Origin of the sequence: Streptomyces sp. NPDC058295 (genome assembly GCF_042880655.1) — a bacterium.
GTDB classification, from domain to species: Bacteria; Actinomycetota; Actinomycetes; order Streptomycetales; family Streptomycetaceae; genus Streptomyces; species Streptomyces coriariae.
In genome coordinates, this window is the sequence record NZ_JBHVYO010000004.1 from 113,573 (window position 1) to 170,274 (window position 56,702).

Genomic DNA, 56,702 nt, shown 5'->3' on the forward strand with positions numbered 1-56,702 from the left:
TGGCGGGCCACCAGTTCCTCGGAGCGCGTCTGGAGCACGGCCGCCAGCAGCGCCTCCCGGGTGGGGAAGTGCCGGTACAGGGTGCCGGGCCCGACACCTGCCTCCTTGGCCACCGCCTCGAGGGAGGTGCCGACCCCGTGCTGCAGGAAGTGACGCTGCGCGGTCTCCAGAAGGGCCGCGCGGTTGCGCTGGACGTCCGCGCGGGGCTTACGGCCCCGCTGTTCGACGGCGCTCATGCACCCTCCCGCCTGCCGTGATCCTGCGGCCGCATCAAAACGGATGCCGCCTCCGTATGTGTTCGAGAGTAAAGCGGAGGCTCCATCCGGTCAAATGGGCGGCCTGAGCGCGGAGCCCGGACAGCGCAGGGGGCCGACATGTTCGGCCATGGAGAGCGGGCGAAAGCCGTGCGGGCTGCACCATCCCAGGGTGCCCTGTCCGGCCCCTCCCGCGCCGGGCCCGGCCCGGTCCCTGGTAGGACGTCAGGGGGTGAGCTGTTGGTGTCCGATGACGGAGAGCAGTTCGAGTTTACTGTGGCTCTCCGTGCCGGGGCGGGTGGTCAGCACCACCAGGGTCTGGGCGCGGTTCTCGGTGTACAGAAGCTGGGCGTCGACCTCGATGCGGCCGAGCTGGGGATGGAGGACGGTCTTGCAGTCGTCGTAGCGTTGGGCGACCTCCTGAAGTTCCCACATGCGGACGAACTCGGGGCTGTGCTCCTGGAGTTCGGCGAGGATCCGGGCGGCTCGGGGGGTGTCGCTGCCGGCGGTCAGCGCGGCCCGCAGGCGTGCCGCCTGGGCACGGCCGTGGCGCTCGCGGCTTTCCTCGGGAACCATCAGGCGCTCGGCCGGGTCCATGAACCAGCGGTAGTAGCCGCTGCGGGCGAGGCCGGTGTGGCGGGTCTGGTCTCCGAGGAGCGCGATGGCCATCGGGTTCATCGCGAGGGTGTCGACCAGGTCGGTCTGCACCATGGCCGGGGAGTCGTCCAGGCGGTCCAGGACCCGCAGCAGTGTCGGGCTGACATGCTCGGAGCGCTCGAAGCGGGCCGGGGCGTTGTGGCCGATGAGGACGAAGAGATGGTCGCGCTCGTCGAGGGACAGCCGCAGTGCCCGGGCGAGAGCCGCGGTGATCTGGACGGAGGGCTGCGGAGCACGCTGCTGCTCCAGCCGGGCGTAGTAGTCGGTGGACATACCGGCGAGCTGCGCGACCTCCTCGCGGCGCAACCCCTGCGTACGCCTGCGCGCCCCCTCGACCAGCCCGACGTCACGGGGCCGCAGCGCCTCACGCCGATGTCGCAGGAATTCCGCCAGTTCCTTCTTGTCCATGCCGTCCATCCTCGCCGCATCCCGCCCGGCCATCCAGAGACCGCCGATCCATGGCTGAGCCCTCCTCTTCTGCCCGCGCGAAGCCGCGCGTACGGCCGACGCGAGGGCGCGCTCAGCGAGACGACCCGATGATCACCTGCCCCTGCGTGACCCGCTGGGCAATTCACCGACTGTCCGCGGTACGCCGCACGCCGTCGGCATGGAGGGCGGCCTACGGCGACGGTCTCCGTCGAGGACACCCAACGCTTTGGACGAGCCCGGGCCTCGTCGCCCGGCCTGGCCGATAGGACGAGGTTCGTCGTGTGACGGCGCTCGCGTGCTGTTGTTTCCCGTCGGAAATAACAGGTCGGTCAGCTGCCGCTGATCATGGCGAGGACGTCGTCGTAGGAGCCGTTGGCCTGCGCGTCGCGGATGAACCTGGCGCGCTCGACGACCAGCTCCTTCGCGTCGGGGTTCTCGCGCAGCAGGTCGAGGGCCTCGGTGAGGAAGTCGTCCAACGGCATGGATTGTTCGCTGTCCTGCTGGCCCATCAGGCTCGTGCGCACGCCCGGCGGGACCACCTCGATCACCTGGACGCCGGCGCCGGCACCGCCGAGCTGGATGCGCAGGCTCTCGGAGAAGGAGTGCAGCGCGGCCTTGGTCGCGCTGTAGGTCGGGGTGATCGGGAACGGTACGAACGCCAGCGCGGAGGTGACGTTCATGACGACCGCGTCGTCCTTGCCCACCAGCAGCGGCAGGAAGGCGTACGTCATCCGGATCGTGCCGAGCAGATTGGTCGCGACGTGATCCTCGGCGATCGGGAGTTCGGCCGTGTCGAGGAGGTTCTCCCGCAGCATGATGCCGGCGTTGTTGACCAGGACGTTCAGCTCGGGGTGGCTCGCCGCCACGGTCTCGCGGGCCCGGGCGATCGAGTCGGGGTCCGCGACGTCGAGGACCAGCGCGTCGATACCCGGGTGCTCGGCCGTGATCTCGTCGAGAAGTTCCTTGCGCCGGCCGGCGACGATCACCTTGTTGCCGGCCTCGTGCAGACGCAGGGCCAGACCGAGGCCGATGCCCGAGGTGCCGCCGGTGATCAGGATCGTGTTGCCGGTGATCTTCATGGGGGTCTTGCTCCTTCGGTACGGCGGGCCGGTGAGCGCCCGCAGCCTCGACCGTAGGGGCGCCCGCGCAGGGGCGGGAGAGGAAGGTTCATCCATGGATCGGCGGTCCCTGGCTGAGCCGTAGAAGACGCCACAGCCGGTCAGCGCCTCAGACCCGCCGCAGCGAGCCGACCGTGGGTCCGTGTGCGGTTGGCGCGTACTTCCGCGAATTGAACCCGGCGGAGCTGCGTTCGCCGGTCGTCACCTCGGTCTGCTGGAACTGGCGCGGGAGGAGCAGGGAGGCGCGTCACTCCCGCTCTCGAACCATGCCAGCGCCACTCGGCGGGCAACTGTCCTGGATCCAGAAGAGGTTCGCGCACCCCGCCGTCGTGGGAACGACGGCGGGGTGCGCACGGTTCACGGTCCTGCCGACGAGCGGCCGGCGAGCGAACGATCAGGCTGAGCCTCGCGTCCCCCGGGTAACGGGCCGCGTGCCCGCTCCCGGCGGGAGGGCCGTCGGCTGTCGGTCACTTGGCCAGGAAGGTGAGGAGGGCCTGGGTGACTTCCTGGGCGTGGGTCCACAGCAGGCCGTGGGGGGCGCCGTCGATGACGACGTAGTCCGCCTGCGGGAGTGTCTGGTGGAAGCGTTCTCCGGTGGCCTCGATGGGCAGGATGCGGTCGGCGGTGCCGTGCAGGATCAGCGCCGGGACGTCGATCTTGGGGAGGTCGGCACGGAAGTCGGTGGACCAGGTCGCCACGCAGGCCAGGGAGGCGTACGCGGAGGCTCCGGCGGCAACGTTCCAGCTGTTGCGGACGGCTTCTTCGCTGATGCGGGTGCCGAGGTTCTCGTCGAGGTTGTAGAAGTTCTCGTAGAACGCGGTGAAGTAGGCGTAGCGGTCGGCGGTGACGGCCCCTTCGATGTCCTTGAAGACGGTGCCGTCGACGCCGCCGGGGTTGTCGTCGGTCTTGAGGAGGAAAGGCTCGAGAGAGGCGAGGAAGGCTGCCTTCGCTATCCGGGCGGAGCCGTAGGTTCCCAGGTAGCGGGCAACCTCGCCGGTACCCATGGAGAAGCCGACCAGGACGACGTCGTTGAGGTCGAGGGTCTCCAGGACCGTGTTCAGATCGGCGGCGAAGGTGTCGTAGTCGTAGCCGGCGGTGGGCTGGCTGGAGCGACCGAAGCCGCGCCGGTCGTACGTGATCACGCGGTAGCCGGCCGACAGCAGGGCGGCGGACTGCTTCTCCCAGGAGTGGCCGTCGAGCGGGTAGCCGTGGATCAGTACGACCGGCTGCCCGGTGCCATGGTCCTCGTAGTACAGCTCGATGCTGGTCGAGTTCTCCTGGCCGACGGTGATGAACGCCATGCTGGTTACTGCCTTTCGGTGGGAAACGCGTCTGGTGGTGAAGTGCCCGGGTGGGCATGGCTGTGGGGACGTGCGATGACGCGACGGGGCGGAACCGTCGGTCAGCGGACCGTGCGGGCCGCCTGCTCCACGATGCGGGCGACGGCCTCGGGGCGGGACACGGATACCGCGTGCGACGCGTCGATGACCGTGGTGCGAGCCCCGGCACGGGCCGACATGTAGCGCTGGGCGGCCACGGGAATGTTGAGGTCCTCGGTGGTGACCAACGACCAGGAGGGGATCGTCTTCCAGGCTGCCTTCGTCGACTTCTCCTCCAGCGCGGCGGCGGCGATCGGACGCTGTCCTGCTGCCATGAGCCTGGCCTTGTCCGCCGCCACGTCCGCAGCGAACTGGTCACGGAACTTTTCCGGCTTGATGTACACGTCTGCGCCCTGACCACCGTCGGGCAGCGTGTAGTTGACGGATTCGATCGCCTGGCCGAGGGTGCTGCCGGGGAACTTGTTCGTCAGTCCGAGCGAACTCTCGCCCGTGTCGGGCAGGAACGCGGCGATGTAGACCAGCGCCTTCACCTTGCCCTCCAGGCCCGCGGCGGCCTGGCTGATGACGGTACCGCCGTAGGAGTGACCGACCAGGACCACGGGCCCGTCGATGTGGTCGACGACGCTGCGGAGGTAAGCGGCATCAGTAGCCGGACCGCGCAGCGGGTTGGCGGCGGACACCACGGGATAGCCCGCACGCTGCAGCCGGGTGACGACACCGTCCCAGCTCGCCGCGTCGGCGAACGCCCCGTGCTCCAGCACGATCGTCGGACGTGTCGGATGGTGGGACACCGCACCGGCTGCGCCGGGCAGGGTGGCGGCGGCCACGGACAACCCCACGGCCGCTGTGACACCGAGCAGGGCGGATCTGCGGCTCGGACGGGCCAGGCGGGTGATGCGCATGCGTGAATGTCCTTTTCCTTGGCTGTCGGCCCTCACCGGACCGTGCCGGTGAAGCGAGCCGGTGCGTTCGAGGAACGAAGCACCGGGTTCCTGTGGATGACCGAGTTGTAGTGCTTTCCGTCTGCGCCAGGTGATCAGCGCGGATCGGGCGGGTGCTGGGCGACACGCGACGGCGGCCCGGAGAGCGACTGCCGGGCTGCCGCCCGACCTGGCCCTGGAGCATCGCCCGACCCCTCGACTGGCGGGGCAGAACGTCTTTCGTCCTGTCCAACGATGAGGAGACAGGGCCGGTTCACCCCGGGGACGGGATGTTCGTTCGCGGGCATCGAACGTGGCTGCGTGGGGCACGGTGGTCAGCCGCTTCCCCGTGTGATCGAGCCTACGGTCGAGGGCATTCGCCTGGCGCCCAGGCAGTGGTGTGGCCGGCGGCGGACCTGGTCCGTGGGACAGACTCGCCCGGGTCCGCCCTTCTCGTGGCGGACCTCAGTCGGTGGAGTCCAGGACTTCGTAGACATGCCTCATGTAGCTGAGGGTCCGCTCCGAGCCGAGTATTCCGTCGCCCAGCCGGTTCATCGTGTACGAGAACGTGACGCGCCGGTCGAGGTCCATCATGACGATCGAACCGCCCCGGCCGACCCAGAAGCAGACCCTCCCGGTGGGCATGTCCGGCATCGTCCTCGCATCGGCGAGCGCGAAGCCGATGCCCCAGCGCACGGGAACGCCCAGGAACAGGTCGATTCCGTCGGCCTGTACGTCGAGGACCTTGTCCACCGTGTCCGCGGCGAGGAGCCGGTGGCCGTTCACCTGGCCGCGCCGTGAGATCACGGAGAGGGCACGGGCCATGCCTCGTGCGTTGCCGTGTCCGTTGACGGCTCCGAGTTCGGCACGGCGCCACTGCGGGGTGTCGACATGCTCGTCCCTGGCCGGGCTTCCGAGCAACGTCTTGGTGAAGATGCCCTCGGGATCTAGGCCGGCGGGCATTCCGGGGAGCTGCGACGGGGCCACCAGCTCGGCGATACGCGGCCAGTCGGCCTGCCGCGCACCGATCTGGACGTCGGCTTGTGACGGCTTGGCGATCTCGGTGTCGACGAACTCGGCCAGGGTACGGCCGCTGACCCGCCGGACAAGCTCTCCCACCAGCTGTCCCTGAGTCTGCACGTGGTAGCCCGAGGCACTGCCCGGCTCCCACCAGGGCGCCTGCGCGGCCAGCCGGGCGCTCGCGGTCGGCCAGTCGTACAGATCGTCGATGGTGAAGGGCTGCTGCCAGCCGGAAAGCCCCGAGGTGTGTGACAGGACATGCCGCACCTCGATGTCCTGCTTGCCCTGAGCAGCGAATTCGGGCCAGTAGTGCGCGACCGGGCGGTGCAGATCCAGTGCCCCCCGGTCGACGAGGACGAGGGCCGCCAGACTGCTGAGGGTCTTGGTGGTCGACCACAGGCTGACCAACGTGTCCTGGTGCCACGGAACGGTCCGCGCTTCATCGGCATGCCCACCCCACAGATCGACTTCCATGACTCCGTCGACATCTACGGCGATCGACGCCCCCAACTCCTCGCCGGACTCCAGGTGCGCTGCCAGCGCCGCTCGGACCGGTTCGAACCGGGCGGTGCTCGTTCCTTCGACGATGACCATGTCTTTTTCCCACTCCTGACGACGACCGTTCGACCACTCAACGGGATGAACATCACGCTGGTTCACCCTTCGTCGCAGGCGAGAGGTATCTGTGGGGCCCTCTGGCAGCAGGTCACCCGCAGTGGCCGTCCACAGGGGATCCGGCCTGCTCCGCGACACCGCCGACCCGAACGGACCGCGTACCGGATGCGTCTGCACGGGCCGTCCGGCGCGGGGTGCTCGCAGATCAGCAGCGCCGGAATCAGCCGCGGCTGCCGGTTCATTCCATGGCGAGCCGAGGTCGTGGTAGCAGATGAGCGGCCCCCCAGGTGGAGACGGCCCCGCCTGCAGGCGCCGCGGCCGGCGAAGGCGCCCGTGTCGTCGCGGCGCATCGCGCCGCCGTCGAGGTCACCGCCGGGTGACGTCCTGCTAAGGTCCTGTCCGGTATGCGGAAAGCGGACGACGGGGTCCTCGCCGCTCCGATCACCTGCTCCGGCCCCACCTCGGCGGACAGGTCACCGCGACCGAGGGGCGCGCGGGTGTCCTGGTGTGCCGGGGCCCGGTTTTCGTCACCGCGGAAGCGGGTCGCCCACAGGTCCGCGGATCATGGTCATGTGTGTGCCCCCGATGGCGGCGCCGTCGAGCGGGATTCTGAGTGGGTACGGTGACAACGGTGAGGCAGGGGCTCGACTTCGGACTGCTGGGTCCGCTGGTGGTACGGCGGGCGGGCACGGTACTCGATCCGGGTCGGCGCAGGCAGCGGCTGCTGCTGATCCGCCTGCTGCTCGCCGACGGCCGGGCGGTCGCTCCGCAGACGCTGTGCGAGGAACTGTGGCCGCAGCAGCCGGGACGGACCCCGGGCGGGGCAATGGGCTCCCTGCACGCCCACATCAGCAAGGTACGCGCGGTCCTGGAACCCCAACACCTGCGCCGACAGGGCATCTTCGAGGTGCTGGTCACCGAACCCCTGGGCTACGCCCTGCGTGTGCCGCCCGAGAGCCGTGACACCGTACGCTTCGAGCGGGCCCTTGCCCAGGCACACCGGTTCATGGAGCAGGGTCGGCCCGAACGCGTCGTGGAAGAGGCCGGAAAAGCCCTGGAGATGTGGCGCGGCACCCCGTTCGCCGACGCCGCGCACCACCTGTTCGCCACCAACGAGGCAGCACGCCTGGAAGAACTGCGGCAGACCACCCGCGAGATCCGCACCACTGCCCTGCTCCTGCACGGACGGATCACCGAAGCTCTGGACGCGGCACAGGAAATGACCACAGAGCATCCCCTGCGGGAAACCGGCTGGGCCTTGCTGCTGCGCGCCCTGTACCTCGCCGGTCGACACCCCGAAGCGCTTCAGCGCTACACCGACCTGCGCCGGCACCTCGCCGACGAACTCGGCCTCGAACCCGGCCCCTCCCTACGCGCCCTGCACCACGGCATCCTTCACCACGACCTGCCACCCCTTCACTCAGCCGGTGAACTGAACAGATTCGGCGCGGCGTCCGTCCCCGGCGGGGGTGCCGGGCACGGCAGCGGTCCGATCGGGTCGGCCGTGTCCGGGGTGCCGGACGGGGGCGAGGCAACCGCGCCCGTCGGCCCGGCCGCCGACGCGCCGTCCGACGCGGCCGATCGGTCCGACGCGAAGTGCGACACGGCCACGGATGATGAGGGAACCACGTCGCCGCCCCTGGCACGTCCGGCACAACTGCCGCGCAGTCTCCCGGTGTTCGCGGGGCGGGTGGCCGAGGGGGCGTGGCTGTCGGCCGTGAGCGGCGCCCCGGGCCGGCCCGGACCGACCGCGGCCCCTGTCGTCGTCATCAGCGGTGCTCCCGGTGTCGGCAAGACCACCTTCGCCGTCCACCACGCCCACCGCATCGCCCCCTCTTTCCCCGACGGACAGCTTTTCGTCAACCTGTGCGGATTCCACCCCCACGCACCCGCCGTCGAACCCGGCAACGCCCTGCAGGGCTTCCTCACCGCCCTCGGTGTTCCCGCCCAGCGCATCCCCGAAGACACCCAGGGCCGCAGCACACTCTTCCGCAGCCTCCTCGCCGACCGGCAGATCCTCCTCGTCCTGGACAACGCCCGAGACGAGCAACAAGTGCGCCCCCTGCTCCCCGCGGGAGCGGGCTGCCTCACCCTGATCACCAGCCGCAACCAACTCCCCGGCCTGATCACCACCGACGGCGCCAAACCCCTCACCCTCCCACTGCCCTCACAAACCGAGGCCCACCAAGCCCTCGAACGACGCCTGGGCACCGAACGACTGGTCGCCGAGCCCACCGCCACAGCCGACATCATCCGCCTGTGCGGACGGCTTCCCCTGGCCATGGCCGTGGTCGCCGCCCGCGCCGAACTCGATCCCTCCTTCCCCCTTCACGCCATCGCCGACGAGCTGCGACACACCCACGGCGGCCTCGACGCGTTCACCGGCTTCGACACCACCACCGACGTACGCGCCGTCTTCTCCTGGTCCTACCAGTCCCTGGACGAGACCGCCGCCCGGCTCTTCCGCTTCCTGGCCCTGCACCCCGGCCCCCACATCACCGCCCCGGCCGCCGCCGGCCTCGCCGGTCTTCCCCTCCCCCGGACCCGCCGTGCTCTCGCCTGCCTGGTCAGTGCCTGCCTGGTGGAACAGCCGCTACCCGGCCGCTACAGCCTGCACGACCTCCTGCGCGGCTACGCCACCGAGCTCACCCACACCCACGACAGCGCCCAGGAACGCCACCACGCCACTCTCCGGTCCCTGGACCACTACATGTTCACCGCCTACGAGGCCAACCAGCTCCTCAAACAGGACACCTCGTCCGACCTCGACCTCGGTGCACCCGCCCCAGGGGTCACACCGGAAAACCTCACCACCGTCCAGCAGGCGACCCGATGGCTCACCGCCGAACACCGGGTGCTGACCGGTTTGCTCCACACCGCCGTCAGCCGGCAGCTGGACCACCACACCACCGGGCTGGCCTGGTCGCTCAAGGAGTATCTCAACCGCCAGGAGTTCTGGCCCGAAGCCATCACCGCGCTGACCCCCGCCCTCGAAGTGGCCCGACGCCGCAACAACCGCCTTGAGGAGGGCCGTTGCCTACGTCACCTCGGCCACATCCACGGCTATCTCGGCCACCAGGAGCAGGCTCTTCAGCACCTGCGACGCGCCACCACGATCTTCGAGGAGCTCGACTCGACCGGTGAGCAGGCCCGAGCCCACTACGTCACGGCGTGTGCGCTGTTCCTGTTCGGCCGGATCCAGGAGGCCGTGGCATTCTCCGAGCGGGGGCTGGAGCTGTCCCGGGAGACCGGTGAGGAGTTGTGGCTGGCCGAGTGCCTCACCGAGCTCGCCTGGTTCCACTCCAACCTGGGGCATCTCGAGAAGAGCCTGCTGTACAGCGAGGAGGGCATCGCCCTGTTCCAGCAGCTGGACGCGCCGTGGCAGCTGGCCCAAGCCTGGGACATTCTGGGCTACAACCTCCGCATGCTCGGCCGTTACGAAGAGTCGGTGGCCACCTACCAGCGGGCGACGCGGGCGTTCGAAGAACTGGGGGACCACCGGAACGCCATCGGCACACTGATGCGACTCGGCGACACGCGGCTGGCCCTGGGCGACCGGAAAGGGGCACGAGCGGACTGGGCATGCGCCCTCGCCGGCGCCGACGAGCGAGCCATGCCCCACAGCGCTCAGCAGATCCGCGACCGGCTCACCGCTCTGGACATGGACGCGGACCCTACGCCCGCCGTTCCGGAGAGGGCGGAGGGGAGCCATCGGCTCCCGACGCCGAGGAGTGGTGACCCTGCGCGTCAGGGCTCCGAGCGGGACGGTTCGACGGATGGCCACTCGTCCGCCGTCCGCTGATCTTCAGCGGGCGTGCGAGGTTCTCCTGCGGTCCCGGACGGTTCAGACTGCTCAGCCGGACCGCCCGGGACCGAACCCGGCTTCACTCCTGAGTGCCGGCCGGTACGGTGCTCCCCCGCGTCGGGATCACACGAGCCGGAAGCTCGTCAGCTCGTCGTTGTGGATGGGTAGTACGCCGGTCGAGCCACCGACCCCGTAACACCCCATGTCGTAGCTGTAGTTCTCGTGCCGGTCCATACAGACGGTGCGGTTGGTCCGGTTCCGGAGCGAGGTCGTACGGTCGTTCATGTAACTGCCGGCATGGGGCGTGCAGTTCGGGCTCAACACCGGCCGGTATTGCTCCGGGCAGCAGGAACCGGCGAAGCCGTGAACCGATCACAAATATTCCTCTTCATCTCGACACAGGCGAGAACGCCGGGGGCATGGTGGATGGGAAGCACGCCTGCAAGGCGCGGCGCAGCGTCCGTCGCAGAACCGCGCGCCGTGTTCTCCGAGCGCGTGTCCCTCTCTTGCGAACGACCGGAACAGGGCGGCGGTTCACCTTGTGCCGCGGACGATGAACGGTCCGCCGCACAGAACGGGTCGTCATTTGGCCGCCGGCACCGAGGGCCGGAGCTAGCACCCGTGCACCAGGGCCGCCGAGCATCGCCCGCCGCCCGCCGACCTTCACCTGGCCCTTGTCGCTCTCGCCGGCCGGCACGACAAGGGAACGACAAGGTTTGGCTAAGGGCTTCCTACGAGTGTTGAGCCACTCGCCCGCACTTGCGGTAGAGCACGCCATAGAGCACTTGAACAGGAATGGGCACCACCCATGAACGGGATCATGGAAGCGGGGACCGCCCTCCTCGCTCCGGCTCGGGCGCACGCCCGGCCCGTCGCATCGGAGACCGACTGCGACGCCTTTGTCCGAGACATCTACGATCAGTACGGGCCTCTGCTCGTTCGGTACGCCGCGCGCCTGTTGGACGGCGACTGGCACAAGGCCGAGGACATCCTCCAGGAGACCGCGGCCCGCGCCTGGAAGCACGCCCGGTTCCTGGGCACCCGCGGCGAGCACATCCGGCCGTGGCTGTTCACCGTGGCGAGGAACCTCGTCATCGACCACCATCGGGCCCGGCAGATCAGGCCGTTGGAGCTCATGCCGGTCGAGGACCTGGACGCCTCCTGGGACAGCACGGAATCGACGATCACCTCCCATGTGGTGCTGAAGGCCCTGCAGGAACTGAACGAGCAGCAGAGAACCGTCATCCGACTCATGTACTACCTGGAATGCAGCGTCGCCCAGGCGGCCGAGCACCTCGGCATCCCGCCCGGTACGGTCAAGAGCCGCGCCTTCTACGCCGTGCGGGCACTGCGTGAGGGACTGCAGAAACAGGGGGTTTCCGGGGAGTAGTCACGGCCGGTGCAACCGTCCGTGCGCTCCACCGCTCCACCGCTCCACCGGGCCTGCATACGGCCCTCCGTGCGGGCTTTCTCCGCCTCCTGACGAGGCCCTCTCAAGTCGTCATCCCACGCCGTGCCCCCACAGAAGCGAAGCATGGTGAACTGCGAGTTGATCAGGGAGGAGCCGCCGTCCAGGCCCTGCGCGGTCATCGGCGCACTGGGCAGGACGCCGGAACCCACGTCGCCGGTGCCCGGAGTGCTCGACCGAGCAACGGCACTTCGCCGATGTGTCCCTGGCCCCCTCGACCATCGACCTGCGCGACTTCGAGGAGATGCGGCGGCCGACGCTCTGACCACGGTGCGAACGGTGTCAGAGCCGTGCGACGCGGCCCCTGATGCCCAGATCGACCCCACGCCGGGCGGGCGAAGCGGGCCCGCCCACCAAAGCGACGCCGTGGCGGTCGACTCGGAGAGAGGTCGTACGGCACGCATCATCTCGCGGCGGAGAGGCTGAACCTTACGAGGGCCGTGACCGTCCACAGCCCGGAAGCCATCAGCGCAGCCGATACACACGTCTGCATCGGTCTCCGGGAGCTGAGGTACCTGGCGTGGCCAGAGATACCGGCCTCGCCCGGTGATCGTCTCCCGCGATGGAGAACAACGCGGCTGACCCAGAGCCCCGAGATGAGCGTCATCCGAGCGTCAACGATCTCCGAACGAGACCCCGAAGACGTCTCCGTTGCGAGCGTCTCTCCCATGAATGCGCACGTCAGACAGCCTGCAAGGTCGGTCCTGTCGCTCGACCCCCTGTTCCGGGGGAAACAGGTCGAGCGACTCACCGGAACCGCGAAACCGCAGCTCAGGCCCCCTTGCCCACCGGCTCCAGAATCGCCACGCACTCCACGTGATGCGTCATCGGGAACAGATCGAACGCCCGCAGCATCCGCACCTTGTAGCCGCCGTCCCGGAAGTACGCCAGGTCGCGGGCCAACGCCGCCGGGTCGCAGGCCACGTACGCGATCTTCCGTGCCCCCAGCGAAGCCAGGTGTTCGACGGTCTTCTTGCCCGCGCCCGCGCGCGGCGGGTCGAGGACGATCAGGTCGACCTCGGTGATCCCGGTGCGCGGCAGCACCGCCTCGACCTTGCCCTGCTCGATCCGTACCCGCTCGAACCCGGCGAGGTTGTGCCGGGCGTCCTCCACGGCGCGCTTGCCGGACTCGATGCCCAGCACCGCACCCTTGTCGCCGAGGCGGTCGGCGAGGGCGCCCGCGAAGAGGCCGACGCCGCAGTACAGGTCGAGTGCCATGTCGCCCTTGCGCGGGAGCAGGCCCTGCATGACCGCCTTGACGAGGGTCTCGGCGGCCTGCGGATGGACCTGCCAGAAGCCGCCGCTGCCGACGCGGTACGTCCGGCCGTCGGCGCGCTCGCGCACGAAGGCCCGGCCGTGCACGCGGTGGATGCCGCCGTCGTGCTCCTCGACCCGCATGACGGAGACGGGCCGGTCCAGCTCGACGAGGGGCAGACGGGCGCCGGGGCGGGGTTCGAGGATCACCATGCGGTCCTGCGAGCCCGTCGCGGCGATCGCGTCGACGGACGCCATCCCGGACCAGTCGCGGTCCTCGATGCCCAGCTCGCTGACGCCCGGCGCCGCGATCATGCAGTGCTCGATCGGCTCGACCTCGTGCGAGCGGTGGCGCCGCAGCCCGGCATTGCCGTCGGCGTCGACGGCGTACTGGACGCGGGTGCGCCATGCGGGCACCTCGCCGGCCGGCAGCTTGTCGCCCTCGGCCGGCATCACGGTGCCGTCCCAGCCGGCCTCCTCGGGCGTGAGGCCCGCGAGCCGCAGCAGCTGCTCGGCGATCACCTCGCCCTTGAGCCGACGCTGGGCGCCCGGCTTGGCGTGCTGCCAGTCGCAGCCGCCGCAGCGGCCGGGTCCGGCGTACGGGCAGGGCGCCTCGACGCGGTCCTTGGACGCCTCCAGCACCTGTACGGCGTCCGCGCGCAGGTACCGGGCCCCTTCCTCGCCCTCGGTCACCCGGGCCACGACCCGCTCGCCGGGCAGCGTGTGCCGGACGAAGAGCACCTGACCGGCGTCCGTCCGGGCGATGCAGTGGCCGCCGTGGGCGACGGGGCCGATCTCGACCTCGTATTCCTGCCCCACGAGCGACACCGCCTGCGAATTCTTCGGTTCTGCCTGCATGGCGGGGTGACTCCACAACGTCGAACGAGGAACGGCCGGACAACAGCCCACCAGTCTACGTGGCTGTCGTCCGGCCGTTCACCATGCGCCGGGGCGGGGGTCAAGAGGCGAGGATCGCGGGGCCGCCCGGCGCGAGGGTCACTTCTTCGGGTCCGGCCCCGAGGAGCCCGGGGCGCTGCCGGAACCGGTGCCCGACGGCTCCTTCGGGCGTCCCTCCTGCGCGGGACCGCGTCGCACCGCACCCGGGGCGTTCCACTCCGAGCGCCTGCGGGCCCGCTTCTTCGCCGCCTCGGAGGACTGGAGCTGGTACGGGACGGACGTGACCATGACGCCCGGGGTGAACAGCAGCCGGCCCTTGAGCCGGAGCGCGCTCTGGTTGTGCAGCAGGTGCTCGTACCAGTGGCCGACCACGTACTCCGGGATGATCACCGACACCGCGTCGCGCGGCGATTCCTGGCGCAGGCTCTTGACGTACTCGATGACCGGCCGGGTGACCTCGCGGTAGGGCGAGTCCAGGACCTTCAGCGGTACGTCGATCCCGCGCCGTTCCCACTCGTCGCGCAGCGTCTTCGTCTCGGCCGGGTCGACGTTGACGGTGAGCGCCTCGAGGGTGTCGGAGCGCATCAGCTTGGCGTAGGCGAGGGCGCGCAGCGTCGGGCGGTGGATCTTGGAGATCAGCAGCACCGAGTGGACGCGCGAGGGCCGGACGGTGTCGTCGCTGGGGCCCTCGGGAGCGGCGATCTCCGCGGAGACGCCGTCGTAGTGGCGGCGGATCGCGCTCATCGTCCCGTAGAAGATCACCATGCCGAGCAGGGCGACCCAGGCGCCGTGCGTGAACTTGGTGACCAGGACGACGATCAGGACCAGTCCGGTGAAGAAGGCGCCGAAGGTGTTGATCGCGCGGGAGCGGACCATGTGGCGGCGCTTGGCCTGGTCGGTCTCGGTGGCCAGAAGGCGGTTCCAGTGCCGGACCATGCCGATCTGGCTGAGGGTGAACGACACGAACACGCCGACGATGTACAGCTGGATCAGCCGCGTGGAGTCGGCGCCGTAGATGATGACCAGCATCGTGGCCGCACCGGCGAGCAGCACGATGCCGTTGGAGAAGGCGAGGCGGTCGCCGCGGGTGTGCAGCTGGCGGGGCAGATAGCGGTCCTGGGCCAGGATCGAGCCGAGCACCGGGAAGCCGTTGTACGCGGTGTTCGCCGCGAGGAACAGCACCAGGGCGGTGGCCGCGGCGAGGACGATGAAGAGGAAGCTGCCCTTGCCGAAGACGGCCTCGGCGACCTGGGTGATCACCGGGTTCTGGACGTAGTCGGCGCCGACCGCGACCCCGTTGTGCAGCAGGTCGACGGCCGGGTTCTCGGCCATCCGGACGTCGGTGACCAGCGCCAGGACGATGATGCCGCAGAACATGGTGACGGCCAGCAGGCCCATCGCCGCGAGCGTGCTCGCCGCGTTCTTCGACTTGGGCTTGCGGAAGGCGGGGACGCCGTTGGAGATCGCCTCCACGCCGGTGAGCGCGGCACAGCCGGAGGAGAAGGCACGCAGCAGCAGGAAGACCAGGGCGAACCCGGCCAGGCCCTGGTGCTCGGCCTTGATCGTGTACTCGGCCGTCGGCGCCCGCATGGTGTCGTCGAGCACCAGCCCGCGGAAGGCACCCCAGGCGACCATGATGAAGACGCCCGCGACGAAGACGTAGGTCGGGATCGCGAAGAGCTTGCCGGACTCCTTGACGCCGCGCAGGTTCATCAGCGTCAGCAGCACGATCACGGCGACCGCGCAGGCCACCTTGTGCTCGACCACGAACGGGATCGCGGAGCCGAGGTTCTCGATGCCGGAGGCGATGGAGACCGCGACGGTCAGGACGTAGTCGACGAGCAGCGCGCTCGCGACGGTCAGGCCGGCCTTGGGGCCGAGGTTGGTGGTGGCCACCTCGTAGTCGCCGCCGCCGCTGGGGTAGGCGTGGACGTTCTGCCGGTAGGAGGCGACCACCGTGAACATCAGCACGACGACCGCGAGGGCGATCCAGGGGCTGAAGTGGTAGGCCGACACGCCCGCGATGGACAGGACCAGCAGCACCTCCCCGGGCGCGTAGGCCACGGAGGACAGCGGGTCGGAAGCGAAGACGGGCAGGGCGATGCGCTTCGGCAGGAGCGTTTCTCCGAGCCGATCACTGCGCAGTGCGCGCCCGATCAGAATCCGTTTGGGCACGTCGGTCAGTTTGGACACAACAGAGGATCGTAGGCCTTCGAACACGGGACCGCCCACCCTCCCCCGGCCTCAGTCGGGTGATGGCGTGCCGCGTCTGCCTCCCGGGTGAATTCGGCCATGCCCGTGCTGCGGATTCCGCGACCGTGCCGATCCCCATGTCTATATGACAATCCCCGCCCGCTGCCGCCCCCTTGGAGGGTCCATGCACACGACCGCGGAGATCATCGGCGCCGTCGGCACCCTCGTCGGCCTCGGAATCCTTACCTTCCTCAGTCTCTGGAGCATCAGCCGCCGCTGATCGCGTAAAGCGTGCACGGGGGTGCCCTGCGCGGACCGCACGTGTGTAGCTTGGGCGACGGTCTGAGACCCTGTTCAAAGCCAAGCCAGAATTTTTATTGACTTCTTGACTTCTTGACCTCGGAAGGACGGTCGTGCACATCGTCATCATGGGCTGCGGCAGGGTGGGTTCCGCCCTCGCGCAGACCCTGGAGCAACAGGGGCACACGGTCGCCGTGATCGACCAGGACCCCACCGCCTTCCGACGACTGGGCTCCGGTTTCGGTGGCCGGCGGGTCACCGGAGTCGGCTTCGACCAGGACACCCTGCGCGAGGCGGGCATCGAGGAGGCCGGCGCCTTCGCCGCCGTGTCCAGCGGCGACAACTCCAACATCATCGCCGCCCGGGTGGCCCGTGAGATGTTCGGCATCGAGAACGTCGCCGCGCGCATCTACGACCCCCGGCGCGCCGAGGTCTACCAGCGCCTCGGCATCCCCACCGTCGCCACCGTCCGCTGGACGGCCGACCAGATGCTGCGCCGGCTGCTCCCCTCGGGTGCCGAGCCGCTGTGGCGCGACCCCACCGGGGGCGTCGAGCTCGCCGAGGTGCACGCCGCCCCGTCCTGGGTCGGCCACAAGATCAGCAAGCTGCAGGAGGAGACGGGCGTCCGCGTCGCGTTCCTCACCCGCCTCGGCGAGGCGATCCTGCCCACCTCCCAGACGGTGCTCCAGGAGGGCGACCTGGTGCACGTGATGCTGCGGAGCGACGAGGTCGAGAAGGTCGAGGCCTCGTTCGCCGAGGGCCCCAAGGAGGACGGTCACTGATGAGGGTCGCCATTGCCGGAGCCGGCGCCGTCGGCCGCTCGATCGCGGGCGAGCTGCTGGAGAACGGCCACGAGGTCCTGCTCGTGGACAAGGCGCCGACCGCCATCTCGGTCGAGCGCGTCCCGCAGGCGGAGTGGCTGCTGGCCGACGCCTGCGAGATCACCTCCCTCGACGAGGCGGCCCTCCAGCGTTGCAACGTCGTGATCGCCGCGACCGGTGACGACAAGGTCAACCTGGTCGTGTCGTTGCTGGCCAAGACGGAGTACGGCGTCCCGCGCGTCGTCGCCCGGGTGAACAACCCGAAGAACGAGTGGCTGTTCAACGAGTCCTGGGGCGTGGACGTGGCCGTCTCCACCCCGCGTCTGATGTCGGCCCTGGTCGAGGAGGCGGTGAGCGTCGGCGACCTGGTCCGGCTGCTCCGCTTCAGCCACGGCGACGCCAACCTCGTCGAACTGACCCTCCCCGAGGAGTCGGCCCTGGCCGGCACCCAGGTCGGCGACGTGGAGTGGCCCGAGGACACCTCGCTGGTCACCATCATCCGCGGCACCCGGGTCCTGACCCCGACCCGCGAGGACTCACTCGAGGCGGGCGACGAACTGCTCTTCGTGGCCGCCCAGGCGAGGGAGGAACAGCTGGAGGACCTGCTGTCGGTCCGCAAGGACGACACCGGCAGCTGACCTTACGGTCCGGCACACACGTGATGGGGGCGACCGGAGATCTCCGGTCGCCCCCATCACGTGTGTGTCTTTCAGCCCGTCCGGCCGATTGAGGACAGGCCCCTACGGGTTCCCGTCAGCCCGTCCGGCGTTTGAGGACGAGGCCCGTTCAGGGCCGAAGGGGGGTCTGGGGGCGCAGCCCCCAGGGACGGTCACCCCGACACCGGGAACTACCCCTCCCGACGGTGCCGCCCGCCGACCTCCGACGACGCCTCCGCGGCAGCGGCATCGGCCGCGGCCTTCTCCTCCGCCTCCATCTCGGCGAACACATCGATCGGCGCGGGCGCCTTCGCGAGGAAGACCCACGTCAGCCAGACGGCGAGCAGGAACGGCGGGATCTTCAGTGCGATCAGCACCCAGCCCAGCTGCGCGGTGTCGGCCCACCAGTACAGCGGGAACAGGATCGCGCACTTGGCGAGCAGGATCAGGCCCCACGCCCAGCTGGCCTTGGCGTACGCCTTCTTGCGGCCCGGGTTACGGGTCCGCCAGGAGAGGTTCTCCTTGAAGACCGGGCCCAGGATCAGGCCGATCAGCGGCACCCCGCACAGTGTGGTGATGATGTAGGCGAGGGCCAGGCCGAGCGTGTAGAGCATGCCCGGCAGATAGAAGTCCTTGGCGTTGCCGGTCATCATCGCGAAGACGACGCCGAAGGCGACGCCGAAGACCCCGCTGAAGGCGTGCTTGACGGTGTCCTTCATCGCCAGGCGGACCACGACCAGGATCAGCGACACCGCGAGCGCGGCGATCGCGGACATGTGCAGATCCTTGTTGATCGTGAAGATCGTGACGAAGAGCAGGCCGGGCACGACCGTCTCGACCATGCCCCGCACCCCGCCGAACGCCTCGAACAGCGCGGCCTCGGTCACCGCCCGGGCGTCGGCCGCGGTCGTGTCGTCCGCGGTCGTGTCTTCGGTCGGCTTGTCGAGCGACGTCACCGGCTACTCCCTACCCAGGGGTCTCAGTTCGTACTTGGGGTTGAACAGCACCCGGCGGCCCCGGCTCATGGAGACCCGCCCCGATGCGATGAGCCTGCGTCCCGGCTCTATGCCCACTATGGAGCGCCTGCCCAGCCACACCACGTCCAGCGCGGCGCTGCCGTCGAACAGCTCGGCCTCCAGGGCCGGAACCCCGGCGCGTGGCCGCAGAGTGACCGTGCGCAAGGTACCAGTAACCGTGACGATCTGGCGGTCCTGGCAGTCGCCGATCCGCGTACACCCGACCGTCTCGGCTTCCTCTCGCAGCTCCTCGGACTCCAGGTCCTCCTGCGACGAGGACAGCCGGTCGAGCATGCGCCGGAACCGGCCCACCGGCTTTTCGGAACGAGGGACAGCACTCATGTCTGAAGGGTACCGGGGCACACCCACCGAGCCGTAGCCGCCGCCCCACCCGTCGCACTAGCGCTCGAACCGGTATCCCATCCCGGGTTCCGTGACGAAATGCCGGGGATGCGAGGGATCCGCCTCGAGCTTGCGTCTCAGCTGCGCCATGTACACCCGCAGATAGTTCGTCTCCGTTCCGTACGACGGTCCCCAGACCTCCTGGAGCAGCTGCTTCTGGCTGACCAGCCGGCCGGAGTTGCGCACCAGCACCTCCAGCAGATGCCACTCCGTGGGGGTCAGCCGTACGTCCTTCCCGGCCCGGTTGACCTTCTTCGCGGCCAGGTCGACGGTGAACCCGTCGGTCTCCACCAGGACCTCGTCCTCGCCGCCCCCGGCGGGTTCCGCCCGGCGGACGGCGGCTCGCAGCCGAGCCAGCAGTTCGTCCATGCCGAACGGCTTGGTGACGTAGTCGTCGGCGCCCGCGTCCAGCGCCTCGACCTTCTCGTCGGAGGAGTGCCGGGCGGACAGCACCAGGATCGGCACCCTGGTCCAGCCGCGCAGTCCCTTGATCACCTCGACGCCGTCCATGTCCGGCAGCCCCAGGTCGAGGACGATCACGTCGGGGTGGCGGGCGGCGGCGAGCCGCAGGGCGGTAGCGCCGTCGTGGGCCGCGTCGACCTCGTACCTGCGGGCCTTGAGGTTGATCACGAGGGCGCGGACGATCTGCGGCTCGTCGTCGATCACGAGCACTCTCGTGGGGGCCTGGGGCGTCCCCTCGGCCGGGCTCAGCATGAGGCGTGCCTTTCGGGTTGTGCGGGTTGCGCTGCTTGCGGCTCGAGGCGGTGCCCCGCCGCGCGGACGGTGAGGACCATGGTGAGGCCGCCGCCGGGGGTGTCCTCGGCGTTGAGGGTGCCGCCCATGGCCTCGGCGAAGCCACGCGCGACCGCGAGACCCAGCCCCACCCCGGCCCCGCGCGGAGCGTCACCGTAGCGCTGGAAGGGGGCGAATATCCGCTCCTTGGCCTCGTCGGGAATGCCCGGCCCGCGGTCCACGACCCGTACCTCGACCCGGTCGGACATCGCGCTCGCCGAGACCAGCACGGGTTCGCCGCCCGGACTGTACTTGACCGCGTTCTCCACCAGGTTGGCGACGGACCGCTCCAGCAGCCCGGCGTCCACCGCGACCATGGGCAGCGACTCCGGGATGTCCAGCTCCACGCTCGCCGCCGGATCGGGCACCCCGCCGAGCGCCATCGGCACCACCTCGTCCAGGTCGATCTCCCGGATGATCGGCGTGACCGTACCGGTCTGGAGTCGGGACATGTCCAGCAGGTTGCCCACCAGGTGGTCGAGGCGGTCCGCGCCCTCCTCGATGCCCTCCAGCAGCTCCGCCTGATCCTCCTCGGACCAGGCCACGTCGTCGGATCTGAGGCTCGACACGGCCGCCTTGATCCCGGCCAGCGGGGTCCGCAGGTCGTGGCTCACGGCGGCCAGCAGGGCGGTGCGGATGCGGTTGCCCTCGGCCAGCGCGCGGGCCTGGTCGGCCTCCTCCTGGAGGCGCCTCCGGTCCAGTACGACGACCGCCTGCGCGGCGAACGCGGCCAGCACCCGCCGGTCCTCCGCGGGCAGCAGCCGCCCGGTGAGCGCCAGCGCCAGGTGGTCGCCGACCGGCACCTCCACGTCCGCGTCCTCGGGCCGCTCGACCGGCCGTCCGAACCCGACGTGACCCGCGCGGGTCCACTGCGCCCTGTCGTCCGCCCGCTCCAGCAGGGCCGCCGACTCCATCCCGAAGGTCTCGCGGACCCGCTCCAGCAGCGCCTCCAGGCTGGTCTCGCCCCGCAGTACGTTGCCCGCCAGGTAGGACAGGATCTCCGACTCGGCCCGCAGCCGGGCCGCCTGGTGCGTACGCCGGGCCGCCAGGTCCACCACCGAGGCCACCGACACCCCCACCCCGACGAAGATCACGATGGCGACGATGTTCTTCGGGTCGGCGACCGTCCACCGGTGCAGGGGTGGTGTGTAGAAGTAGTTCAGCAGCAGCGAGCCCACCGCCGCCGAGGCCAGTGCCGGCAGCAGCCCGCCGAGCAGCGCCGCCGCCACCGTCACGGCCAGGAAGAGCAGCATGTCGTTGGCGAGGCCGAGGTGGACAGTGTTCAGCAGCAGCGCCAGCAGCACCGGGCCCACCACACCGACCAGCCAGCCCCAGATGATCCGGGCCCGCCCGAGCCTGGCGCCACGGGCCACCGGCAGTCCGCGCCCCTTGGCGACCTCGTCGTGGGTGACGATGTGCACGTCGAGGTCGGACCCCGACTCCCGGGCGACCGTCGCGCCGACCCCGGGCCCGAAGACGTACTGCCAGGCCTTGCGGCGCGAGGAGCCGAGCACGATCTGCGTGGCGTTGACCCCGCGGGCGAAGTCGAGCAGCGCGGCCGGGATGTCGTCGCCGACCACATGGTGGAAGGTGCCGCCCAGGTCCTCCACGAGGGTGCGCTGGACCGCCAGTTCCTTGGGTGAGGCGGAGGTCAGCCCGTCGCTGCGCGCGATGTACACGGCCAGCACCTCGCCGCCGGCGCCCTTCTCCGCCAGCCGCGCCGCCCGCCGGATCAGGGTGCGTCCCTCCGGACCGCCGGTCAGCCCGACCACGATCCGCTCGCGCGAACCCCAGATCGCCGACACCCGGTGCTCACTGCGGTACTGCTTCAGGTACTCGTCGACCCGGTCGGCCACCCACAGCAGGGCCAGCTCCCGCAGGGCGGTGAGGTTTCCGGGCCGGAAGTAGTTGGACAGGGCGGCGTCGACCTTGTCCGGCTTGTAGATGTTCCCGTGCGCCATCCGCCGCCGCAGCGCCTGCGGTGACATGTCCACCAGCTCGATCTGGTCGGCGCGCCGGACGAACTCGTCGGGCACCGTCTCCTGCTGCCGCACCCCCGTGATCGACTCCACGACGTCGCCGAGGGACTCCAGGTGCTGGATGTTCACGGTCGAGACCACGTCGACGCCGGCGGCGAGCAGCTCCTGCACGTCCTGCCAGCGCTTGGCGTTGCGCGAGCCCGGGACGTTGGTGTGCGCGAGTTCGTCCACCAGGGCGACCCGCGGGGCGCGGGCGAGGACCGCGTCCACGTCCATCTCGGTGAAGGCGCCGCCCCGGTACTCCAGCTCCCGGCGCGGGACCTGCTCGAGGCCGTGCAGCATCACCTCGGTGCGCTGCCGCCCGTGGTGCTCGACGAACGCGACCACGCAGTCCGTACCGCGCTCCACCCGGCGGTGCGCCTCGGACAGCATCGCGTACGTCTTGCCCACGCCCGGTGCCGCACCGAGGTAGATCCGCAGCTTGCCGCGTGCCATGGCCTCATTGTCTTCCTGTGACTCCTGCGTACGCAGCGTCGACCTTACGGCCAACAGTTCCGGCATAAGGGACGAGCTGAGGGGTGAGGGACGCCTTTGACGCAACCCTGACGCGGCGAGACGACCACCGGCGTCCCTCACCCCTTCATCGGACGAGCCCCCCGCATCGGTTCACGTACACCGGGTCACGCCGGATTGTCCCCGTGGGTGAGCGTCTCCCAGGCGACGAAGAGGTTGTTGCTGCCGGCCGGGCGGTTCTGCAGGGTGAGCGTCTGGGTGTTGGTCATCGCGATGCCCAGCCGGTTGTGCAGCGCGTTGTAACCGACCTCGGTGACCGGGCCGAGCGTCTGGTTCAGCGAGCCGCCGCACAGCCAGCTCGGGACGGCCGCGCCGAGCTCGTACCTGGCCTGGAAACCGAGGGCCTGCCGCAGCCGCTCACCGACGTCGGTGCCGTACAGGTCCTGCCCCTGGATCCGGCTGGTCTCGGCGACGTGCGAGATCGCGGAGATGCCGTACCCGGTGTGGGTGAGGTCACGGCAGGTCTCCTGGGTCAGGCCGGTGACGAAGGTGCCCTGCCCCTGCCAGTAGGCGACGATCTTGTCCCGGGTGTTCAGGTTCTGGCTCGGCACGGTCTTCGGCAGCTCGCCGTCGGAGGCCAGGTAGACGTAGGCCGCCGTGCGGGTGCGGAACTTCGCCATGGCCTTGTCGTACGAGGTCTTGTCCTCGAGGAAGACGGAGATGCCGATCGCGGCCTCCGTCATGGACAGCTCCCAGTTCCCGTTGGAGTTGGAGCCGTTGACGACCTCGGGCAGGTAGACGTCCCGCAGCATGGTCGCGAAGCGGCCGGAGTTGGCCCAGCCGCCGGTGTACGTGTACTTGATGATCTCGGCGGCCCTCGGCCAGGACGAGCCGGCCCAGCCGGTCTGGAGAGGCGCGTTGCTGTTCGTGTGGTCCTTGACGACGGCCGACCAGGCGTCCATCAGCTCGATGGCCTTCTTCGCGTACCGCTCGTCCCGCGTGACGTACCAGGCGAGGGCGTCGGTGTACGCCGCGAGGGCGTCCTCCCGCTCGTCCGTGCAGCCGTAGTTCGGGTTGGAGTAGGACCCGCACTCGACCACGGCGCGGGGCTTGGGGGTGCGGCTCAGGCTGGCGTACCTACTGGCCAGCAGCTGGTCGAAGGCGCCCTTCCAGGGCTGGGCCGCGGAGTCGACCTTGCCCCGGACGAAGTCCAGTTGCGCCCGGGAGACGGTGACCCCGGGGTGCGCGAAGGTGGTGGGGGCGGCTTGAGCCCGGGGGACGTTCGGGGACGCGAGAGCGCCCAGGACCAGGGCGGTGACGGTCACAAGGAAGGCGGTTCGACGCACAGCAGCTCCGTTCTTGTTCTCGTATGTGAACACAGAGCGCCCTTATGAACTCAGGCGTTGAGCGGAGACCGTAGGTCCAGACCAATGCACCGTCAAGGCTTCCCACACGAGAAGACCGCGAGACGCGCGCACGAGACGCGAACACGACGAAGGGCCGCACCCCGTGCGGGGTGCGGCCCTTTCGGCCGTTGCGGTCTGCCGTCGCGGACTAGCGGACCTCGGTGATCTCCGGTCCGCGCTGGAGCTGGCCCATGCCGCCGGAGAAGCGGGAGCCCTCGTCCTGCTGCTGGACGCCCTCGGGGACCATCTGCGCGTCGTTCGGCAGCTTGAGGACGATCGGGTCGCGGGGCGCCATCGGGCCCTCACCGCGGACCACGACGGTGTCCCGGAAGATCTGCTCGAGCAGACCGGCCGCCTGCGGCTGCACCGCGCCCTGGCCCGAGATCACCCCGCGCAGGAACCAGCGGGGACCGTCCACACCGACGAACCGCACGACGTGGAAGCCACCCGTGCCGTCCGGCAGCTGCACCGGCACCTGGGCCCGCAGCTCCCAGCCCAGCGGGCCTTCGACCTCGTCGACGATGCCACCCTGCTGAGTGATGCCGGAGCCGATCTCCTCGCGCACCTCGCCCCAGATGCCCTCGCGCTTGGGAGCGGCGAAGGCCTGGAGCTGGATGGCGCTGTCGCGCAGTACGACGGTCGCCGCGACGATCGCGTCACCGGCGACCTCGACCCGCAGCTCCATGCCGTCGACCCCGGGCACGAAGATCCCGCCGAGGTCCACACGGCCCTCGGCCGGGTCGCGCACCTCCGAGTCGTCCCAGGGCCCGTCGGGCCGCGGCTCGGGCTCGAGCCGCACCCGCTCGCGCACACCCTCTACGTCGTCCGCCTCAGCGTCGACATTGTCGACGACCTGCTCGGCCTCGCCGGCCGCGTCCTCGGCGGCACCCTTCTTCTTGCGACGTCCGAACACGTCACTGTCCTTCCCGGTCGGATACGACCGAAGCGTATCGATTCCCACCCGTCGCGCCGCCCTCGGCGGCCGAGGCGCTTGTACCGCTTTCACCGCCCACGGCGGCATGCCCGCCGGTGGACCCGAAGCCCCCTGCGGCCCGCGCCGATTCGGGAAGCTCCGCCACCTCCTGGAAGCGGACCCTCTCGACCTGCTGGACGACCAGTTGGGCAATCCGGTCGAAGCGCTCGAACCGCACGGACTCGCGCGGGTCGAGATTCACCACGATCACCTTGATCTCCCCACGGTACCCGGCATCAACCGTCCCCGGGGCATTCACGAGGGCTACTCCGCACCGGGCGGCCAGCCCCGAGCGCGGGTGCACGAAGGCCGCGTACCCCTCGGGCAGGGCGATGGACACCCCCGTGGGCAGCACGGCCCGCTCCCCCGGCGCGAGTTCATGGCTGCGCGTGGTGCGCAGATCGGCCCCGGCGTCACCCGGGTGCTCGTACGTCGGAAGCGGTACGTCGGGGTCGACGCGCCGGATCAGGACGTTCAGGGGGTCGCGGCTCACGGGTTCACCTCGAAGGCGCGGGTGCGCCTGATCTGGTCCGGGTCGCTCATGGCGGCCTGGATCTCCGTCTCACGGCCGTGGCTCACGAAGTGCTCGACGGCGACCTCGATGAAGAGCGCGTCGGCGCGGACGGCGAGCGGCCCGTCGGGGCCGCCGATCCGCCCGGTGGCGCTCGAGTAGATCTTGCGCCTGGCCACCGCGGTCACCTCGGCCTCCAGGTACAGCGTGGTACCGACGGGCACGGGGCGCACGAAGTCGGTCTCCAGCCGTCCGGTCACGGCGATCGTCCGCAGCAGCCAGTTCAGCGAGCCGAGCGTCTCGTCCAGGGCGGTGGCCAGGATCCCCCCGTGCGCGAGGCCGGGCGCACCCTGGTGCGCGGGCTGCACGGTGAACCCGGCGGTCACGGTCACGCCCTCGCCGGCCCGCGCCTCCAGCTGCAGCCCGTGCGTCTGCTCGCCACCACAACCGAAACAGTGTTCGTAGTGGGCACCGAGAAGCTCGCCGGGCGCGGGAGCGTCGGGGTGCCGAACGGGTTTCACGGCATCGGCCGGAGGCTCAAGAGCTGCGGAAGTACCACTCACAGCCGCAGACCTTACCCGCGCGTCCGCCGTATCAGGACACCGTGCCAAGCTTGGCCCCATGCAGCTCTCGACCACCCCGTACGAAGAACGCCTCACCGCCCCGCGCTCGTGGTGGTTCGTGTCGTTCCTCGTGGGTGTCTCCATGGCCCTGATCCTGCTGCCCTTCGGCACCCTGCCGTTGCTCGGCGGTCTGGTCGGCGGCACCGCGGCCGCCGCGGTGGTGGCCAGCTCCTACGGCTCCCTCCGCATCCGCGTCGTGGGCGACTCGCTGATCGCGGGCGAGGCGAAGATCCCGGTCGCGGCCCTGGGCGAGGCGGAGATCCTGGACGCGGACGGGGCGCGCGCCTGGCGCACGTACAAGGCCGACACCCGGGCCTTCCTGCTGCTGCGCTCCTACATCCCCACGGCCCTGCGGGTCGAGGTCACCGACCCGGACGACCCGACCCCCTACCTGTACCTGTCGACGCGGGAGCCGGAGCGCCTGGCGCAGGCGCTGAAGGCGGCGCGGGAGGCGACGGCGTAACCGCAGTCCTCAGCGCCCGATTTCTCTGGGGTTCCCGGGGCCCTCGGGATCGTCGGGACCCAGGGGGTTCAAGGGGTTCTTGGAGATCTCCCCCATGGCCAGCGGATCCGCCGGTCTCTCCAGCGGCGGCAGTTCCGGCAGCGCGTCCCACGGCACCTGCGTCTTCCGCAGGTCGGCCCGGATCTTCGCGGCCACCCTCCTGGTGTCCCGGCGGTTCATGACCGCGCCGACAGCGGCGCCCACCATGAAGGGCATCAGGTTCGGCAGGTCACGGACCATGCGCTTCATGATCTGCTGACGCAGCTCACGCTTCATCTGGCCGCCGAGCGCCGAGTTGATCGAGGACGGCTTCATGACGTTGACGCCTCGTTCGCCCGACCACGAGCGCAGATACGCGGTACTGCGGTCCTTGAGACCGCCCGCCGGCCGCACTCCGTAGACCTCGTGGAGTTCGGCGATCAGTTTCAGCTCGATGGCCGCGACGCCGGTGATCTCCGCGGCGAGTTCGGTCGGCATGGCGGGCGGCACGGGAAGCATCGCCGCCGCCCCGATGCCCGCGCCTACGGTGGACGTGGCGTTCGCCGCGCCCGACACGAGCTTGTCCGCGAGCTGCTCGGGCCCGAGGCCGGGGAACTGCCTGCGCAGCGTCTGGAGGTCCCGTACAGGGACCCGTGGAGCAAGGTAGATGATTCGGTCGGCGAGGTGCCCCAGTCCCGCCCTGGCGCGGTTCCCGCCCTTGCGGGCGCCTTCCAGGGCCAGGTCCTTCGCCTTGTCCCGGATGACCGCCGCCCGTCGCTTGGCGACGGGGGCGGCGTTCCGCGTCGGCACCGGGAGGTCAGTCCGGTCAGTCGCGGGTTCGAGCGAGGCCGATCCTGCCGGGACCGCTCCCGTACCGGATGAGCCTCGCTCGTCGTCACGCACGCCGTCAGGGCCTTGGGAGGGCCCCTTGTCCGTTCCCCGCAGGGGGAAGCGGCGCTTCCGAGGTGGGGTCGAGCCAGTCACGGCCGACCCCGCCTCAGTCGCAGTCGCGGCAGATCGGCTGGCCGTTCTTCTCCCGGGCCAGCTGGCTGCGGTGGTGCACCAGGAAGCAGCTCATGCAAGTGAACTCGTCCTGCTGCTTCGGCAGCACCCGGACGGCCAGTTCCTCGTTCGAGAGGTCTGCGCCGGGCAGCTCGAGCCCCTCCGCGGCCTCGAATTCGTCGACGTCGACTGCGGAAGCGGACTTGTCGTTCCGCCTCGCCTTCAGCTCTTCGAGACTGTCTGAGTCGACGTCGTCATCGGTCTTGCGTGGGGTGTCGTAATCGGTAGCCATTTCGCCTCTCCCCCTCTGGGTGTCTGCGGTGTCTCCAGCGCACGTAACGCGTGAGAGGCCGGACTTGTGCCCGCCTCGAGGCGGAGATTTTGCCTCACATCAAGGTCTGTTACTCAATCGACACCCAACCGAACTCCTCACGAGTGATCGGCTTGGATGGCGATCGGGACCGTACACGGTCCGAATGCCGCACTTCAAAGGCGTCTCACCGTGTACTTCCCGTGATCAGGACCCCTGAAAACCCGGATTTTCCGGGCTTTACGACGGCATTCATGATCACGGAGAGTAGATGGCCAGAAATTCGCCCTTGTGATCGATCACACACGGGGAAGCCAGGTAGGGACCCTGAAAATTCCGCGCAAAGCGAACATCCCCGCGTGTGTCGGCGACATGATCTCAGACGGGGAAGGTGACCCGCATCACGAGCCCACCCCCCTCGCGCGGCTGGGCCGCGATATGGCCGCCGTGTGCCCGGGCCACGGACCGCACGATGGACAGGCCCAAGCCGACCCCCTTGTCACTGCCGGTCCGCTCCGTACGCAGGCGACGGAAGGGCTCGAACAGATTGTCGATCTCGTATGCGGGCACGACCGGCCCGGTGTTCGACACGACGAGGACCGCCTGCCCGTGCTGGACCTCGGTGGTCACTTCGACCCAGCCGCCCTCGGACACGTTGTACCGTACGGCGTTCTGCACGAGATTCAGCGCGATCCGCTCCAACAGGACGCCGTTGCCCTGAACGACGGCGGGTTTCTGCTCCCCGCGGATCATCACGCCCTTGGCCGCCGCCTCCCCGTGCACCTGGTCGACGGCCTGCTCGGCGACCTCCGCGAGGTCGACCGGCTTGCGCTCGACGATCTGGTTGTCGCTGCGGGCGAGCAGCAGCAGGCCCTCGACGAGCTGCTCGCTGCGCTCGTTGGTGGCCAGCAGCGTCTTGCCGAGCTGTTGCAGTTCCACCGGCGCGTCCGGATCGGAGAGGTGCACTTCGAGCAGCGTGCGGTTGATCGCCAGCGGGGTCCTCAGCTCGTGCGAGGCGTTGCCCACAAAGCGCTGCTGGGCCGTGAAGGCCCGCTGGAGGCGCTCCAGCATGTCGTCGAAGGTGTCGGCGAGCTCCTTCAGCTCGTCGTCCGGCCCGTCCAGCTCGATACGGCGGGACAGGTCCGAGCCCGCCACCGCGCGAGCGGTGCGGGTGATCCGGCCGAGCGGGGACAACACCCGGCCGGCCATGGCGTAGCCGAAGGCGAAGGCGATCACCGCGAGGCCCAGGAGGGCCAGCAGGGACCGGCTGAGGAGGTTGTCCAGAGCCGCCTGGCGCTGGTGGTTCATGCACTGGCTGATCGCGTCGTTGAACTCGTCCAACGTCTGGCCGCTTGCGAGCCCGGGACAGTCGGTGCTGGAGACTTTCAGGCCCCCGACGCCGACGATCTTGAACAACGGCTGGTTGCCGGTGCGCAGGGCCTGCGCGGCCAGCAGATAGATGATCGACAGCAACAGGATGCCGGCGATCAGGAACATGCCGCCGTACAGCAGCGTGAGCCGTATGCGGATGGTCGGGCGCAGCCACGGGAAGGGGGACTGCGGACTCCTGGGGGCCCAGGTGGGCTTCGGGGGCGCCTGGGGAGGCGCTGGTGTCGATGCCACGGCGGATCAGATCCGGTAGCCGGAACCGGGGACGGTGACGATCACCGGAGGTTCGCCCAGCTTGCGGCGGAGCGTCATGACGGTCACGCGTACGACGTTGGTGAACGGGTCGGTGTTCTCGTCCCAGGCCTTCTCCAGAAGCTGCTCCGCGGAGACCACCGCACCCTCGCTGCGCATCAGCACCTCCAGGACGGCGAACTCCTTGGGCGCGAGCTGGACCTCCTTGCCGTCGCGGAAGACCTCGCGGCGGTTGGGGTCGAGCTTGATGCCGGCCCGCTCCAGGACGGGCGGCAGCGGCAGGCTGGTGCGCCGGCCGAGGGCACGCACGCGTGCGATCAGCTCGCTGAAGGCGAAGGGCTTGGGGAGATAGTCGTCGGCGCCGATCTCCAGACCCTCGACGCGGTCGCTGACGTCACCGGAGGCCGTGAGCATCAGCACGCGCGTGGGCATGCCGAGTTCGACGATCTTGCGGCAGACGTCGTCGCCGTGGACGAGGGGGAGGTCCCGGTCGAGGACGACCACGTCGTAGTCGTTCACGCCGATGCGCTCCAGGGCGGCCGCACCGTCGTACACGACGTCGACGGCCATGGCCTCCCGGCGCAGTCCGGTGGCCACCGCATCGGCGAGCAGTTGCTCGTCCTCGACGACGAGTACGCGCACGTCGCTTGTCCTTCCTGTGTCCACCCGCGTAGCGCTGAGTGAGCGCACGCGGGCAGGGTTTCGGTGAGTGTGGGCTTCCATCCTGCCCTTTTCGGCCATAAGTCGGCGGTAAGGCGGGTGCGCGGAAGATGAAGGCCGGGTGTGAAGCCCGGGAATGCGAGATTTTCTCGTGGGGTTGAGGTTTCCACGGAAGAGAGCGGGGGGAGGACGGCTTTACACCCCGCGATCACGCTCTGCATGTGCCGCAGCACCATGCGGTACTCCGCGGTCCGTTTGCCGCAGAGCGGGCGTGGGTGTCCGGCACCGTCGCCGCCCGGCAGGGCAGCGCTGGGCACCTATGGCAGACGTGATCGCCCCTTCCCAACCGGCACACCCCCGTGCCACCGACCCACGACCCAGGACGAGGGGGCGCAGCATGGACGCATTCACCGCAGGACTTCTGCACCGCATAAGGACGACCGAGTCCGACCTGACGCGGGCTCGCGACGAGGGCGACGACTTCCTCGTCGAGGTGGAACAGGCCGAGCTCGACGACCTGCGCCGCCTCGCCGCCGAGCACGGTGTGGAGGTCGGCGCGACGAGCGTCGTCTGAGCAGCTCGCAGGTACGCGGAGGGGCCCCGGCGAATCCAGCGCCGGGGCCCCTTCGCGCGGCCGCGCGGAAGCGGCTCAGTCGTGCCAGGCGCCGAACTCCTCCAGGAGTCGCTGGAGGGGCTCGAAGACGCCGGGGGTGGCAGCGACCGTCAGGTCACGTGCGGGGCGCGCTCCGGGCCGCCCACCGGTCAGCGCGCCCGCTTCCCGGGCGATCAGGTCGCCCGCGGCGAGGTCCCAGGGGTGCAGGCCGCGTTCGTAGTAGCCGTCGAGGCGTCCCGCGGCCACGTCGCACAGGTCGACCGCGGCCGAGCCGCTGCGCCGGATGTCCCGCAGCAGCGGGATCAGCCGCTGCGCGACGTCGGCCTGGTGGGCGCGGACCTCGGTGACGTAGTTGAAGCCGGTGGAGACCAGGGCCTGCTCGAGGGGCGCCGCGGCACGGCAGGACAGGGCGTGCTCGCCCTCCCGGGCGCCGCTCCCCCACGCCCCGCCGCCGCGCACCGCGTGGTACGTCTCCCCGCGCATCGGGATCTCGACGACCCCGACGACGCTCTCGCCGTCCTGCTCGGCGGCGATGGAGACCGCCCAGGTGGGCAGTCCGTAGAGGTAGTTGACCGTGCCGTCGAGGGGGTCGATCACCCAGCGGATGCCGCTGCTGCCCTCGCTGGAGGCGCCCTCCTCGCCGAGGAAGCCGTCGTCGGGGCGGTGCTCGGAGATGAGGCCCGTGATCAGTTTCTCGGCGGCGATGTCCATCTCGGTGACCACGTCGATCGGGCTCGACTTGGTGGCCGCGACCGCGAGGTCGGCCGGGCGGCCGTCCCGCAGCAGCTCGCCGGCCCGCCGGGCGGCCTCCTTGGCGAGCTCGAGCAGTTCGGTGTGCAGGGGGTCGGTCACGCCGTTCCTCACGCGTAGGGGCTGTCGGCGCCCGCGGCGGCGGGCTTGGGGGCGCGGGCGGGGCAGCAGCCGACCGGGCACAGGTTGTGGCTCGCACCGAGCGCCCCCAGGGCGCACGGGGTGACCTCGAGGCCGCTCTCCGCCGCGGCGCGCTCCAGGACGAGCTCGCGGATCGCGGCGGCGAAGCGCGGGTCGGCGCCGACGGTGGCCGAGCGGCGCACCGGCAGGCCCAGCTCCTCGGCCTTGGCCCTGGCCTCCGTGTCGAGGTCGTAGAGGACCTCCATGTGGTCGGAGACGAAGCCGATGGGGGCCATCACGACGGCCGGGACGGCGGCCGCGTGCCGCTCCTCCAGGTGGTCGCAGATGTCGGGCTCCAGCCAGGGGATGTGCGGGGCGCCGGACCGGGACTGGTAGACGAGCTGCCAGGGGTGGTCCACGCCGGTGCGCTCGCGGACGGCGTCGGCGATGAGCCGCGCGGTGTCCAGGTGCTGCTTCACGTACGCGCCGCCGTCGCCGTGGTCCTCGACCGGGCCGGAGGTGTCCGCGGAGGCGTTCGGGATGGAGTGGGTCGAGAAGGCGAGGTGCGCGCCGTCCCTGACGTCCTCGGGGAGATCGGCCAGCGACCGCAGCACGCCCTCGATCATGGGCTCCAGGAAGCCGGGGTGGTTGAAGTAGTGCCGCAGCTTGTCGACCTTCGGCGGTTCGAGCCCCTCGGCCTCCAGCGCGGCCAGCGCGTCGGCGAGGTTCTCGCGGTACTGGCGGCAGCCGGAGTACGAGGCGTAGGCACTGGTGGCGAGGACGAGGACGCGGCGACGGCCGTCGGTGATCATCTCGCGCAGGGTGTCCGTGAGGTACGGGGCCCAGTTGCGGTTGCCCCAGTAGATCGGCAGGTCCAGGCCGTGGTCGGCGAAGTCCTTGCGCAGGGCGTCCAGCAGGGCGCGGTTCTGGTCGTTGATGGGGCTGACCCCGCCGAACAGGAAGTAGTGCCGGCCCACTTCCTTGAGGCGTTCCTTGGGGATGCCGCGCCCGCGCGTCACGTTCTCCAGGAACGGAACCACGTCGTCCGGGCCTTCCGGGCCGCCGAAGGAGAGCAGGAGCAGGGCGTCGTAGGGGGTGGCATCGAGCGCGTCTCGCATGAGTCGATCCTGCCACCCCCCTCCGACAGGCGGGAAACGGCGGGGTACCGGCCGGGCACCGCCTCTACCCGGATGCGTTAGGGTTGCCTAACTTCGTAAGCTGTACGAGCCGCATTCACGCCTTACCGGCTCCGCCGGGCTCACCGCACGCCTTACAGAGTCCCTGCCGAACCGCCTTCCCTCACGCCGCGCCGAGCCCTCACGCGCGCGTGCCCGGACCCACCGGAGACCCCGTGCCCAGCCCCTACCGCGCTCTGTTCGCCGCCCCCGGCTCCAAGCGTTTCTCCGCCGCGGGGTTCGTCGGCAGGATGCCGCTGTCGATGATGGGCATCGGCGTGGTCACGATGGTCTCCCAGCTCACGGGGCGCTACGGGCTGGCGGGGGCGCTGACGGCGACCATCGCGCTGGCGGCCGCCGCCTTCGGGCCGCAGATCTCTCGGCTGGTGGATGTGCACGGTCAGCGCCGGGTGCTGCGCCCGGCGACGCTGGTCGCGCTCGCCGCCGCGACCGGGCTGCTGCTGGCCGCGCACTTCGGGTGGCCCGACTGGGTGCTGTTCGTGTGCGCCGCCGGGATCGGTTCCGTGCCCAGCCTCGGCGCGATGATCCGGGCCCGCTGGGCGGCCCTGTACCGGGGCACGCCACAGCTGCACACCGCGTACTCCTTCGAGTCCGTGGTGGACGAGGTGTGCTTCATCTTCGGGCCGATCGTCTCCATCGGTCTGTCCACGGCCTGGTTCCCGGAGGCGGGGCCCCTGCTGGCCGCCTGCTTCCTCGCCGTCGGCGTCTTCTGGCTGACCGCCCAGCGGGCCACCGAGCCCGCGCCGCATCCACGCGAGCAGCGCGGCGGCGCTTCGGCCCTGCGTTCGCCCGGACTCCAGGTTCTGGTGGCCACCTTCGTGGCGACCGGGACGATCTTCGGGGCCGTCGACGTGGTCACCGTCGCCTTCGCCGAAGAGCAGGGCCACAAGCGCGCCGCCAGTGTCGTCCTGGCGCTCTACGCGGCCGGTTCCTGCGTGGCCGGGCTCGTGTTCGGCCTGTTGCGCCTCAAGGGGTCACCGGAACGCCGCTGGCTGATGGGCGTGTTCATGATGGGCGTGAGTATGATCCCCCTCCTACTGGTCGGAAACTTGCCGTTTCTGGCCGTGGCGCTGTTCTTTGCGGGTCTGGCCATCGCTCCCACGATGATCACCACGATGTCCCTCATCGAAGAGCACGTACCACGCGCACAACTGACCGAGGGCATGACCTGGATCAGCACCGGGCTCGCGGTCGGCGTCGCGTTCGGCTCCTCCATCGCCGGCTGGGTCATCGACGCGGCGGGGGCGCGGGCCGGGTACGGGGTTCCGGCGGTGTCCGGAGCCGTCGCGGTCGCGGTCGGTTTCCTGGGGTACCGCCGGCTGAACAGGCCGGCACCGGGTCGGGGAGGCACCGTTGAGCAGGACAGCGAGCGGGAAGAACGGCACGTGGCGTAACTGGGGCGGCAATGTCGCCGCACGCCCCGTGCGGGAGGTCACGCCCGCCTCCGTCGACGAACTGACCGAGGCCGTGCGCCGGGCAGCCGAGGACGGGCTGAAGGTGAAGGCGGTCGGCACCGGCCACTCCTTCACCTCTATCGCTGCGACCGACGGTGTATTGATCCGCCCTCAGCTCTTGACCGGCATCCGCAACATTGATCGCGACAACATGACCGTCACGGTCGAGGCCGGCACTCCGCTCAAGAGACTCAACCTGGCGCTCGCGCGCGAAGGCCTGTCGCTCACCAACATGGGCGACATCATGGAACAGACGGTGTCCGGGGCCACCAGTACCGGCACGCACGGCACCGGCCGCGAGTCCGCCTCGATCGCCGCGCAGATCAAGGGCCTCGAGCTCGTCACGGCGGACGGCTCGGTGCTCACCTGCTCGGACAAGGGGACCGAGGAGGAGCGTGCGCTCTTCGCCGCCGCCCGGATCGGCCTGGGCGCCCTCGGCATCGTCACCGCGATCACCTTCGCCGTGGAACCGATCTTCCTGCTCACCGCGCGGGAGGAACCGATGCCCTTCGACAAGGTGCTCGCCGACTTCGACGAACTGTGGGCCGAGAACGAGCACTTCGAGTTCTACTGGTTCCCGCACACCGGCAGCACCAACACCAAGCGCAACAACCGCAGCGCGGGCCCCCGCAAGCCGGTGAGCCAGGTGTCGAGCTGGATCGAGGACGAGTTCCTCTCCAACGGCGTCTTCCAGGTGGCCCAGTGGGTGGGCCGAGCGGTGCCCGCCACGATCCCGACGATCGCGCAGGTGTCCAGCAAGGCCCTGTCCGCGCGCACCTACACCGACATCCCCTACAAGGTCTTCACGTCGCCGCGCCGGGTGCGCTTCATGGAGATGGAGTACGCCGTCCCGCGCGAGGCGGTGACCGAGACGCTGCGCGAGCTGAAGGCGATGCTCGACCGCTCGGGCCTGCGGGTCAGCTTCCCCGTCGAGGTGCGCACCGCACCCGCCGACGACATCACCCTGTCCACCGCCTCCGGCCGCGACAGCGCCTACATCGCCGTCCACATGGTCAAGGGCACGCCCTACCAGGGGTACTTCACCGCCGCCGAGCGCATCTTCACCGCCCACGAGGGGCGGCCGCACTGGGGCAAGGTGCACACGCGGGACGCGGAGTACTTCGCCGGTGTCTATCCGCGCTTCGGCGAGTTCACGGCGCTGCGGGATCGGCTGGATCCCGATCGCCTGTTCCAGAACGACTACTTGCGGAGGGTTCTGGGGACGTAGCGGACTCCGTGGGTGCGGGGGTCGCCGAGTCGTCGGCCCCCGTGCCGTCCTCCGGGGCCGTGGCGGTCGGGGCCGTCCCGGCCGTCGTACCGCCTCCGGTGTCGTCGCCCGCGTTCTCTCCGCCGCCCTTGTCGCTGTCGCTGTCCGGGGCGGAGGTCCCGTCCGAGGAAGGCGACTCCCCGGTCGAGGGGGAGGAGGGCGACGAGGAAGGCGACGGCGAGGTGGCGTCCGGGTCCTCGTCGGAGGAGCCGGGCGAGGTCCCGGACGAGGACCCGCCGCCCGAGACCGCCTCGGTGACCGTCGTGCCCCGGTCGCCGCTGAAGCTGTCGCCCGACACCAGCTCGTACGTGGTGATCCCGGCCATCGCGACCCCGAAGACGAGCGCGGCCGCCACCACCGGCCGCCTGCGGCGCCCGCTCCGGGCGCGGTGGACGGTGCCCTCGGTGAACTCGCCCGGAGCAGGCGGTGTGCGCACCCTCGGTTTCGCGGCCACCTGCGGATCGCGGACCTGTACGTCGCGAACCTGTACGTCGCGAACCTGTGTGTCGCGGAGCTGCTCGCCGGTACGCCTGAAGAAGTGCTGGAAGAGCGATCCACCACAGGTGGCGACGACACTGACCAGACCCGCGCCGAGGATCGTGCCGTAGACCCCGAAGTACGAGGCGAGTTTCGCGGCCACCACCGCGGCCACGGCACTGCCGGCGACCTGGGGCACGCTCAGGTCGATCCGTTTCCGTTTCACCTCCTCCCCGGCGCTCGGCTCACCAACGACTTCGGGCCTCTCACGCATACCGGGAGCTTGCCTGCCTTTCCCGCACTTGATCAATCAACTGCACGAGAAGGGGACGTACAGACGAAACCGATAGTTCCATTTCGGGAGATTGCGTGAACTACGCCACGTCCAAGATCGATACACGCCCGCGACGGAGGGTCAAGTCCCGCTTCTCCACAGAAGTTGGATGGCGCGCCAATCCACGCACGTGGCCCAAATGGAGTACTGTTGCGAGCCCTGGGCCCGGTCTCCCTCCAGGATGTCCGGGGCCTCGCTGGACCGCTTGAGGGGGGCTAGTTGCACAGGGTGACGGTGTTGGTCACTTAGCGTGGCGGATAGGTAACCGTGCCATAACGGCGGCGCAGGGCCTGTGCCCGACACGCCGGGCAACTCGGCAAGGTTGTGGCAGGCTGCACCCGGGCAGGCCACACTCGACTAGCGGAAGCAGCGACGCACGTGACGTCGGCAGGCACCACCCGGGAGGTCCCCATGCCCGAACTGCGTGTCGTGGCCGTCTCGAATGACGGCACACGGCTGGTGCTGAAGGCTGCGGACAGCACGGAGTACACGCTTCCGATCGATGAGCGTCTGCGCGCCGCCGTCCGCGGCGACCGTCCCCGCCTCGGCCAGATCGAGATCGAGGTGGAGAGCCATCTCCGCCCCCGTGACATCCAGGCGCGTATACGTGCCGGTGCCACCGCGGAAGAAGTCGCCCAGATGGCCGGCATTCCCGTCGACCGTGTGCGCCGCTTCGAGGGACCCGTGCTGGCCGAGCGCGCCTTCATGGCCGAGCGGGCCCGGAAGACTCCGGTCCGTCGGCCCGGCGAGAACGCCGGACCCCAACTCGGCGAGGCCGTCCAGGAACGACTGTTGCTGCGCGGCGCCGACAAGGACACCGTCCAGTGGGACTCGTGGCGTCGCGACGACGGCACCTGGGAAGTCCTGCTGGTCTACCTGGTCGCGGGCGAGCCGCACTCGGCGAGCTGGACGTACGACCCGCCCCGGCGGCTCGTCCAGGCCGTCGACGACGAGGCGCGTTCGCTGATCGGCGAGTCCGACGACCTGGCCGCTCCCGAGCCCAGCTTTCCGTTCGTCCCGCGCATCGCGCGGCTGCCGCGCGACCGTCCGCTGGACCGCGCGCTCGACCGGCCCAGCCTGCCGGTCCAGCCGTCCGAGCCGACCGAGGAGAGCACCGGCGAACGGGAACGCGACTCGCTGACCAGCCTGTTGGAGGCAGTGCCGAGCTTCCGTGGCGACATGGTCGTCCCGGAACGACCGACGGAGCCCGCCCCGGAGGAGCCCGACGAGCAGGAGCCCGAGGCCGAGGAACCCCCGGCGCCGGCCGCCTCCGCCGGATCCGCCTACGCGGACGTCCTCATGCCGCGTTCCGTCGGCAGCCACCGCGACCGTCTCGTCGGCGCCACCGACCGTCAGGCCGAGGCGGACGGCGTCCGTCCGGGCCGCCGGGCCGCGGTGCCGAGCTGGGACGAGATCGTGTTCGGCACCCGGCGGAAGAAGCAGGAGTAACCGGCCCTCGGGCAACTCGCCCGGGGCGTCGGCCGGTTCACGGAATCCGGTGGGCACACCAGTACATACGTGGGGGAGGGCCGCACCTGTTCGGTGCGGCCCTCCCCCACGTGTCCGCGCGGCGGGACTACCGGGGGTCGGGGCCCACGGCGACGGGCCGGGCCGGGTCCGAGGACCACTCCGACCAGGAGCCGACGTACAGGGCCGCCGGAATGCCCGCGACCGCCAGGGCCAGCACCTCGTGGGCTCCGGAGACGCCCGAGCCGCAGTAGACGCCGACCTCGGTGCCGTCGGACGCCCCCAGCCCCTTGAAGCGGTCCCTCAGGTCCTCCGCGGACAGGAAGCGGCCGCCCGGGCCCACGTTGTCGTTCGTGGGCGCGGACACGGCGCCCGGAATGTGCCCGCCGACCCGGTCGATCGGCTCGACCTCCCCCCGGTACCGCTCCCCCGCGCGGGCGTCGAACAGCACTCCGGAGCCGGCAAGAGCGGCGGCCCCGTCGGCGTCGAGGAGTCCCGTGGCGCCCGGCACCGGCTCGAAATCGCCCTCCACGCGCGCGGGGACGTCGGCCGAGAGGTCTCCCTGCCACGACGGCAACCCGCCGTCGAGGACCCGCACGTCCGGGTGACCCGTCCAGCGCAGCAGCCACCATGCGCGGGCCGCCGCCCAGCCCTGTCCGCCGTCGTACACGACCACCGGCCTGCTCGCCGAGACACCCGCCCGGCGCATCGCGGAACCGAACACCGTGAGGTCGGGCAGCGGATGCCGGCCGCGGCCGCCCGGGGCTCCCGCGAGCTCCCGGTCCAGGTCGACATAGACCGCGCCGGGCACATGCCCGGCCTCGTAGGCGGCGCGTCCGTCGAACGGCGGCGCCCCCGCCGCCTTCGCCACGCTGAGCTGCCAGCGGATGTCGAGGACGACGGGCGGGTTCTCCCCCGCCAGGTCGCCGGCCAGTTCCGATGCGGTGATGATGGCGTTCATGGTCACCATCCTCGCGCACGGGGTGGCCCCATCGCTCAGGTCCGGCTACTCTGCTCGGCCGGACAGGCTCGATCACGCGGCGTGCGGGATCGAGCACATGCCGTACAGGCGATCGACATACGGCGACAACCACACGTAAACCAACGAGAAACCCCCTATCAGGCATCCTCCGAGGGCGGAAGCGACGCGGCCACCGCAAGGGGCTGAGGAGAGAGTGACGATGACCGAGGCAGGTGGGTCGGCCGGCCCGATCGGCGCAGCACACGCCCGGTACGCGCCCGGTACACCCTGCTGGGTGAGTCTGATGGCGCACGGGTTGACCGCGACGCAGGAGTTCTACGGCGAGCTGTTCGGCTGGGAGTTCCAGCCCGGCCCGCAGCAGTTGGGCCCCTATGTGCGGGCGCTGCTCGACGGCCGCGAGGTGGCCGGGATCGGTCAACTGCCTCCCGACCGTCACCTCCCGGTCGCCTGGACGCCCTATTTCGCCTCGGACGACGTGGACACGACTGCCGAAACGGTCCGGCTGTGCGGCGGCACGGTCGGCGTCGGCCCGCTGGACGCCTCCGACGCCGGACGGCTGGCCATCGGCTCCGACCCCTCCGGCGCCGTCTTCGGCGTCTGGCAGGCGGCGGCCCACGTCGGCACCACCATCACCGGCGTGCCCGGCACCCCCGCCTGGAACGAGCTGACGACCTACGAGGCCGCGAGCGTCCGCAAGTTCTACGAGACGGTCTTCGGCTACGAGGAGACCGCGGTGTCCGCCGACTTCGACCACGTGACCCTGCACGTCGCCGGCCGCCCGGTCGCCGGCATCCAGGGGGTGGGTGCCGCGCTGCCCCGGGACCGGGGACCGCACTGGACGACGTACTTCGAGGTGGCCGACACGGACGCGGCGCTCGGCCTCGTCGCCGATCTCGGCGGGCGGGTCCTCGAGCCGGCCCAGGACAGCGAGCACGGGCGCGTGGCGGGCGTGGCCGACCCCGAGGGGGCCCGCTTCTCCCTGATCCAGGGGCCCCGGTGACCGGCGGTCCCTGAAGCCGCCGACTAGACCGGCTGCACCGGCAGCACGTCCGGCGACAGGGCCGCCGCCCGCGCCGACGCCGAGGTCATCCGGCGGCGGTGGTGGCGCCTGCACAGGACCTCGTAGCCGACCGTGTCCGCCTGGTCGACGTCACCGACGACGACCTGGGCGCCCTCCACGACCATGACCCCGCCCACCGTGCGGGCGTTGTGCGTGGCGCGGGCGCCGCACCAGCACAGGGCCTCGACCTGGAGGACCTCGACGCGGTCGGCGAGTTCGACGAGCCGCTGGGAGCCGGGGAACAGCTTGGAGCGGAAGTCGGTGGTGATCCCGAAGGCGTAGACGTCGATGTCCAGGTCGTCGACCACGCGCGCGAGCTGGTCGATCTGCTCCTCGGCCAGGAACTGCGCCTCGTCCGCGATCACGTAGTCCGCGCGGCCGCCCTGCGAGAGGTGGTCGACGAGGGAGGCGTAGAGGTCCTGGCCGTCCTCGACCTCGACCGCGTCGGTGACCAGGCCCAGGCGGGAGGACAGCTTGCCCTCGCCCGCGCGGTCGTCCCGCGTGAAGATCATGCCCTGGAGGCCGCGCGAGGAGCGGTTGTGCTCTATCTGGAGAGCCAGCGTCGACTTCCCGCAGTCCATGGTTCCGGAGAAGAAAACCAGCTCGGGCATGGGGAGTTGAGCGCCTTTCGGTGAAGGTGGAGCAGAAGCGGTTCTGGGCGTCAGGAGCGTACTTCGAGCAGCGGGACCAGCTGCTCGGCAGGGGTCATCGAGCCGTGGTTGCCGACCATCGCCGACTCCTTGGGTTCCCGTTCGGAGGCGATGATCAGGACGTCGTCCCGGGCGGCCGCGATCACGTCGCCGAGGCGGGCGTACACCCGCTCGTCGATCTGCGGCCCGAACCAGCCCGCGGCGATCGCCTCGTCACGCGAGGCGATCCAGAACTGCTCGCCGAGCACCTCGCGCCAGCAGGTCAGAACGTCGTTCTCGGCGCCCGGTACGGCGTAGACATGGCGGGCGCGGCCCTCGCCGCCCAGCAGGGCGACCCCGGCGCGCAGCTCCCAGTCCGCGTCGAAGTCGATGCGGTGCTCCTCGTCGAAGGGCACGTCGACCATGCCGTGGTCGGCGGTGACGTAGAGCGCGCTGCGCGGCGGGAGCTGCTCGGCGAGGCGCTGGACGAGCCGGTCGACGTACATGAGCTGGCCGCGCCAGGTGTCCGAGGCGACGCCGTAGCGGTGCCCTGCGCCGTCCAGTTCCGCGTAGTACGTGTAGACGAGGGAGCGGTCGCCGGCGGCCAGTTGCTCGGCGGCGAAGTCCATGCGCTCCTCGCCGGTCAGCCGCCCGTGAAACGTTCCGCCGCTGAGCGCGACCTTGGTCAGCGGGGTGTTCTGGAACGTGGGGGACGACACCTGGGCGGCGTGCACACCCGCCTCGTGGGCGAGCTGGAAGACGGTGGGGTACGGCTGCCAGGCGCCCGGGGCCGTCCACGGCTGCCAGCGAAGCTGGTTCATCAGGGCGCCGGTCGCCGGGTTGCGCACGGTGTAGCCGGGCAGGCCGTGCGCGCCCGGGGGAAGGCCGGTGCCGACGGAGGCGAGGGAGGTCGCGGTGGTCGCCGGGTAGCCGGCGGTGAGCGGACGTCCGGTGCCACCGCGTGAGCTGCCGAGCAGCGCGTGGAGATAGGGCGCCTCGTCGGGGTGGTCCTTGATCTGCTCCCAGCCGAGGCCGTCGATCAGGAAAACGCAGTTGCGGTCGGCCGGGGTCAGCTCCGGGATCGCCGCGGTCGTGCCGGGTACGCCCATGCCCGCGGCCAGCGTGGGCAGCAGGTCGGCGAGGGATCCGGAACCGTACTCGGGGACGGGCGCGGAGCCCACGGCGAGCGGTTCGGGGAAGTCCCAGGGGGCGGAGTCGAAAGGTGTGGGCACGGAGCGCGACATCAGCGGGGTACGTCCGCTGTCGCCTCGGACAGCGACTGCGCGAAGACGAGCGCCTGGCGGACCGTCTCCGGGCCGTCGCCGGCCTCGCTCACGCGCAGGCTGAGGTCGTCCGCCGTCGAGCTGCCGGTGTAGCCGTGGTCGGCGTCGCAGTTGGGGTCACCGCACGCGGCCGGCTCCAGGTCGATCCGGGAGACGGCGCCCCAGCCGATGGTCAGCACGATCTCGCGCGGCAGGGTGCCCGGCGTGTACGACTCCGGGTTGGCGACGACCCGGCTGAGGACGACGGAGGAGATCCGGCCGAGCTTCACGGACTCCGTGGACGTCGTGGCGTACGGCGTCGGGGAGGTGGTGTCGGCGGCCTGCTCGTCGGTGTGGCTGACGATGAAGCGGTTGCCGGTGAGGACCAGCACGGTCACATGCCGGCGCACCTCGTTCTGGTCGAACGTGGTCTCCTGGTGGACCAGGTACGACCGGATCGGCTCGCCGCCCACAGCGGCCTCCACCGCCTCGGCCACGAGGGCCGGGTAGTAGCCGCTGCGCTCGATCGCCGCGCGCAGCCCCTGGGTCGTCGTACTGGTCTTGGCCATGCCCTCCATCCTACGGGGACCCACTGACTGCGAGGCACCGCTCAGGACCGGTTCGGTACGTCGGCGGCGGCCGGGGCGCGGTCCGTCCGTGCCCCGTGGGTCACGCCTCCCCGGGGCGGGCCGCTGCCCGGACGGCGCGTCCTCGCGCGCGTGCCCGACGACGCGCTGCCGGACGGTCCGCTCAGTACGTGGGCAGCGTCCTCGGTCCGAGGTCGTCGCGCGCCGGCGGGGGCGCCAGGCGGACGGAGGCGCCGAGGACGCTCAGCCCGTGCGGGGCGACGACGACCGGCTCCAGGGTGACCGCGACGACCTCGGGGTGGTCGTCGACCAGCCGGGACACCCGCAGCAGCAGCTCCTCCAGGGCGGCGGTGTCGACGGGCGTCGAGCCGCGCCAGCCGAAGAGGAGCGGGGCGGTCCGGATGGACCGGATCAGCGAGGTCGCCTCGCGGTCGGTGACCGGGACCAGCCGGTGTGCCATGTCTCCGAGCAGCTGTGAGGCGGCCCCGGCGAGCCCGAAGGACAGTACGGCTCCGGCCGCCGGGTCGATGACCGCGCGGACGACCGTGTCGACCCCGCGCGGTGCCATCGCCTGGACGACCGGGCGGATCTCCTCCGGCCTGCCGAAGAGCTCGGTCAACTCGGCGTACGACCGGCGCAGTTGCTCCTCGTCGGCCACATCGAGCCGTACGCCGCCCAGGTCGGCGCGGTGCCGCAGGTGCGGGGCGGTGGCCTTGAGGGCGACGGGGTAGCCGAGGGCGGCCGCGGCCCGTGCCGCCTCGTCCGGGGTGGGCGCGGGCATGGCCCGGCGGGTGCGGATGCCGTAACGGCCGAGCAGCTCGCACGTCTCGTCGGTGCCGAGGGTCAGGCCCTGCCCGCGCGCGAGGAGCCCTCCGATCAGTTCGGCGGCGCCCTTCTCGTCGATGTCCTCGTACTCGGGCACCTTGCCGGCGTCGGCGGCCTCGCGCCGCCACTGGGCGTACTTCACGGCCTCCGCGAGCGCGCGGACGGCTCGTTCGGCGGCGGGGTAGGCGGGGATGAGGTGCGTTCCCTCGGGTGCCGCGACGGCGGTGGGCACCGGCTGCGCGTCGTCGGGGCCGTCGGTACGCGCGCGCGGGGCCGCTTCGGCGCGCGGTGCGGTGCTCGTCGCGGCGGACAGCGCCATGGCGAGACCGCCGAGTTCCACGTGCACGACGAGCACCGGTTTGGCGGGAGCGGCCGCCGCGGCCGACCGCAGGGCCTCCGCGAGTGCCGCGTCCCCGGGGGACCTCTCGCCGATCGCCGGGATCGCCGTCACGACCACCGCGTCGCACGTCTCGTCGGCCAGCGCCCGGGCCAGCGCCGCGTGGAAGTCCTGGGCCGACGCCTCGGTCGTCAGGTCCAGCGGCGGCAGCGGACGCAGCCCCTCCGAGAGACAGGCGTCGTACGTCAGCAGGCCCAGCGACTCGGAGTTGCCGAGAATCGCCACCCGCGGGCCCGTCGGCAGCGGCTGACGGGCGAGCAGCAGGCCCGCGTCGACCAGTTCGGTGATGGTGTCCACGCGGATCACGCCGGCCTGCCGCAGCAGCGCCGACACCGTCGCGTGGGGCAGGCGGGTCGCCCGTACGGCGTGCCCCTGTGGCGCGGAACCGGCGCCCTGGACCACGACCAGGGGCTTGGCCGCCGCCGTGCGCCGCGCGAGGCGGGTGAACTTGCGCGGGTTGCCGATGGATTCCAGGTACATGAGGGCGACGTCGGTGTCGGGGTCGTCGTACCAGTACTGAAGGACGTCGTTGCCCGAGACGTCCGCGCGGTTGCCGGAGGAGACGAAGGTCGACACACCGGTGACGCCGGTGACGCCGCCGCCACGCCGGTGGAGGCGGGACAGCAGCGCGATGCCGATGGCGCCGGACTGGGCGAACAGGCCGATGCGGCCGGGTCTCGGCATCTCCGGGGCCAGCGAGGCGTTCAGCCGCACCTCCGGGGAGGTGTTGATGACTCCGAAGGCGTTGGGGCCGATGATCCGCATGCCGTACGCGCGTGCGTGCCGGACGAGTTCGCGCTGGCGCTCCCGCCCGTCGGGGCCGCTCTCGGCGTAGCCGGCGGAGAGGACCACGAGTCCCTGCACGCCGTGCTCGCCGCACTCGATGACGGCCTCGGGGACCTGCTCCGCCGGGACGGCGACGACCGCGAGGTCGACGGGCGCCGCTATGTCGCGCACCGAGCGGTGGGCGGGCACCCCGTCCAGTTCCTTCAGGTCCTCGGGGAAGGCCTTGTTCACGGCGTACAGCCGCCCGGTGAAGCCCGCCTCGCGGAGGTTGCCGAGGACGCTTCGGCCGACGCCGCCGGGGCTGCGGCCGGTGCCGACGACGGCCACGGAACCGGGCGCCAGCAGCCGCCCCACGGAGTGCGCCTCGGCGCGCTGTTCCCGCGCGCGCTGCACGGCGACGGAGCGCTCGGTGGGTTCGAGGCCGAACTCCAGGCGTACGACGCCGTCCTCGAAGCTGCGCTTCTGGGTGTAACCCGCGTCCGTGAACACCTTGATCATCTTGTTGTTGGCGGGGAGCACCTCGGCCGCGAAGCGGCGGATGTCCCGCTCGCGCGCCACGGCCGCGATGTGCTCGAGCAGCGCGGAGGCGACGCCCCTGCCCTGGTGGGCGTCCTGGACGAGGAACGCGACCTCGGCCTCATCGGCCGGCGCCGAGGCCGCCATGCCGTCGGCACCAATGCGGTCATAGCGTACGGTGGCGATGAACTCGCCGCCGACCGTGGCCGCGAGTCCCACCCGGTCCACAAAGTCGTGGTGCGTGAAGCGGTGGACGTCCTTGTCGGACAGGCGCGGGTAGGGCGCGAAGAAGCGGTAGTACTTCGACTCGTCCGAAACCTGCTCGTAGAAGCTGACCAGGCGCTCGGCGTCATCGACGGTGATGGGGCGGATGCGCGCGGTGCCGCCGTCGCGCAGCACCACGTCGGCCTCCCAGTGGGCGGGGTACTCGTGCCGGTCCGACGCGCTCTGCATGGGGCCCAGAGTACGGCTCGCGTACGACAACGGCGCGAGTCAGTCTGTGGAGGACGTTCGTCGGATCGAGGCCGCGATCCGACGACCACGTCGGGAGGGGACACGCGACCCCTCCCTCACACGCTTCACGTGTGGAACACTGGTCTAGACAACCTGAACACTGAAGGGCAGCATCACATGGCTGAGCGCCGCGTCAACGTCGGCTGGGCCGAGGGCCTTCACGCCCGCCCCGCTTCCATCTTCGTCCGGGCCGCCACGGCCGCAGGTATCCCGGTGACGATCGCCAAGGCTGACGGCAACCCCGTCAACGCGGCCTCCATGCTGGCCGTTCTCGGCCTGGGCGCCCAGGGCGGCGAGGAGATCGTCCTCGCCTCCGAGGCCGACGGCGCGGACGCCGCCCTCGACCGTCTGGCGAAGCTGGTCGCCGAGGGGCTCGAGGAGCTCCCCGAGACCGTCTGAGCGGGTGGCCCCCTACGCGCCTGAGCCGCCGCCGCTCTCGCGGATGCGGTTGCGCGTCGTCGGGGGTGCTCCATTGACGGTGGCGGTGTTCGGCACTTCGAAGGTGTCGTCCCGCTAAACCCCGAAGGGCTCGTCCGAATTATCGGGCGAGCCCTTCGCATTTCCCTTTACGGGCAGCAGAAATAATCCCCCGCGAATTATCCCCTCTTTGTATACGGCCCTCGTGTTAATGCCGCAGACCCGTCATGTTTACGGGAGGTTGCGAAGTCCTCACACGGTCGGCGCGCTCGGGGCCGCCGGAAAAGCGCAGCCGGTGCGCGGTCGTCGCGCGCTCGGTGTGCAGCGCCGTGATCGCCCGCGCGCGCTCGCCGTCGCCGCGCGCCACCGCGTCCACGATCGCGCCGTGCTCCGCCCAGGACTCCACGGGGTTGGCCGGGACCTCCACCGCGTACATCCAGGCGATCTTGTGGCGCAGCTGGGTGAGCATCGACGTCAGGGCATGGCTTCCGGAGGACTGGGCGAGCGTCTCGTGGAACCAGCCCCCCAGGGAGCGCAGATCCTCGCTGTTGCCCCGCCTGGCCCGCTCCTGGCCCAGCCGGACGAGCCCGCGCAGCACCTTCAGATGGGCCTCGGTGCGCCGCTGGGCGGCCCGGGAGGCACCGAGCGGCTCCAGGAGCATGCGCATCTCCAGCAGGTCCGCGGCCTCCTGCTCGGTCGGCTCCGCGACGCACGCGCCCGCGTGCCGCCGCGTGACCACGAAACCCTCGGCCTCCAGCGTGCGCAGCGCCTCTCTGACGGGGACGCGGGAAACGCCGTAGCGGCGGGCGAGGAGTTCCTCGGTGAGGCGGCTGCCGCGCTCGTAGACACCCGCGACGATGTCGTCCCGAATGGCCGTGCACACCGAGTGCGCCGGAATACGCATGACGGACCTCCGCCTTAATCCCCGTGAAACGTCGACGATTGACGTGTGTTCCGTGACTCTATTGCAATGAGCGGGGATTTCCGATGGCGGGCCGGAATCCAGGGATATTTTTTGGACAGCGGGGCCTCGAAAACGGCGAATGCCCCGGCCGGGAGGGCCGGGGCAAGACGATCTGTCGCAGTGGGTCGTCAGACGTTCACGCCGTGCGTGCGGAGGTAGGCGACCGGGTCCATGTCCGAGCCGTACTCCGCGGTGGTGCGGGCCTCGAAGTGGAGATGCGCGCCGGTGACGTTGCCGGTGGCGCCGGACAGGCCGATCCGCTCGCCCGGGGTGACCGTCTGGCCCACCGACACCGCGAGGGACGACAGGTGGCCGTACTGGGTGTACGTCCCGTCGTTCATCTTGATGACGATCTGGTTGCCGTAGGACCCGCCCCAGCCGGCCTCGACCACGGTGCCGGAGCCCACCGCGTGCACGGAGGTACCGCTCGCGGCGTGGAAGTCGATACCGGTGTGGCTGCCGGAGGACCACAGCGAACTGCTGGCCTGGTAACCGGTGGAGACGTAGGAACCGGTGATCGGCAGCACGAAGGTGTTGAGGCGCTTGCGCTCGGCCTCGCGGGCGGCACGCACACGTGCCTCGCGCTCCTCCACGGCCTTCTTGGCGGCGGCCTGCCGGGCGGCCTCCTCGAAGGCCGCGTGCTTCTGCACGGCGACCTGGTCGTCGATCTGCTCGGCGACGGACTCGCCGGCGGTGACGACGGGGATCAGCCCGGTCTGCTCGGGGGTGGGCTCGGCGGCGAAGGCCGCCGGGGTGGAGGCGACGGTGGCCATGACACCGGTGGTGGTGAGCGCCGCGATGCCCGCCGCGCGGACGCTGCTGCGCTGCATCCGGCTGGGCCGACGGTGCTTCCCGGTGGCGCAGGTGAACGCCATGAAGTTGGGGGTGTCCTTTCCTTCCCTCTCGCCTACCGGGTTAGCTGACGGGTTCGGAGCAGGAAGGTCTCCTACGGACCCCCTCGCGTTCACGCGCGGGCGTCCGATTCACCCCAGGGACTTCACAAGTGGGTCCCCGGCTCCCCTGGCTCGCGCCGTACGGGGACTCGGCGATGACTGTCCGGTGCCGCGGCTGCGGCGCACTGCCTGACGAACAGCCCGGATGACGCTAAGCGGCGCGGGTTTCAATCCTCAAACGGATCCCGGTTTTTGTAGCGCATCCCACAGGGCAGACAGGCAACCTCCGCATCAATTCGGACATACGGAGGCCCTGGTGACGCTTTCGTCGACCAGGGCCCCCGCACGCGCGTGCCGTTGCCGGGACCTACTCCGCGGACACGACCTTGACCTCGCCGATGCCGAGGGCCTCGACCGGCTCCTTGATCTGGGCCGCGTCACCGACGAGGACGGTCACCAGGCGGTCCACCGGGAAGGCGTTCACTGCCGCCGCGGTGGCCTCCACCGTGCCGGTCGCGGCGAGCTGCTGGTACAGCGTGGCCTGGAAGTCGTCGGGCAGGTGCTGCTCGACCTGGTCCGCCAGCGTGCCGGCGACGGCCGCGGCGGTCTCGAACTTCAGCGGCGCCACACCGACCAGGTTCTGCACGGCGACGTCACGCTCGGCGTCGGTCAGCCCCTCGGCGGCGAGGGTGCGCAGCACCTTCCACAGGTCGTCCAGCGCGGGACCGGTGTTCGGCGTGTCGATCGAGCCGCTGATGGCGAGCATCGCGGCGCCAGAGCCGTCCGGGGCGGACCGCAGGACCTGCCCGAACGCGCGGACGCCGTAGGTGTAGCCCTTTTCCTCGCGCAGGACACGGTCCAGCCGGGAGGTGAGGGTGCCACCGAGGCAGTACGTGCCGAGCACCTGCGCGGGCCACACACGGTCGTGCCGGTCGGCGCCGATCCGGCCGATCAGCAACTGCGTCTGGACGGCGCCCGGACGGTCCACGATGACGACCCGGCCGGCGTCGTCGGCGATCACCGGCGGCACGGGCCGCGGCTGGGCCGAGGAGCCCGTCCAGGCACCCAGGGTGTCGCCGAGGAGCGCCTCCAGGTCGACACCGGTGAGGTCGCCGACGACCACGGCGGTGGCCGTGGCGGGACGGACGTGCTTCTCGTAGAAGGCGCGCACGGCGGCGGCGTCGATCTTCTCGACCGTCTCCGCGGTGCCCTGGCGCGGCCGCGACATCCGCGCGGTGGCCGGGAACAGCTCCTTGGAGAGCTCCTTGGCGGCGCGCCGGGAGGGATTGGCCAGCTCGTGCGGGATCTCGTCCAGACGGTTGCGGACGAGGCGCTCGACCTCACTGTCGGCGAACGCGGGGGCCCTGAGGGCGTCGGCGAGCAGACCGAGGCCCTTGGGCAGGCGCGAGGCCGGCACTTCGAGGCTCAGCCGGACACCGGGGTGATCCGCGTGCGCGTCCAGGGTGGCGCCGCAGCGCTCCAGTTCGGCGGCGAACTCCTCGGCGGAGTGCTTGTCGGTGCCCTCGGAGAAGGCCCGCGCCATGATCGTGGCGACGCCGTCGAGGTCGGCCGGTTCGGCGTCCAGGGGCGCGTCGAGGAGGATCTCGACGGCGACCACCTGCTGGCCGGGACGGTGGCAGTGCAGCACGGTCAGGCCGTTGGCCAGCGCGGTGCGCTCGGGCGCCGGGAACGCCCACGGCTTGGCCTCGCCCGCCCGGGGCTGGGGGTGGAAGTCCATCGTGGCGAGCTCGGTCACCGGGCCGCCTCCTCGTTCTCGTCCTGGTCGGCGGGGGCTTCGGCGGCGGTCGGCTCGTAGACGAGCACCGCGCGGTTGTCGGGGCGCAGGCGGGCCTTGGCGATCTCCTGCACCTCCTCCGGCGTCACGTCCAGCACGCGCTGGACGGCGTTGAGGGCGAGCTGCGGGTCACCGAACAGCACGGCGAACCGGCACAGTTCGTCGGCGCGGCCGGCGACCGTGCCGAGCCGGTCGAGCCACTCGCGCTCCAACTGCGCCTGGGCGCGTTCCATTTCCTCGGCCGTGGGGCCCTCCTCGGCGAACCGGGCGAGCTCCTCGTCGATGGCGGCCTCGATGACGGGCACCTCGACGTCACCGGACGTCTTCACGTCCAGCCAGCCCAGGGAGGGCGCTCCGGCGAGCCGCAGCAGCCCGAAGCCGGCCGCGACGGCCGTACGGTCGCGGCGCACCAGCCGGTTGTAGAGGCGGGAGGACTCGCCGCCGCCGAGGACGGTGAGCGCCAGGTCGACGGCGTCGCACGCACGCGTGCCGTCCTCGGGCAGCCGGTAGGCGGCCATCAGCGCGCGGGCCGGCACCTCCTCCTCGACGATCTCGCGCAGCTGCTCACCGATGACGTCGGGCAGCCCGCCGTCCCGGGGCGCGGGCTTGCCGTCGTGGCCGGGGATGGAGCCGAAGTACTTCTCGACCCAGGCGAGGGTCTGCTCCGGGTCGATGTCACCGACCACGGAGAGGACCGCGTTGTTGGGCGCGTAGTACGTGCGGAAGAACGCGCGCGCGTCCTCCAGGGTCGCCGCGTCCAGGTCGGCCATCGAGCCGATCGGCGTGTGGTGGTACGGGTGGCCGTCCGGGTAGGCGAGAGCGGTCAGCTTCTCGAAGGCCGTGCCGTAGGGGACGTTGTCGTAGCGCTGACGGCGCTCGTTCTTGACGACGTCGCGCTGGTTCTCCATCGACTCGTCGTCCAGCGCGGTGAGCAGCGATCCCATGCGGTCGGCCTCCAGCCAGAGGGCGAGCTCCAGCTGGTGGGTGGGCATGGTCTCGAAGTAGTTCGTGCGCTCGAAGCTGGTGGTGCCGTTGAGCGAGCCGCCGGCCCCCTGGACCAGCTCGAAGTGTCCGTTGCCCTTGACCTGGCCGGAACCCTGGAACATCAGGTGCTCGAAAAGGTGAGCAAGACCCGTACGCCCCTTGACTTCGTGGCGTGAACCGACGTCGTACCAGAGGCACACCGCCGCGACGGGGGTCAGGTGGTCCTCCGAGAGCACCACGCGCAGGCCGTTGGCCAGACGGTGCTCGGTCGCTGTCAGGCCCCCGGAGCCTGCCTGGGCTGTGGCCGTGTGACCCATGGGCATGTACGTCCCTTCCGATCGCGGACGCGGTCGTCGAAACCGCGGTTTTCCTGCCGGTCCTGCCACTGTATGCAAGCGTGCGGACGGTCCGCGAAGTTCCCGGACGACATACGCCGAGAGCGAGATCGCGTAGCCTGCGGGCAGCCGTGGAGGAGATGCCTCTGCGTTCGGGCCGGACGGCCGACGCCGGGTCCTCGCCCGCGCTGTCAGTGCCACGGTCCACAATGGTCCGCGTCAGATCCCGTATCACGCCCCAGCAAGGAGCCGGCAGCGATGGCCCGCCGCAGCACGAAGACCCCGCCGCCCGACGAGTCGTTCGAGGAGCGGATCCTCGACATCGACGTCGTCGACGAGATGCAGGGCTCCTTCCTCGAGTACGCGTACTCGGTCATCTACTCCCGCGCCCTGCCGGACGCCCGTGACGGCCTCAAGCCGGTGCACCGCCGCATCGTCTACCAGATGAACGAGATGGGCCTGCGCCCGGAGCGCGGCTATGTGAAGTGCGCCCGGGTCGTCGGCGAGGTCATGGGCAAGCTGCACCCGCACGGCGACGCGTCGATCTACGACGCCCTGGTGCGGATGGCGCAGCCCTTCTCCATGCGGGTGCCGCTGATCGACGGCCACGGCAACTTCGGCTCGCTGGGCAACGACGACCCGCCGGCCGCCATGCGGTACACCGAGTGCCGCCAGGCCCAGGCGACGAGCCTGATGACGGAGTCGATCGACGAGGACACGGTCGACTTCTCGCCCAACTACGACGGCCAGGAGCAGGAGCCGGTGGCATTGCCCGCCGCCTTCCCGAACCTGCTGGTCAACGGCGCGTCCGGGATCGCGGTCGGCATGGCCACCAACATGCCGCCGCACAACCTGGGCGAGGTCATCGCGGCCGCCCGCCACCTGATCCGCTATCCCGGCGCGGATCTGGACGCCCTGATGAAGTACGTTCCGGGCCCCGACCTGCCCACCGGCGGCCGGATCGTCGGCCTCTCCGGCATCCGGGACGCCTACGAGAACGGCCGCGGCACGTTCAAGATCCGCGCCACGGTGTCGGTGGAGACCGTCACGGCCCGCCGCAAGGGCCTGGTCATCACCGAACTGCCCTTCACCGTCGGGCCCGAGAAGGTCATCGCCAAGATCAAGGACCTGGTCGGCTCGAAGAAGATCCAGGGCATCGCCGACGTCAAGGACCTCACCGACCGCGCGCACGGTCTGCGCCTGGTCATCGAGATCAAGAACGGCTTCGTGCCGGAGGCCGTCCTGGAGCAGCTGTACAAGCTGACCCCGATGGAGGAGTCCTTCGGCATCAACAACGTGGCGCTGGTCGACGGCCAGCCGCTCACGCTGGGGCTCAAGGAGCTCCTGGAGGTCTACCTCGACCACCGCTTCACCGTGGTGCGCCGCCGCAGCGAGTTCCGCCGCACCAAGCGCCGTGACCGGCTGCACCTGGTGGAGGGCCTGCTGACGGCGCTCGTCGACATCGACGAGGTCATCCGGCTGATCCGCTCCAGCGACAACAGCGCGGAGGCGAAGCAGCGCCTGATGGAGCGCTTCTCGCTGTCGGAGATCCAGACCCAGTACATCCTGGACACCCCGCTGCGCCGGCTCACCAAGTACGACCGCATCGAGCTGGAGGCGGAGAAGGAGAAGCTCAACGAGGAGATCGCCGAGCTGACCCGGATCCTGGACTCGGACGCGGAACTGCGCAAGCTGGTCTCGGCCGAACTGGCCTCGGTGGCCAAGAAGTTCGGCACCGAGCGCCGTACGGTCCTGCTGGAGTCCTCGGGTACCACGGCCACCGCCGTGCCCCTCCAGGTGGCGGACGACCCGTGCCGTGTCCTGCTGTCCTCCACGGGCCTGCTGGCCCGCACGGCGAACGGCGAGCCCTTCACGGAGAACGCCGAGGACGCCGAGGACGGGGGCGGCAAGCGCACCAAGCACGATGTGATCGTCTCGGCGGTGTCGGCCACCGCGCGCGGGGAGATCGGCGCCGTCACCTCCTCGGGACGCCTGCTGCGGATCAACGTCGTCGACCTGCCGCAGCTCCCGGACACGGCCTCGGCGCCGAACCTCTCGGGCGGTGCCCCGCTGGCGGAGTTCGTCTCCCTGGAGGGCGACGAGACGGTGATCTGTCTGACCACGCTCGACGAGTCGTCCCCGGGCCTGGCCATCGGCACGGAACAGGGCGTCGTCAAGCGGGTCGTGCCCGACTACCCGACCAACAAGGACGAGCTGGAGGTCATCACCCTGCGGGACGGCGACCGGATCGTCGGTGCCGTCGAACTGCGGACCGGCGAGGAGGATCTGGTCTTCATCGCCGACGACGCCCAGCTGCTGCGCTATCAGGCCTCACAGGTGCGTCCGCAGGGCCGGGCGGCGGGCGGCATGGCGGGCATCAAGCTCACCGAGGGCGCGAAGGTCATCTCGTTCACGGCCGTGGACCCCGCGGTGGACGCGGTGGTCTTCACGATCGCGGGCTCGCGCGGAACCCTGGACGACTCCGTCCAGACGACCGCCAAGCTCACCCCGTTCGACCAGTACCCGCGCAAGGGCCGTGCCACGGGCGGTGTGCGCTGCCAGCGGTTCCTGAAGGGCGAGGACTGCCTGTCCCTGGCCTGGGCGGGTCCCGTCCCGGCCAAGGCGGCGCAGAAGAACGGCCTGCCGGCCGAGCTGCCGGAGATGGACCCGCGCCGCGACGGCTCGGGCGTGTCGCTGACGAAGACGGTCTCGGTGGTGGCCGGGCCGCTCTAGGCCTCGGCCTCCTGGAAGGCCTCGTCGTCGGGGGCCTGTACATAGCGCAGGACGCCCCACATGCCGTGCTCGTCGGCGTGTGGGGCGTCGTCCTTGCACGCCTCGAGTTCCTTGCCGAGGGCGGCGGCGTCGATGCCGGAGCCGATGAGGACGAGCTGGGTCAGACGGGCGTCGGTGGCCGGCCAGGGCTCCGGGTAGAAGCGGAGGAAGCGCCCGACGGCGTGCACGGCATACCGGTTGGCCGGGTCGTGCGGACCGAGGTCGACATACCCCTTGATGCGGTACAGCCCCTCGGGCCTGCTGTCGAGGAACGCCATCAACCGGCGCGGGCCGAGGGGTACTTCGGAGGTGAAGGAGAGGCTGTCGTAGGAGCTGTGGAGGTGGCCGGCGTGATCGCCCCCGGAGCGGTCGTGCAGGTCGTCGAAGGAGAGCTGCCCGACACGCTCCTCGCCCGGCCGGCAGTCGAAGAGGAACTCGGGGTCGACCCGGCCGTAGGTGGCGGGGACGACGGCGGCCCGGTCGGTGAGGGAACGGACGAGCACGAGGACCCGGCCGGCGTCGGGCGCGCGGTCGAGTTTGTTCACCACGACGAGGTCGGCGAGGGCGAGGTGCCGGTCGATGCCCGGATGCTTTTTCCGGGTCTCGTCGAACTCGGCGGCGTCGACGACTTCGACGAGACCGCCGTAGACGATGCCGGGATGCTCACTGGCCAGCACCATCCGCACGAGTTCCTGGGGCTCGGCCAGACCGCTGGCCTCGATGACGATGACGTCGATGCCGGCGGCCGGCCCGGCGAGCCGTTCGAGGTACACGTCGAGTTCACTGGCGTCGACGGCGCAGCACAGACAGCCGTTGCCGAGGGAGACGGTGGAGTCGCCGAGCGCACCGGCCACGGCCATGGCGTCGATCTCGATGGCGCCGAAGTCGTTCACGATCGCCCCGATGCGGCTGCCGCCGCTGCGGTGCAGGAGATGGTTGAGCAGGGTCGTCTTGCCGGAACCGAGGAATCCGGCGAGTACGACGACCGGGATCTGCTGCGGACTGCGGCTCTGCGACACGTGCGACCTTTCCGAAACCTACGCGTGCACCGGCGCGCGGCCCGGGCGCGCGTACGAGGATTGAATGCCGCCCCAGGATACGAGCCGTGGGAATCACCGCGAAGTGAACGATTGTTAGCAGCGTCCGCGGGGCAGATTCTCGGCAAGGCGCCCTGGCGTGCGACCCTCGCTTCCCTCCGTGCGCCTCCCCTCCGCCTCCCCCGCCGATCAGAGCCGCTCGGCACTCTGGGAGACGGCAAGCGCCGCCCACCGCTCGCCGGTCCCCGTCACGTCCACCCGCACCCCGACGACCGGCGCACGGCCGCTCGATCGGGGGTTTTTGACATGGCCACACAGAAATTTGGGATACGCGGACTCGGTGCAGTCGCCGCGGCGGCGGCCGGCATGGCCGCGGGTGCCCTCGTCACCATGGCGGCACAACGCCATGCGCTGGAGACACTGCGGGTACGACTGGAACACCTGGAACGGACCGCCCACTCCCAGCAGCACACCAATCTGGCCAACCAGCAGCGCCTGCACTGGGAATTGCTGAGCAAAGCCATCGACGACCCCGAACTGGCGGAAGTGCTGGACCTCTTCGAGGCGCCCGTTTCCACCAAGCAGCGGCGCCAGTACCTCTACGCCAATGCCCTCTACACGAACGTGCTGTTTTATTACCGGATAGGCAACATCTCCCGCGAGGAGTTCTTCGGGTACATTCGAGGCATTCTTCAGAACCCTGTGGTACGGGAGTACTGGTACGCGACGAGACACCAGCGGGCGACCATTGCCGACGGTTCGGACGAAGCGGAACTCGGCCGCATGGTGGACGAACTCCTGACGCAACTCGAGGAGTCGGACGCCGACGAATGGTGGGTGGTGGGCGAGCCGCCGAGCCCGTGAACCTCCACCGGCCATCGGCGCACTCTGGCAGCCGAGGGCTCACGCTCCGGGGCTCGCACCCCCATCTGCGGAATCACACTCTCGGCCCATTACGAAAAGGTCAAGTCGAAAGTTAGGTGGGGCGTCAGGGAGTTGACTCACGCTTGATCGCGTAGAGGACCCCACCAGATCGTCGCCTACGCCGCCGGATGACGAGCGACCCCACAGGGCCCGTCTTGCACCGCGCAGTCGTCGTGCGCAAACCAACGGACCCAAGGAAGCAACAGTGAGTCAGATCATCCGTCGGATCGGTGCATCTCCGCGCGCTCGGGGAAGCGCGAGCGGAGCCAATTGCCCCGATATTTTCGAACTTGCCGATGGTAATTTCGCCGTTATCGGCACGGATGCCACGGATTCACTGGACCCTGATCTCCCCTCCGATGCCTCACGCGGTGACCACGAGAGAATCGTCGTCATCACCCGCGAGACGCTGATTCGCGCGAAGGCCGATATTCCGGACCTCTAGGCTCTTTCGAGAGGACGGCCCGGCCGGCCCGGCCGCAATGCCGGGCCTTCCTCTCGTACGGGTGCGGCCGGGGCGCGTTCAGGCCACCGCGGGCACCTCGACCGGCGCCCCCGGCCCCACATACCGTGCGACCGGACGGATGATCTTCGAGTCCTGCGCCTGCTCCAGGATGTTGGCGCTCCAGCCCACCACCCGCGCCGCCGCGAACGTCGGGGTGAACATCTCGCGGGGCAGCCCGCAGAGCTCCATGACCACGCCTGCGTAGAACTCCACGTTCGTGTGCAGCTCCCGGCCGGGCTTCAGCTCGGCGAGGATCGCCTCGACGTGCCGCTCCACCTCGACGGCGAACTCGACGCGCGGGCCTCCGAATCGCCGGGCGATCTCGCGGAGCATGCGTGAACGCGGGTCCTCCGTGCGGTAGACGGCGTGGCCGAAGCCCATGATGCGCTCGCCGACGAGGACACGTTCGCGGATCCAGGGATCGATGCGGTCCGGAGAGCCGATCGCGTCCAGGGTGTCCAGGGCCCGGCTGGGCGCGCCGCCATGAAGCGGCCCCGACAGCGCGCCCACCGCCCCCACGAGGCAGGCGGCCACATCCGCCCCGGTCGAGGCGATGACCCTGGCCGTGAAGGTTGATGCGTTGAAGCCGTGATCAATGGTGGAGATCAAGTATTGCTCGACCGCCCGGGCCCGCTCCGGTTCGGGCTCGACTCCGGTCAGCATGTAGAGGTAGTTCGCCGCGTACGGCAGGTCCTCGCGCGGCTCGACCGGGGTGAGGCCTCGCCCCAGCCGGTACAGCGCGGTGAGCAGCGTGGGTACGGCCGCGGCCGCGACGATCGTGTCCT

At 70.5% G+C, this 56,702-nt stretch carries 49 protein-coding genes and 1 riboswitch (2 of these 50 running past the window's edge); of the genes, 14 read left to right on the top strand and 35 right to left on the bottom strand.

Annotated features, from left to right (window positions below; translation table 11 throughout):
- The 6 genes from ACFVYS_RS05990 to ACFVYS_RS06015 all read right to left on the bottom strand — a co-directional run.
- Positions 1–236, bottom strand: partial view of a TetR/AcrR family transcriptional regulator gene (locus ACFVYS_RS05990; protein ID WP_389499276.1) — the start only. 358 nt of this gene lie to the left of the window's left edge; 236 of the gene's 594 nt are visible here — the first part of the coding sequence; its start codon is at positions 234–236; the stop codon falls past the left edge of the window.
- A gap of 243 nt (positions 237–479) precedes the next feature.
- Entirely contained in the window at positions 480–1,319 is an 840-nt protein-coding gene (locus ACFVYS_RS05995) for a helix-turn-helix transcriptional regulator (RefSeq protein ID WP_389499278.1), read from the bottom strand.
- A gap of 350 nt (positions 1,320–1,669) precedes the next feature.
- A complete protein-coding gene (locus tag ACFVYS_RS06000; protein WP_389499280.1) occupies positions 1,670–2,419 on the bottom strand; it encodes an SDR family oxidoreductase in 750 nt (249 codons plus the stop codon).
- 506 nt (positions 2,420–2,925) lie between these two features.
- Positions 2,926–3,759 carry an alpha/beta fold hydrolase gene (locus ACFVYS_RS06005; protein ID WP_389499282.1) on the bottom strand — a complete coding sequence of 278 codons (834 nt, stop codon included), beginning with the start codon at positions 3,757–3,759 and terminating at the stop codon, positions 2,926–2,928.
- A 101-nt stretch (positions 3,760–3,860) separates the two neighbouring features.
- A complete protein-coding gene (locus tag ACFVYS_RS06010) occupies positions 3,861–4,700 on the bottom strand; it encodes an alpha/beta fold hydrolase (RefSeq protein ID WP_389499284.1) in 840 nt (279 codons plus the stop codon).
- Between the two features lie 483 nt (positions 4,701–5,183).
- Positions 5,184–6,332, bottom strand: a complete 1,149-nt coding sequence (locus tag ACFVYS_RS06015) for a serine hydrolase domain-containing protein (protein ID WP_389499286.1) — start codon at positions 6,330–6,332, stop codon at positions 5,184–5,186.
- Between the two features lie 652 nt (positions 6,333–6,984).
- Between ACFVYS_RS06015 and ACFVYS_RS06020 the strand changes: the two genes are divergently transcribed.
- Positions 6,985–10,155 carry a BTAD domain-containing putative transcriptional regulator gene (locus ACFVYS_RS06020; RefSeq protein ID WP_389499288.1) on the top strand — a complete coding sequence of 1,057 codons (3,171 nt, stop codon included), beginning with the start codon at positions 6,985–6,987 and terminating at the stop codon, positions 10,153–10,155.
- Positions 10,156–10,281: 126 nt separating this feature from the next.
- On the opposite strand, the gene ACFVYS_RS06025 is transcribed toward ACFVYS_RS06020, so the two are convergent.
- Positions 10,282–10,482: a peptidase inhibitor family I36 protein gene (locus tag ACFVYS_RS06025; RefSeq protein ID WP_389499291.1), complete on the bottom strand. Its 201-nt coding sequence runs from the start codon at positions 10,480–10,482 to the stop codon at positions 10,282–10,284.
- A 484-nt stretch (positions 10,483–10,966) separates the two neighbouring features.
- Between ACFVYS_RS06025 and ACFVYS_RS06030 the strand changes: the two genes are divergently transcribed.
- Positions 10,967–11,548, top strand: a complete 582-nt coding sequence (locus ACFVYS_RS06030; protein ID WP_389499293.1) for a sigma-70 family RNA polymerase sigma factor — start codon at positions 10,967–10,969, stop codon at positions 11,546–11,548.
- Positions 11,549–12,397: 849 nt separating this feature from the next.
- Here the strand turns inward: ACFVYS_RS06030 and ACFVYS_RS06035 are convergent.
- Both ACFVYS_RS06035 and ACFVYS_RS06040 read right to left on the bottom strand, forming a co-directional pair.
- Complete coding sequence (locus ACFVYS_RS06035) at positions 12,398–13,738, bottom strand: class I SAM-dependent RNA methyltransferase (protein ID WP_389499295.1); 1,341 nt, start codon at positions 13,736–13,738, stop codon at positions 12,398–12,400.
- A 138-nt stretch (positions 13,739–13,876) separates the two neighbouring features.
- A complete protein-coding gene (locus ACFVYS_RS06040; protein ID WP_389499297.1) occupies positions 13,877–15,970 on the bottom strand; it encodes an APC family permease in 2,094 nt (697 codons plus the stop codon).
- 413 nt (positions 15,971–16,383) lie between these two features.
- Between ACFVYS_RS06040 and ACFVYS_RS06045 the strand changes: the two genes are divergently transcribed.
- Both ACFVYS_RS06045 and ACFVYS_RS06050 read left to right on the top strand, forming a co-directional pair.
- Positions 16,384–17,052 carry a TrkA family potassium uptake protein gene (locus ACFVYS_RS06045; protein WP_020125146.1) on the top strand — a complete coding sequence of 223 codons (669 nt, stop codon included), beginning with the start codon at positions 16,384–16,386 and terminating at the stop codon, positions 17,050–17,052.
- Positions 17,052–17,729, top strand: coding sequence for a potassium channel family protein (locus tag ACFVYS_RS06050; protein WP_389499299.1), 678 nt, complete (start codon positions 17,052–17,054; stop codon positions 17,727–17,729). Before ACFVYS_RS06045 ends, ACFVYS_RS06050 begins: the two co-directional genes overlap by 1 nt.
- Positions 17,730–17,938: 209 nt before the next feature.
- Here the strand turns inward: ACFVYS_RS06050 and ACFVYS_RS06055 are convergent, their stop codons facing one another.
- From ACFVYS_RS06055 to ACFVYS_RS06090, 8 genes are all read right to left on the bottom strand, one after another.
- Complete coding sequence (locus tag ACFVYS_RS06055) at positions 17,939–18,703, bottom strand: DUF3159 domain-containing protein (RefSeq protein ID WP_389499301.1); 765 nt, start codon at positions 18,701–18,703, stop codon at positions 17,939–17,941.
- Positions 18,704–18,706: 3 nt separating this feature from the next.
- On the bottom strand, positions 18,707–19,105 hold the full coding sequence (locus tag ACFVYS_RS06060; RefSeq protein ID WP_355703405.1) for an OB-fold nucleic acid binding domain-containing protein: 399 nt from the start codon (positions 19,103–19,105) through the stop codon (positions 18,707–18,709).
- Positions 19,106–19,162: 57 nt separating this feature from the next.
- Positions 19,163–19,879 carry a response regulator gene (locus ACFVYS_RS06065; RefSeq protein ID WP_389499302.1) on the bottom strand — a complete coding sequence of 239 codons (717 nt, stop codon included), beginning with the start codon at positions 19,877–19,879 and terminating at the stop codon, positions 19,163–19,165.
- Positions 19,873–22,431: an ATP-binding protein gene (locus ACFVYS_RS06070; RefSeq protein ID WP_389499304.1), complete on the bottom strand. Its 2,559-nt coding sequence runs from the start codon at positions 22,429–22,431 to the stop codon at positions 19,873–19,875. The genes ACFVYS_RS06065 and ACFVYS_RS06070 overlap by 7 nt, the downstream gene beginning before the upstream one ends.
- A 185-nt stretch (positions 22,432–22,616) precedes the next feature.
- Positions 22,617–23,795, bottom strand: a complete 1,179-nt coding sequence (locus ACFVYS_RS06075; RefSeq protein WP_389499305.1) for an alginate lyase family protein — start codon at positions 23,793–23,795, stop codon at positions 22,617–22,619.
- A 208-nt stretch (positions 23,796–24,003) separates the two neighbouring features.
- Positions 24,004–24,768, bottom strand: coding sequence for a DUF3710 domain-containing protein (locus tag ACFVYS_RS06080; RefSeq protein WP_389499307.1), 765 nt, complete (start codon positions 24,766–24,768; stop codon positions 24,004–24,006).
- A 1-nt stretch (position 24,769) separates the two neighbouring features.
- Positions 24,770–25,321 carry a dUTP diphosphatase gene (dut, locus tag ACFVYS_RS06085; protein WP_054243626.1) on the bottom strand — a complete coding sequence of 184 codons (552 nt, stop codon included), beginning with the start codon at positions 25,319–25,321 and terminating at the stop codon, positions 24,770–24,772.
- Positions 25,318–25,902, bottom strand: coding sequence for a PaaI family thioesterase (locus tag ACFVYS_RS06090; RefSeq protein ID WP_389499310.1), 585 nt, complete (start codon positions 25,900–25,902; stop codon positions 25,318–25,320). The genes dut and ACFVYS_RS06090 overlap by 4 nt, the downstream gene beginning before the upstream one ends.
- A 58-nt stretch (positions 25,903–25,960) precedes the next feature.
- Here ACFVYS_RS06090 and ACFVYS_RS06095 point away from each other — a divergent pair, with 58 nt between their 5' ends.
- Positions 25,961–26,425 carry a DUF3093 domain-containing protein gene (locus tag ACFVYS_RS06095; protein ID WP_389499312.1) on the top strand — a complete coding sequence of 155 codons (465 nt, stop codon included), beginning with the start codon at positions 25,961–25,963 and terminating at the stop codon, positions 26,423–26,425.
- A 9-nt stretch (positions 26,426–26,434) separates the two neighbouring features.
- On the opposite strand, the gene ACFVYS_RS06100 is transcribed toward ACFVYS_RS06095, so the two are convergent.
- From ACFVYS_RS06100 to ACFVYS_RS06115, 4 genes are all read right to left on the bottom strand, one after another.
- Complete coding sequence (locus ACFVYS_RS06100; RefSeq protein WP_389499314.1) at positions 26,435–27,427, bottom strand: hypothetical protein; 993 nt, start codon at positions 27,425–27,427, stop codon at positions 26,435–26,437.
- Between the two features lie 13 nt (positions 27,428–27,440).
- Entirely contained in the window at positions 27,441–27,737 is a 297-nt protein-coding gene (locus ACFVYS_RS06105; protein ID WP_003993510.1) for a DUF4193 domain-containing protein, read from the bottom strand.
- 396 nt (positions 27,738–28,133) lie between these two features.
- The gene (locus ACFVYS_RS06110; protein ID WP_389499316.1) at positions 28,134–29,378 is read right to left on the bottom strand and encodes a sensor histidine kinase; all 1,245 of its coding nucleotides are present in this window, start codon (positions 29,376–29,378) and stop codon (positions 28,134–28,136) included.
- Positions 29,379–29,384: 6 nt separating this feature from the next.
- A complete protein-coding gene (locus ACFVYS_RS06115) occupies positions 29,385–30,038 on the bottom strand; it encodes a response regulator transcription factor (RefSeq protein WP_020125132.1) in 654 nt (217 codons plus the stop codon).
- A 415-nt stretch (positions 30,039–30,453) separates the two neighbouring features.
- On the opposite strand from ACFVYS_RS06115, the gene ACFVYS_RS06120 reads away from it, so the two are divergent.
- On the top strand, positions 30,454–30,630 hold the full coding sequence (locus ACFVYS_RS06120; protein ID WP_310435743.1) for a hypothetical protein: 177 nt from the start codon (positions 30,454–30,456) through the stop codon (positions 30,628–30,630).
- A gap of 75 nt (positions 30,631–30,705) precedes the next feature.
- Here the strand turns inward: ACFVYS_RS06120 and ACFVYS_RS06125 are convergent, their stop codons facing one another.
- Together ACFVYS_RS06125 and ACFVYS_RS06130 are read right to left on the bottom strand one after the other, a co-directional pair.
- Positions 30,706–31,521, bottom strand: a complete 816-nt coding sequence (locus tag ACFVYS_RS06125) for an inositol monophosphatase family protein (protein WP_389499319.1) — start codon at positions 31,519–31,521, stop codon at positions 30,706–30,708.
- Positions 31,522–31,529: 8 nt separating this feature from the next.
- On the bottom strand, positions 31,530–32,657 hold the full coding sequence (locus ACFVYS_RS06130; protein WP_389499321.1) for a ferrochelatase: 1,128 nt from the start codon (positions 32,655–32,657) through the stop codon (positions 31,530–31,532).
- Positions 32,658–32,890: 233 nt separating this feature from the next.
- Between ACFVYS_RS06130 and ACFVYS_RS06135 the strand changes: the two genes are divergently transcribed.
- Both ACFVYS_RS06135 and ACFVYS_RS06140 read left to right on the top strand, forming a co-directional pair.
- Positions 32,891–34,129, top strand: a complete 1,239-nt coding sequence (locus ACFVYS_RS06135; RefSeq protein WP_389499323.1) for an MFS transporter — start codon at positions 32,891–32,893, stop codon at positions 34,127–34,129.
- Complete coding sequence (locus tag ACFVYS_RS06140; protein WP_389499325.1) at positions 34,089–35,417, top strand: D-arabinono-1,4-lactone oxidase; 1,329 nt, start codon at positions 34,089–34,091, stop codon at positions 35,415–35,417. The genes ACFVYS_RS06135 and ACFVYS_RS06140 overlap by 41 nt, the downstream gene beginning before the upstream one ends.
- Here ACFVYS_RS06140 and ACFVYS_RS06145 read toward each other — a convergent pair.
- Positions 35,341–36,159, bottom strand: a complete 819-nt coding sequence (locus tag ACFVYS_RS06145) for a hypothetical protein (RefSeq protein WP_389499327.1) — start codon at positions 36,157–36,159, stop codon at positions 35,341–35,343. The genes ACFVYS_RS06140 and ACFVYS_RS06145 overlap by 77 nt on opposite strands.
- Positions 36,160–36,678: 519 nt before the next feature.
- Here ACFVYS_RS06145 and sepH point away from each other — a divergent pair.
- Complete coding sequence (gene sepH / locus ACFVYS_RS06150) at positions 36,679–37,716, top strand: septation protein SepH (protein ID WP_389499329.1); 1,038 nt, start codon at positions 36,679–36,681, stop codon at positions 37,714–37,716.
- 127 nt (positions 37,717–37,843) lie between these two features.
- Here sepH and ACFVYS_RS06155 read toward each other — a convergent pair whose 3' ends face one another.
- Complete coding sequence (locus ACFVYS_RS06155) at positions 37,844–38,695, bottom strand: sulfurtransferase (RefSeq protein ID WP_389499331.1); 852 nt, start codon at positions 38,693–38,695, stop codon at positions 37,844–37,846.
- 220 nt (positions 38,696–38,915) lie between these two features.
- Between ACFVYS_RS06155 and ACFVYS_RS06160 the strand changes: the two genes are divergently transcribed.
- Complete coding sequence (locus tag ACFVYS_RS06160; RefSeq protein ID WP_389499333.1) at positions 38,916–39,716, top strand: VOC family protein; 801 nt, start codon at positions 38,916–38,918, stop codon at positions 39,714–39,716.
- A 23-nt stretch (positions 39,717–39,739) separates the two neighbouring features.
- On the opposite strand, the gene ACFVYS_RS06165 is transcribed toward ACFVYS_RS06160, so the two are convergent.
- The 4 genes from ACFVYS_RS06165 to ACFVYS_RS06180 all read right to left on the bottom strand — a co-directional run bounded on the left by ACFVYS_RS06165 (position 39,740) and on the right by ACFVYS_RS06180 (position 45,231).
- Positions 39,740–40,387, bottom strand: coding sequence for a thymidine kinase (locus ACFVYS_RS06165; protein WP_020125121.1), 648 nt, complete (start codon positions 40,385–40,387; stop codon positions 39,740–39,742).
- A 50-nt stretch (positions 40,388–40,437) separates the two neighbouring features.
- Entirely contained in the window at positions 40,438–41,649 is a 1,212-nt protein-coding gene (locus ACFVYS_RS06170) for an alkaline phosphatase family protein (protein WP_389499335.1), read from the bottom strand.
- Complete coding sequence (locus ACFVYS_RS06175; protein WP_078615450.1) at positions 41,649–42,245, bottom strand: DUF5998 family protein; 597 nt, start codon at positions 42,243–42,245, stop codon at positions 41,649–41,651. The genes ACFVYS_RS06170 and ACFVYS_RS06175 overlap by 1 nt, the downstream gene beginning before the upstream one ends.
- A 172-nt stretch (positions 42,246–42,417) precedes the next feature.
- Complete coding sequence (locus ACFVYS_RS06180) at positions 42,418–45,231, bottom strand: GNAT family N-acetyltransferase (protein ID WP_389499337.1); 2,814 nt, start codon at positions 45,229–45,231, stop codon at positions 42,418–42,420.
- Between the two features lie 177 nt (positions 45,232–45,408).
- Here ACFVYS_RS06180 and ACFVYS_RS06185 point away from each other — a divergent pair, with 177 nt between their 5' ends.
- Complete coding sequence (locus ACFVYS_RS06185) at positions 45,409–45,690, top strand: HPr family phosphocarrier protein (protein ID WP_020125117.1); 282 nt, start codon at positions 45,409–45,411, stop codon at positions 45,688–45,690.
- Between the two features lie 226 nt (positions 45,691–45,916).
- Here ACFVYS_RS06185 and ACFVYS_RS06190 read toward each other — a convergent pair whose 3' ends face one another.
- The 4 genes from ACFVYS_RS06190 to ACFVYS_RS06205 all read right to left on the bottom strand — a co-directional run bounded on the left by ACFVYS_RS06190 (position 45,917) and on the right by ACFVYS_RS06205 (position 50,667).
- The gene (locus tag ACFVYS_RS06190) at positions 45,917–46,612 is read right to left on the bottom strand and encodes a GntR family transcriptional regulator (RefSeq protein WP_389499339.1); all 696 of its coding nucleotides are present in this window, start codon (positions 46,610–46,612) and stop codon (positions 45,917–45,919) included.
- 188 nt (positions 46,613–46,800) lie between these two features.
- The gene (locus tag ACFVYS_RS06195; protein WP_389499341.1) at positions 46,801–47,547 is read right to left on the bottom strand and encodes a M23 family metallopeptidase; all 747 of its coding nucleotides are present in this window, start codon (positions 47,545–47,547) and stop codon (positions 46,801–46,803) included.
- A 14-nt stretch (positions 47,548–47,561) separates the two neighbouring features.
- A riboswitch (cyclic di-AMP (ydaO/yuaA leader) is annotated at positions 47,562–47,730 on the bottom strand.
- Positions 47,731–47,932: 202 nt separating this feature from the next.
- Positions 47,933–49,321 (bottom strand): M16 family metallopeptidase, encoded by a 1,389-nt coding sequence (locus tag ACFVYS_RS06200; RefSeq protein ID WP_389499342.1) that lies wholly within the window; start codon positions 49,319–49,321, stop codon positions 47,933–47,935.
- Complete coding sequence (locus ACFVYS_RS06205) at positions 49,318–50,667, bottom strand: pitrilysin family protein (protein ID WP_267021152.1); 1,350 nt, start codon at positions 50,665–50,667, stop codon at positions 49,318–49,320. The genes ACFVYS_RS06200 and ACFVYS_RS06205 overlap by 4 nt, the downstream gene beginning before the upstream one ends.
- 270 nt (positions 50,668–50,937) lie before the next feature.
- Between ACFVYS_RS06205 and ACFVYS_RS06210 the strand changes: the two genes are divergently transcribed.
- Complete coding sequence (locus ACFVYS_RS06210) at positions 50,938–53,412, top strand: DNA topoisomerase (ATP-hydrolyzing) subunit A (RefSeq protein ID WP_389499344.1); 2,475 nt, start codon at positions 50,938–50,940, stop codon at positions 53,410–53,412.
- Here the strand turns inward: ACFVYS_RS06210 and ACFVYS_RS06215 are convergent.
- Positions 53,409–54,470: a CobW family GTP-binding protein gene (locus ACFVYS_RS06215; protein ID WP_389499346.1), complete on the bottom strand. Its 1,062-nt coding sequence runs from the start codon at positions 54,468–54,470 to the stop codon at positions 53,409–53,411. The two genes, ACFVYS_RS06210 and ACFVYS_RS06215, sit on opposite strands and share 4 nt — an antisense overlap.
- A gap of 324 nt (positions 54,471–54,794) precedes the next feature.
- Between ACFVYS_RS06215 and ACFVYS_RS06220 the strand changes: the two genes are divergently transcribed.
- Both ACFVYS_RS06220 and ACFVYS_RS06225 read left to right on the top strand, forming a co-directional pair.
- Positions 54,795–55,352 (top strand): DUF6082 family protein, encoded by a 558-nt coding sequence (locus ACFVYS_RS06220; protein WP_389499348.1) that lies wholly within the window; start codon positions 54,795–54,797, stop codon positions 55,350–55,352.
- Positions 55,353–55,617: 265 nt separating this feature from the next.
- Entirely contained in the window at positions 55,618–55,857 is a 240-nt protein-coding gene (locus ACFVYS_RS06225) for a hypothetical protein (protein WP_389499350.1), read from the top strand.
- A gap of 78 nt (positions 55,858–55,935) precedes the next feature.
- Here ACFVYS_RS06225 and ACFVYS_RS06230 read toward each other — a convergent pair whose 3' ends face one another.
- On the bottom strand, positions 55,936–56,702 hold the 3' portion of the coding sequence (locus ACFVYS_RS06230; RefSeq protein WP_389499352.1) for a citrate synthase/methylcitrate synthase. It continues 403 nt past the right edge of the window; 767 of the gene's 1,170 nt are visible here — the last part of the coding sequence; the start codon falls outside the window, past its right edge — the gene reads right to left on this strand; its stop codon occupies positions 55,936–55,938.

What these genes read in the sequence shown, in the direction of transcription:
- ACFVYS_RS05995 (WP_389499278.1), bottom strand. Translation starts at nt 1,319, where the DNA reads ATGGACAAGAAGGAACTGGCGGAATTCCTGCGACATCGGCGTGAGGCG.
- ACFVYS_RS06000 (WP_389499280.1), bottom strand. Translation starts at nt 2,419, where the DNA reads ATGAAGATCACCGGCAACACGATCCTGATCACCGGCGGCACCTCGGGC.
- ACFVYS_RS06005 (WP_389499282.1), bottom strand. Translation starts at nt 3,759, where the DNA reads ATGGCGTTCATCACCGTCGGCCAGGAGAACTCGACCAGCATCGAGCTG.
- ACFVYS_RS06010 (WP_389499284.1), bottom strand. Translation starts at nt 4,700, where the DNA reads ATGCGCATCACCCGCCTGGCCCGTCCGAGCCGCAGATCCGCCCTGCTC.
- ACFVYS_RS06015 (WP_389499286.1), bottom strand. Translation starts at nt 6,332, where the DNA reads ATGGTCATCGTCGAAGGAACGAGCACCGCCCGGTTCGAACCGGTCCGA.
- ACFVYS_RS06030 (WP_389499293.1), top strand. Translation starts at nt 10,967, where the DNA reads ATGAACGGGATCATGGAAGCGGGGACCGCCCTCCTCGCTCCGGCTCGG.
- ACFVYS_RS06035 (WP_389499295.1), bottom strand. Translation starts at nt 13,738, where the DNA reads ATGCAGGCAGAACCGAAGAATTCGCAGGCGGTGTCGCTCGTGGGGCAG.
- ACFVYS_RS06050 (WP_389499299.1), top strand. Translation starts at nt 17,052, where the DNA reads ATGAGGGTCGCCATTGCCGGAGCCGGCGCCGTCGGCCGCTCGATCGCG.
- ACFVYS_RS06060 (WP_355703405.1), bottom strand. Translation starts at nt 19,105, where the DNA reads ATGAGTGCTGTCCCTCGTTCCGAAAAGCCGGTGGGCCGGTTCCGGCGC.
- ACFVYS_RS06065 (WP_389499302.1), bottom strand. Translation starts at nt 19,879, where the DNA reads ATGCTGAGCCCGGCCGAGGGGACGCCCCAGGCCCCCACGAGAGTGCTC.
- ACFVYS_RS06070 (WP_389499304.1), bottom strand. Translation starts at nt 22,431, where the DNA reads ATGGCACGCGGCAAGCTGCGGATCTACCTCGGTGCGGCACCGGGCGTG.
- ACFVYS_RS06095 (WP_389499312.1), top strand. Translation starts at nt 25,961, where the DNA reads ATGCAGCTCTCGACCACCCCGTACGAAGAACGCCTCACCGCCCCGCGC.
- ACFVYS_RS06105 (WP_003993510.1), bottom strand. Translation starts at nt 27,737, where the DNA reads ATGGCTACCGATTACGACACCCCACGCAAGACCGATGACGACGTCGAC.
- ACFVYS_RS06120 (WP_310435743.1), top strand. Translation starts at nt 30,454, where the DNA reads ATGGACGCATTCACCGCAGGACTTCTGCACCGCATAAGGACGACCGAG.
- ACFVYS_RS06130 (WP_389499321.1), bottom strand. Translation starts at nt 32,657, where the DNA reads ATGCGAGACGCGCTCGATGCCACCCCCTACGACGCCCTGCTCCTGCTC.
- sepH (WP_389499329.1), top strand. Translation starts at nt 36,679, where the DNA reads ATGCCCGAACTGCGTGTCGTGGCCGTCTCGAATGACGGCACACGGCTG.
- ACFVYS_RS06155 (WP_389499331.1), bottom strand. Translation starts at nt 38,695, where the DNA reads ATGAACGCCATCATCACCGCATCGGAACTGGCCGGCGACCTGGCGGGG.
- ACFVYS_RS06160 (WP_389499333.1), top strand. Translation starts at nt 38,916, where the DNA reads ATGACCGAGGCAGGTGGGTCGGCCGGCCCGATCGGCGCAGCACACGCC.
- ACFVYS_RS06165 (WP_020125121.1), bottom strand. Translation starts at nt 40,387, where the DNA reads ATGCCCGAGCTGGTTTTCTTCTCCGGAACCATGGACTGCGGGAAGTCG.
- ACFVYS_RS06170 (WP_389499335.1), bottom strand. Translation starts at nt 41,649, where the DNA reads ATGTCGCGCTCCGTGCCCACACCTTTCGACTCCGCCCCCTGGGACTTC.
- ACFVYS_RS06175 (WP_078615450.1), bottom strand. Translation starts at nt 42,245, where the DNA reads ATGGAGGGCATGGCCAAGACCAGTACGACGACCCAGGGGCTGCGCGCG.
- ACFVYS_RS06180 (WP_389499337.1), bottom strand. Translation starts at nt 45,231, where the DNA reads ATGCAGAGCGCGTCGGACCGGCACGAGTACCCCGCCCACTGGGAGGCC.
- ACFVYS_RS06185 (WP_020125117.1), top strand. Translation starts at nt 45,409, where the DNA reads ATGGCTGAGCGCCGCGTCAACGTCGGCTGGGCCGAGGGCCTTCACGCC.
- ACFVYS_RS06190 (WP_389499339.1), bottom strand. Translation starts at nt 46,612, where the DNA reads ATGCGTATTCCGGCGCACTCGGTGTGCACGGCCATTCGGGACGACATC.
- ACFVYS_RS06195 (WP_389499341.1), bottom strand. Translation starts at nt 47,547, where the DNA reads ATGGCGTTCACCTGCGCCACCGGGAAGCACCGTCGGCCCAGCCGGATG.
- ACFVYS_RS06205 (WP_267021152.1), bottom strand. Translation starts at nt 50,667, where the DNA reads ATGCCCATGGGTCACACGGCCACAGCCCAGGCAGGCTCCGGGGGCCTG.
- ACFVYS_RS06210 (WP_389499344.1), top strand. Translation starts at nt 50,938, where the DNA reads ATGGCCCGCCGCAGCACGAAGACCCCGCCGCCCGACGAGTCGTTCGAG.
- ACFVYS_RS06220 (WP_389499348.1), top strand. Translation starts at nt 54,795, where the DNA reads ATGGCCACACAGAAATTTGGGATACGCGGACTCGGTGCAGTCGCCGCG.